Genomic DNA, 52,216 nt, shown 5'->3' with positions numbered 1-52,216 from the left:
CCGCGACGGTGACAGCGCCGGTTTGGAAGCCGGCGTCAGATGTGTATAAGAGACAGCGCCACCGGAGCCGCCGCCACCGGCCCCGTCGCCGACTCCCCCCGGCTGATCGCGGTGTGGATCGGCTGGCTCGAGTTCGACGTCTTGCTGGGCCCGGAGCTTGGGGTGCGGTCACTCAAGCAGAAGCGGTCGGTGATCCGGCCCGTCGTGGCCGAGCTGCAGCGCAAGTTCAGCGTGTCGGCCGCCGAAACCGGCGGGCAGGACCTACATCGGCGGGCCGGCATCGGCGTCGGCGTGGTGTCCGGTGACCGCAGGCACGCCGTGGAGGTGCTCGACGCGGCCGAACGCCTGGTGGCCGCGCATCCCGAGTTCGAGCTGCTGTCGGTGCGGCGGGGCCTGCACCACAGCGACGACTAACCGTCTCGCCCCTCGCGTTTGCGGCCCAGCGGCGCCGGCGCGACGACGCCGGGCGCCAGCCGCCGCGCGAAGATCAGGAACGCGGTGTGCCCGCGCATCGAATGCTGCGGGCGCACGGCCAGGCCGACGACGTTCCAGCCGCGCTGCAGCGTCTCCCAGGAGCGCGGCTCGGTCCAGCACTGCTGGTCCCGCAGGGCCTCGACGGTCCGCGACAGCTGGGTCACGGTGGCCACGTAGATCATCAACACCCCGCCCGGAATCAACAGCCGGGCCGCCGCGCCGAGCACCTCCCACGGCGCGAGCATGTCGAGCACGGCCCGGTCGAAGGAACCGTCGGGCAACTCCGAGTCCGCGAGGTCGCTGACGAGGAGCTCCCAGTTGGCGGGAAGACCGTCGAAGAACACAGTGACGTTGCGGCGGGCGTGCTCGGCGTGATCGGCGCGCTGCTCGTAGGAGACCACCCTCCCCTCGGGCCCGACGGCGCGCAGCAGCGAGCAGGTGAGCGCCCCGGAACCGGCGCCGGCCTCCAGCACCCGGGCGCCGGGAAAGATGTCGCCCTCGTGCACGATCTGGGCGGCGTCCTTGGGGTAGATCACCTGCGGGCCGCGCGGCATCGACATCACGTAGTCGATCAGCAGGGGCCGCAGCACCAGGAACTGCGCGCCGCTGCTGGATTTGACGACGCTGCCCTGCTCGAGCCCGATCAACGCGTCGTGCGCGATGGACCCGCGGTGGGTGTGGAATTCGGCGCCGGGGGTGAGGCACATCGTGTAGTGCCGGCCCTTGGCGTCGGTGAGTTGGACCCGCTCGCCAGCGGTGAACGGGCCGGTTGCGGACACGCCGTCTAGCGTGCCAGCCGACTCGCCGTCGCTGGTGCTTGGGGGTTGTCGGCGCCCGGTTCTACGCTGCGAACATGACGGACCAGCCGGAGGCCTGTGACCGCCCGGCTTCCAAACCGGCGCTGTCACCGTCGCGGGCGGCGGACTTCAAGCAGTGCCCGCTGCTGTACCGGTTCCGGGCGATCGACCGGCTGCCCGAGGTGCCGTCGACGGCGCAGTTGCGCGGGTCGGTGGTGCACGCCGCCCTGGAACAGCTCTACGGTCTGCCCGCCGCGCAGCGCGGGCCGGACACCGCGGGCTCGCTGGTGCAGCCCGCGTGGGAGCGGGTGATCGCCGCCGAACCCGACCTGGCCGGCGACCTGGATCCCGGACAGCGCACCGAGCTGCTGGACGAGGCGCGCGCCCTGCTCGCCGGCTATTACCGGCTGGAGGACCCGACCCGGTTCGACCCGCAGAGCTGCGAGGAGCGCGTCGAGGTCGAGCTCGCCGACGGCACGCTGCTGCGCGGCTTCATCGACCGGATCGACGTCGCCGCCACCGGTGAGGTTCGGGTGGTCGACTACAAGACCGGCAAGGCGCCGCCCGCCGCGCGGGCGCTGGCCGAGTTCAAGGCGATGTTCCAGATGAAGTTCTACGCGGTGGCGCTGTTGCGGTCCCGCGGGGTGCTGCCCACCCGGCTGCGCATCATCTATCTCGCCGACGGCCAGATGTTGGACTACGCGCCGGATCACGAGGAACTGCTGCGCTTCGAGAAGACGCTGATGGCGATCTGGCGCGCCATCCAATCCGCCGCGCCGACGGGCGATTTTCGCCCCAGCCCGTCGAAGTTGTGCGACTGGTGTCCCCACCAGCAGCTCTGCCCGACGTTCGGGGGCACGCCACCGCCCTACCCCGGCTGGCCTGATCTCGCTGGCGCGCAAGGTATTTCACATCCCACCGAACCCGCGGCCTGAATCGCGTGCGCTCGCCGACGTCGGCCAGCTAGCATGCGTCGATGGGGCCGGCGTTGTCTCTCGGCGGCATCGATCCGTGGCCGTGGGTGTCGCTGTTCACAAATCCGGTCGTCCTGATCGGTGTTGCCATCTTCGTGAGCAGCAGAGCGCGCAAGCGGGCTGTACGCACGTTCGGGGGTCCGCCACGGCCGGGAACCGCGCAGGCTTTGTCAGTCCGCCGACAACCCGGACTAGCTGGTCTGCTTGGCCGCAGTTCCATCCTCACGCAGATCGGGCTCAGAGTTGAACTTGCGGACCAGCCGCCCTATGACGTGACGGTCACCACGGGTCTCAGCAGCCGTTCGCTTGCCGCCCTGTGCGTGGAGGGCCAGCGCTGGGAACCCGGCCGGCCGTGGCACGTGCGTCCGGGCACGACTTTCGAGGTGGAGGTTGATTCGACCGACCCGCTGAATGTTCGAATCGTCAGCGATCCCATACCCCCGGCCGGAGGGGAAGCGTTGAATGCGCCACCGCCACCGCCCCGGAAATCGTTTTTCGACTATTCGGACATGACGCTCCGCTACCGCATGCTGATGTATTTGTGGTGGGCCGTCTCCGTCGGCGGGATCGCCTTCACGACATACCAATTCGTCCTGCGGCACTGATGGACGATTAGCCGTCGAGGGGCGACATCTCCTGCAGCATCGTGGGGATCAACTCGCTCACCGTGGGGTGGATGTGCATCGTGCGCGCCAGCGTGGTGTACGGCGCCTTGGCCGACATGACGTCCAGGATGGCGTGAATCGCCTCGTCGCCGCCGACCCCGAGGATGGCCGCGCCCAGGATCTCGTCGGTCTCGGCGTCCACCACCACCTTCATAAAGCCTTGCGTCTCACCCTTTTCCACCGCCCGGCCGACCCGAGTCATCGGGCGCTTGCCGATCAACGCCTTGCGGCCGGACGCGCGTACCTGGCTCACGCTCATCCCGGCGCGCCCCAGCGGCGGGTCGATGTAGAGCGCGTAGGTGGTGATGCGGTCGCTTACGAGCCGTGGCGGCTCGCCAGAATCCCTGTCGAGCAGGTTGGCGGCGACGATCTCGAAATCGTTGTACGAGGTGTGCGTGAACGCGCCCTTGCCGTTGCAGTCGCCCATCGCCCAGATGTGCTCGACATTGGTCTTGAGCTGGTCGTCGACCACGATGTAGCCGCGGGCGTCGGTCTGCACGCCGGCGGCCTGAAGGCCGAGGTCGTCGGTGTTGGGTTGCCGCCCCACCGCCACCAGCAGATGGGTTCCGGCGATCGGGGCGGCGCCGGCGCCGGGTGTCAGCTCAAAGCCATTGCCGTTCTTGGTGATTCGCACGTCGTCCGCGCCGACGACGACGTCGATCCCCTCGGCCTCCAGGATCTCCCTGACGGTGGCCGAGACGTCCTCGTCCTCGCGGGACGCCAGCCGCGGGCCCCGCTCGACCACCGTCACCCGGGCCCCGAAGCGGCGGTACATCTGCGCGAACTCCAGCGCGATGTAGCTGCCGCCGAGGATGACGAGATGGTCTGGCAGCGTGTCGAGTTCGAGGATCGACACGTTGGTGAGGAACTCGACGTCGGACAGGCCCGGGACGTCCGGCACCACCGCCCGGCCGCCGACGTTGAGGAAGATGCGGTCGGCGTGCAGCAGGTCGCCGTTCACGCTGACCGTGTGCGGGTCCTCGAAACGGGCGTGACCGCGAACGACGGTGCAGCCGTCCATGCCCTCCAACCAGCTCTCGACGCCCTTGCGGTCGGCGAGCATGATGTCGTCCTTGCGCGCCTTGACTTTTGCCATGTCCACGCGGACCGGGCCGGTCCCCACGCCGAATTCGGCCCCGCGCCGGGCCAGGTGCGCGGCGTGCGCGCTGGCCACCAGGGTCTTGGTCGGGATGCACCCGGTGTTGACGCAGGTGCCGCCGACGAGTTTGCGCTCGATGACCGCGACGCGCTGGCCGGCCGCGGTCAGCCGTCCCGCCAGCGGGGGGCCGGCCTGCCCGGCACCGACGATGATCGCATCGAAATGCGTTGTCACTTAACCGCCGACAGCAAGTACTCCGTCAGCACGTGACCCGTCACCGCGACGATGGCGAACGCGCCGAGCACCGCGACGGCGTCCTCGAGCAGGGCGATCGGCAGGTCCCTGCCGGCCACGGCGGCCAGCCGCTTGCGCGCCTGGTAGCCGCCGAGGGTGCCGAGCACCGCCCCGATGACGCCCGCGCCGAGCGCCGAGAAGGTCCAGTGCGGCCAGGCGCCCAGCACCGCGCCCGCCAACCCGCCCGTGATGATCCGGGCGGCAAAGATCGGTGGCGCCGTGCGGGCCGGCGTCTTGGGCAGCTTGTCGTTAACCAGCTCGCCGACGGCGAGAACGGTGAAGACGATGACCCAGATGATGTTGCCGATCCAGGACGCCCAGGTGCCGTGCAGGTCGATCCAACCCAGGTAGGCGCCCCAGGCGACCACGAAGGGGGCCGTCAGCGAACGCAACCCGGCGACGACACCGATCAGTAAAGCCAGCAGCAGAATTAGCGCGTGTGTCACGAAGACCCTCCTGGGGGACTAGACGATGACGCGGGCGTCCACCTTGCGGCAGCCCTAGCCGGACGCTAACACAGCCGCGAGGAAGCCACCCGTTGGTCTAGAACCGGCAGAACCTGATGTCGGACGCCAGGATCGCCTTGGCCCCGATGGCGGCGAGCTCGTCCATGATCTCGTTGACGCCGCGACGCGGCACCAGCGCGCGGATCGCCACCCAGTCCGGATCGGCGAGCGGGGCGATGGTCGGTGACTCCAGTCCCGGGGTGATCGCTGTGGCCCGGTCCAGGACCGAACGCGGGCAGTCGTAATCGAGCATCAGGTACTGCTGGCCGAACACCACGCCTTGCACCCGCGCGACCAGTTGATCGCGCACCGCTTTCGTTTCGTGGCCGCCCTCGTCCGCGCGCTCGATCAGCACCGCCTCCGAATCGCACAGCGGCTCCCCGAACGCCACCAGGTCGTGCAGGCTCAGGGTGCGCCCGGAGCCCACCACGTCGGCGATGGCGTCGGCCACGCCGAGCTGCACCGAGATCTCCACCGCGCCGTCGAGCCTGATGACAGTGGCCTCAATTCCCCTCTCCGCCAAGTCTTTTCGGACCAGGTTCGGGTAGGCGGTCGCGATTCGCTTGCCGGCCAGGTCGGCGGGCGTCCAGTCGCGCCCGGCCGGGCCGGCGTACCGAAAGCTCGACGACCCGAAGCCCAATGCCAGGCGTTCGCGCACCGGGGCGTCCGAGTCGCGCACCAGGTCGCGCCCGGTGATGCCGAAATCCAGCTCCCCGGAACCCACGTAGATGGCAATGTCCTTGGGCCGCAAGAAGAAGAACTCGACCTGGTTGACCGGGTCGATGACGGTGAGGTCCTTGGAATCGGTGCGGCGCCGGTAGCCCGCCTCCGCGAGGATCTCGCTGGCCGGCTCGCTGAGCGTGCCCTTGTTGGGAACCGCAACCCGCAGCATGCTCACAGCTTCCGGTAGACGTCGTCAAGGGACAGGCCGCGCGCGATCATCAGCACCTGCGTCCAGTACAGCAACTGGCTGATCTCCTCGGCCAGCGCGTCGTCGGTTTCGTGCTCGGCGGCCAGCCACACTTCGCCGGCCTCCTCCAGAATCTTCTTGCCCAGCCCGTGCACGCCGCCGTCCAGCGCGGCGACCGTGGCGCTGCCGGCCGGCCGGGTGCGGGCACGCTCGCCGAGTTCGGCGAACAGATCCTCGAAGGTCTTCACGGCCAGCGATTGTTTCACGCGGCGTCCACCGAAGTCACGGCGGTTTCGGCGGGCACGCCCGCGACGGGCTCAGTCCTCCGGGTTGTAGCCGAGGTTGGGGGCGAGCCAGCGCTCGGCTTCCTGCAGCGTCCAGCCCTTGCGCTTCGCGTAGTCGGCGACCTGGTCCTGGGCCATCCGACCGATCACGAAGTACTGCGATTGCGGATGCGAGAAGTACCAGCCACTGACGGCGGCACCGGGCCACATCGCCATCGACTCGGTCAACTCGATGCCGGTGCGCTCCCGGACGTCCAACAGCTTCCACAGCGTCACCTTCTCGGTGTGCTCCGGGCAGGCGGGGTAGCCGGGGGCGGGGCGGATTCCCACGTACTTCTCAGCGATGAGCGCCTCGTTGTCCAGCTGCTCGTCCGGCTGGAACCCCCAGAACTCCTTGCGGACCCGTTGGTGCATCCGTTCGGCGAAAGCCTCCGCCAGCCGGTCGGCGAGCGACTCCAGCAGGATCGCGCTGTAGTCGTCGACGGCCGCCTTGAACTCCGCGATCTTCTCCTGGCTGCCGAGCCCCGCGGTGACGGCGAAGGCGCCGACGTAGTCGGCCAGACCGGTGTCCTTGGGCGCGATGTAGTCGCCCAGCGACCGGTTCGGGATGCCCTCGCGGTGCTCGCCCTGCTGGCGCAGGTTGTGCAACGTGGTCAGCACCTCGGTCCGGGTGTCGTCGGTGTACACCTCGATGTCGTCGCCGACGGCGTTCGCCGGGAAGAACCCGATCACCCCGTTGGCGGTCAGCCACTTCTCCTTGATCAGGGTGTCGAGCATCTCCTGGGCGTCGTCGTACAGCTTGCGCGCGGCCTCGCCCGAGACGGGGTTGTTGAGGATGTCGGGGAAGCGGCCCTTCATCTCCCAGGCGTTGAAAAACGGCTGCCAGTCGATGTATTCGCGCAACTCGGCGAGGTCGTAGTCATGAAATTCGCGTACTCGCGCACCTATCGCGGGCACCGGCGGCGTGTAGCCGTCCCACTCGATGGGCGTCCGGTTGGCACGGGCCTTCTCCAGCGTCAGCATCGGCCGCTCGTTCTTCTGTGCGTGCCGCTCGCGCAGGGCCGCGTACTCGGTCTCGGTGGCCTCCAGCAGGGCCGGCCGTTGCTTGTCGTCCAGCAGCGCGGCCGCCACCGGCACCGAACGGGATGCGTCCTTGACCCAGACCACCGGACCGCTGCGGCGCGGCGATATCTTCACCGCCGTGTGGGCGCGCGAGGTGGTCGCGCCGCCGATCAGCAACGGGATCTCCAGGCCCTCGCGTTCCATCTCGACGGCGAAGTTGGCCATCTCGTCCAGGGACGGGGTGATCAGGCCGGACAACCCGATGATGTCGGCGCTGTGCTCCTTGGCCGCATCCAGGATCTTCTGCGCCGGCACCATCACACCGAGGTCGATCACTTCGAAGTTGTTGCACTGCAACACAACTCCGACGATGTTCTTGCCGATGTCGTGGACGTCGCCTTTGACGGTCGCCATCACGATCGTGCCGTTGGTGTCCTTCGCGGCGGCGGTTCCGTTCTGCTCCTTCTCCTCCTCGATGAACGGCAGCAGGTACGCCACGGCCTTCTTCATCACCCGGGCCGACTTCACCACCTGGGGCAAAAACATCTTGCCGGAGCCGAAGAGGTCGCCGACGACGTTCATGCCGTCCATCAGCGGGCCCTCGATCACCTCGATCGGGCGCCCACCCGCGGCGGCGATCTCGGCCCGCAGTTCCTCGGTGTCGGCGTCGACGTGGGCGTCGATGCCCTTGACCAGGGCGTGCGTGATCCGCTCGCGGACCGGGAGGCCGCGCCACTCGGCCGCTGCCGGGTCCTCACCCTTCTCCGACTTGTTGAACCGCTCGGCGATCTCCAGGAGCCGTTCGGCGGCGTCCTCGCGGCGGTTCAGGACGACGTCCTCGATGCGCTCCCGCAGCTCGGGATCGATCGAGTCATAGGGCACCAGCGCGCCGGCGTTGACGATGCCCATGTCCAGGCCGGCCTTGATGGCGTGGAACAGGAACACCGAGTGGATCGCCTCACGGACCGGGTTGTTACCCCGGAACGAGAACGACACGTTCGAGATGCCGCCGGAGATGTGCACCCCCGGCAGGTTTTCCTTGATCCAGGCGCAGGCCTCGATGAAGTCGATCCCGTAGGTCGCGTGCTCCTCGATACCGGTCGCCAGCGCGAAGCAGTTCGGGTCGAAGATGATGTCCTCGGGCGGGAAGCCGACCTCCTCGGTCAGGATCCGGTAGGCGCGCGCGCAGATCTCCTTGCGGCGCTCCAGGTTGTCGGCCTGGCCCTGTTCGTCGAAGGCCATCACGACGACGGCGGCGCCGTACTTGCGGCACAGCCGCGCCTCGCGGACGAACTTCTCCTCGCCCTCCTTCATGGAGATCGAGTTGACGATCGGCTTGCCCTGCACGTTCTTCAGGCCCGCCTCGATGACCTCCCACTTGGAGGAGTCGATCATCACCGGGACGCGGCTGATGTCCGGCTCGGCCGCGATCAGCTTGGTGAACCGGTCCATCGCGGCGACGCCGTCGATCATGCCCTCGTCCATGTTGATGTCGATGACCTGCGCGCCGACCTCGACCTGCTGCAGGGCGACCGACAGCGCGGTGTCGTAGTCCCCGGCCTTGATGAGGTTGCGGAACCGGGCGGAGCCGGTGATGTTGGTGCGCTCACCGATGTTGACGAACAGCGAGTCGTCGGTGATGTTGAGCGGCTCCAGGCCCGACAGCCGGGTGGCCACCGGGATCTCCGGCACCTCCCGCGGCGGCTTGCCCTCGACGACCTTGGCGATCTCGGCGATGTGCGGCGGCGCCGTCCCGCAGCAGCCGCCGACCAGGTTGACGAGACCGGCCTCGGCGAAATCGGCGATGTAGGAGGCCTGGCGGTCCGGGGTCTCGTCGTACTCGCCGAAGGCGTTGGGCAGGCCGGCGTTGGGGTAGCAGGAGACGAAGGTGTCCGCGATCCTGGCCACCTCGGCGATGTAGGGCCGCATCTCCGGCGCGCCCAGGGCGCAGTTGAGGCCGACCGCGAGTGGCTTCGCGTGCCGGATCGAGTTCCAGAAGGCCTCGGTGACCTGACCGGACAGCGTCCGCCCGGACGCGTCGGTGATGGTGCCCGAGATGATCACGGGCCAGCGCCGTCCGCGCTCCTCGAACAGCGTCTCGACGGCGAACACCGCCGCCTTGGCGTTCAGCGAGTCGAAGATGGTCTCGACGATGAGGAGGTCGACACCGCCGTCGACCAGGCCGTTGGCGGCCTCGAGGTAGGCGGCGACGAGCTGGTCGTAGGAGACGTTGCGGGCCCCGGGGTCGTTGACGTCCGGCGAGATCGACGCGGTCCGCGTCGTGGGCCCGATGGCGCCGGCGACGTAGCGGGGCTTCTCCGGGGTGCTGAATTCGTCGGCGGCCTTGCGGGCCAGGGCGGCGCCGGCGTAGTTCAGCTCGTAGGCCAGGTCCGCCATGTCGTAGTCGGAGAGCGAGATCGCGTTCGCGTTGAACGTGTTGGTCTCGAGGATGTCGGCGCCCGCCTCGAGGTACTCGCGGTGGATCCCCTCGATGATCTGCGGCTGCGTCAGGTTGAGCAGGTCGTTGTTGCCCTGCAGGGCGGTCGGCCACTCGGTGAACCGGTCGCCGCGGTAGCCGGCTTCGTCGGGCCGGTCCCGCTGGATCGCCGTGCCCATCGCGCCGTCGATCACCATGATCCGCCGGCGCAGCGCTGCCGTCAGTTCGTCGGTGCAGTCGGGGCGGATGTTCGGTGCGAAGTTTGTCGCGGAGTCTGTTTTAACGGCGTTCACGTACTTCCTTCCGTAGCGGAAGGCGTCCTTGACTCTGCCGAGCGTGGCGGATTCCGGCAGCGACCCGGACCCGTTGCAACGCCTCTCGACCAAAAAAGTCTACGTCGTCACCCGATCGACGTCTGGACGCCCAACTCGTCGCCGCGATCGACAGCCTGCGGATCGTGGCAGCGACGGGTTAGTTACCAAGGTTAACCAGTTTGCAGCCGAACGTATTTCTGAGCGGTGTTCGTCGGCGGCACTCACGCCATAAGGATAGTCGTCCTATGCAATACGCCCAGAGGTTGACAGGTTCCTGCCAGGCACGCCCCGCGGAACGGCGCAGGCGGTTTGCAGCAGGCCGTACGCTGATTCTGTGACATTGCCGGATCGTGGCCAGGAAGCCTCCGCGCTGCCCGAACTGCACAACACCATCGTCGTGGCGGCGTTCGAGGGCTGGAACGACGCCGGCGACGCGGCCAGCGACGCGCTCGAGCACCTCGACGCCATCTGGGAGGCCGACCCGATCGTCGAGATCGACGACGAGGCGTACTACGACTACCAGGTGAATCGCCCGGTCATCCGGCAGATCGACGGCGTGACCCGGGAGCTGGTGTGGCCGGCGATGCGGATCACCCACTGCCGGCCGCCGGGCAGCGACCGCGACGTCGTGTTGATGCACGGCGTGGAGCCCAACATGCGCTGGCGCACGTTCTGCGCCGAGTTGCTGGCCATCGCCGACAAGCTCAACGTCGACACCGTGGTCATCCTCGGCGCCCTGCTGGCCGACACGCCGCACACCCGGCCGGTCCCGGTGTCGGGCGCGGCCTACTCCCCCGAATCGGCGAAACGCTTCGGCCTCGAGGAAACCCGCTACGAGGGCCCGACCGGCATCGCCGGGGTCTTCCAGGACGCCTGCGTGGCCGCCGGGATCCCCGCCGTGACGTTCTGGGCGGCGGTGCCGCACTACGTGTCCAACCCGCCGAACCCGAAGGCGACGGTGGCACTGTTGCGCCGCGTCGAGGACGTGCTCGACATCGAGGTGCCGCTGGGCGATCTGCCGGCCCAGGCCGAGGAGTGGGAGCAGGCGATCACCGAGATGGCCGCCGAGGACGAGGACCTGGCCGAATACGTGTCGTCGCTGGAGCAGCGCGGCGACGCCGAGGTCGACATGAACGAGGCCCTGGGCAAGATCGACGGCGACGCGCTGGCCGCGGAGTTCGAGCGCTACCTGCGCCGGCGGCGCAAATAGGCCCCTAGTTGGGCGGGATGCCGCCCGTTTCGCGCAGCGACTCGACGTTGAACGCGGACATCGACCGGCCGAGCGCGGCGGCCTCGGCGTCCATCCGGGGCAACAGCTCGGCGGCGATCCGGCGGATGGGAAACTCGCCGACCGGGGTGGACAGCACCGGCTTGAGCCAGCGGAGCAGGCCGACCCACTCCGGGCAGTAGACCCGGCGCCGGCGGCCCTCGATGCCCCTGACGAGCGCGTCCGCGCACTTGTCGACGGTGGTGGTCTTGCTGAGGGGCCACGGCAGCCGCGCGATCATCTCGCCGAAGGCGGGCAGGTCGGCCTTGCTGTCGCGGACCAGGGCGGTGTCGATCCAGGACATGTGCGCCGAGCCGACGCCGACGCCGCGGTCGCCGACCTCCAGCCGCAGCGCGTTGGCGAAGATCTCGTTGCCGGCCTTCGACGCGTTGTACGGCGCCAGCCCCGGGGCCGCCGCGTACGCCGCCAGCGACGACACGATCAGCACGTAGCCGCGGCGGGCGATCACCGACGGCAGCGTGGCCCGCACGGTGTGGAAGACGCCGACGAGGTTCACGTCCAGCACCCGCTTGAACGCCTCGGGGTCGACGTTCAGCACCGACCCGTAGCTGGCGATCCCGGCGTTCGCGACGACGACGTCGATGCCGCCGAAGCGTTCGACGGCCTTGGCCGCCGCGGCCTGCATGGCGGGCAGGTCGCGCACGTCAGCGACCGCCGTGAGCACGCGGTCCTCGCCGAGTTCGGCGGCGAGCGCCTCCAGTTCGGCCCGGTCGAGATCGGACAGCACCAGCCTGGCGCCCTTGTTGCGCAGGCGGCGGGCGATCTCGGCGCCGATCCCCCGCGCGCCGCCGGTGATGAAGACGACCTTGTCGTGCAGCGACGTCATGGGCAAAAACGTACCCCTCTTTACAGCTGCACTCCCAGCAGTGCATCCACCGCGGTCGCCACCAACGCGGGCGCCCCGGCGTCGTGGCCGCCGTATTCCAGCGCGTCGGTGGCCCAACCATCCAGCGCGGCAAGGGCTTTCGGCGTGTCGAGGTCGTCGGCCAGGTAGCGGCGGAGCCGGCCGATGACGTCGGTGGCGTCCGGCGCCGCCGGCAGCGCGGTCGCCGCGCGCCACCGCTGCAGGCGGGCGGTCGCCTCATCGAGCACTTCGGCGCTCCAGAATCGGTCGGCGCGGTAGTGCCCGGCCAGCAGCCCCAGCCGAATGGCCGCCGGCTCAACGCCCTTCGCGCGCAAGTCCGACACGAGCACGAGGTTGCCGCGGCTCTTGGACATCTTGTGCCCCTCCCAGCCGATCATCCCGGCGTGCACGTAGTGCCGCGCGAATCGGCGTTCGCCGCGGACACATTCGGCGTGGGCGGCCGTGAATTCGTGGTGCGGGAAGATCAGGTCGCTGCCCCCGCCCTGGATGTCCAGGCCGCTGCCGATGCGGCTGAGCGCGATCGCGGCGCACTCGACGTGCCAGCCGGGCCGGCCGGCGCCGAACGGTGACGGCCAGCTGGGCTCGCCCGGCCGCGCGGCCCGCCACAGCAAAGCGTCGAGCTCGTCGGTCTTGCCGGGGCGGCGCGGATCGCCGCCGCGTTCGGCGAACAGCTGCAGCATGGTGTCGCGGTCATAGCCCGATTCGTAGCCGAACTGCGGGGTGGCGTCGGCGCGGTAGTAGACGTCGGGGTAGTCGCCGTCGAGGACGTACGCGGCACCGGACGCCAGCATCTTCTCGACGAGTTCGACCACTTCGGCGATCGCCTCGGTCGCCCCGACGTACTCCCGCGGCGGCAGGATCCGCAGCGCCGTCATGTCCTCGCGAAACAGGGCGACCTCACGGTCGCCCAGCGCACGCCAGTCGAGGCCGTCGCGCTCGGCGCGCTCCAGCAGGGGGTCGTCGATGTCGGTGACGTTCTGCACGTAGTGCACGTCGTGACCGAGGTCCAGCCATTGCCGATGCACCAGGTCGAAGGCCAGGTAGGTGGCCGCGTGGCCCAGGTGGGTCGCGTCGTAGGGGGTGATCCCGCAGACGTACATGGTGGCCTTCGACCCGGCCGCCACCGGGCGGACCTGCCGGTCGGAGGTGTCATACAGCCGCAACTCGGGACCGCGCCCCGGCACCACCGGGACCTGTGCGGAAGACCACGCCTGCATAACGTCGACTCTAAACGCGGGGCCGGTCACTGAAATTCCTGGCGGATGGCGCCGAGCAGGATCGGCGCCAGCTCCGCACGGCACATCACGAAGTCCGGCAGGTACGGATCGAGCTGGTTGTAGCGCAGCGGCGATCCGTCCAGCCGCGAGGCGTGCATGCCGGCCGCCATCAGCACCCCGGCCGGGGCCGCCGAGTCCCACTCCCACTGGCCGCCCGCGTGCACGTAGGCGTCGACGTCGCCGTCGATGACGGCCATCGCCTTGGCACCCGCCGAGCCGATCGCCACCGGTTGGATGTGCAGCGTCTGGCGCATCCGGTACAGCACCGCGGGCGGCCGGGTGGCGCTGACGGCGATCCGGATGGTGCCCGGGATGCCGACCCGCGCGGCGTCGGCTGTGACGGTGTCGCTGCGGTACACGGTGTTCCCGCGGGCGGGCAACGACACGGCCGCGTCGGTGATCTCGCGTTGCCCGTCGGTGGGGCGCTGCCACAGCGCGATGTGGACCGCCCAGTCGTCGCGGCCGGGCGTGGAGAACTCGCGGGTGCCGTCCAGCGGGTCGATGATCCACACGCGGTCGTGATTTACCCGGGACAGATCGTCGTAGGCCTCCTCGCTGAGCACCGCGTCGCCGGGGCGCTCGGCCCGCAGCCGCCGCAGAATCAGCGCGTTGGCCAGGCTGTCACCCGCGTCGCCGAGCATCCAGGGATGGCCGAAACCGACCTCGTCGCGCACCTTGAGCAACAGCTCCCCCGCGTCGGCGGCGAGATCGGCGGCCAGCGCGGCGTCCGTCAGGTCACCCGGGCCGCTCGTCACCGGTTCAGTATCGCCGACGCCAACCCCCGCGCTAGAAAGCCGGCCACGGAATCGGGCGGTGCCGATTGGGCGTGGGCATGATCGGGTTGTCCAGCAGCGCGAGCGCGCGGCCGCGCAGCGCCGCGATCTCGGCCCGCGTGATGTGTTCGGCCAGTTCGTCGCACAGCGAGCCGGTGAGGGCCTCGGCGAGCCCCGCGATCGCCTCGCACGTGTCATCGTCGATCGGCTTGCCCGCCCAGCCCCACAACACCGTGCGCAGCTTGTTCTCCACGTGCAGGGACACCCCGTGGTCGACGCCGTAGACGTGGCCCTCCAGGTCGCGCAGGACGTGGCCGCCCTTGCGATCGGCGTTGTTGATCAGGACGTCGAACACCGCCATCCGCCACAGCCGGATGTCGTCGGCATGCACCAGGACGACCTCGTCGCCGGCGTAGTCGTAGGCCCGCAGCACCGGCAGGTAGCCCGGCTGCACCTTGTTGGCGGGAAACAGGTCGACCAGGTCCGGGCCCGGCGGCGGGTCGGAGTCGGCCGCGTCGCCGGCCTGTTCCACCCACAGCTGCAGCATGCCCGGGCCCGCAGGCCCGTGACGAATAATGGTGTAGGGCACGATGTTCCAGCCCAATTGCGTCGCTATCCGGTACGCGGCGACTTCGCGGCCGGCCAGGGTTCCGTCCGGGAAGTCCCACAGCGGCGCCTCGCCGGAGACCGGCTTGTAGACGCAGTGCACGCTGGATTCGCCGAGCGTCGATTCGCACAAGAAGGTGGCGTTGCTGGCTGAGCGGATGCGCCCGAGGACCGTCAGCTCGCCGTCCCGCAGCACCTCCCGCTCGTGAGCCCCGCTATTCCTCGGGTTCATCGTCGGGCCCGAGAAGCGCGCTGCGCTTGTAGCCGTTGGTCCGCGCGCAGATGTGGCCCTCGGGGTCCAGTGGTTCGTCACACAGCGGGCATGGCGGACGCCCCGCGGAAATCACGCGATTGGACCGGGTGGCGAACTGGCGTGCGGACTCCGGCGTCAAGAACACCCGCACCGCGTCGGGCCCCTCCTCGGTGTCGTCGAGCACCACCGAAGCGTCGAACTCGGCGTCGGTGACGGCCAGCAACTCGACCACCACGGTCTGGGCTTCCGAATCCCAGCCGAGCCCCATGGTCCCGACCCGAAACTCCGCATCGACGGGTGTGATCAACGGATTGAGGTCGTCGATCTCGGCGGGCTCCGGCGGCACCGGCGTGCCGAACCTGCGATTCACCTCGAGCAGCAACGCGCCGATGCGCTCGGCGAGCACCGCCACTTGTTGCTTCTCCAAGATCACCGACACCACCCGCGAATCGCCCACCGCCTGGATGTAAAAGGTGCGGTTTCCGGGCTGACCAACGGTCCCGGCCACGAAGCGGTCGGGCGTGCGGAAGACGTGAATTGCGCGGGCCATGGCACCTCCAAAATACCGGCTGTTGCCGCTGCCGTGCGATTCGATTGCCCCGTCAGAGCGGAATTAAGCGTGATCAGTCCGGGGAGCCGCCGACCACCGCGTCGCTCGACGGTACCGACCCGTTCGGCCCAGTTTGCGCCTCGCCCTTCGGTTCACCGTGAGCCTCATTCCCCGCGGCTTCCTCCTTCGGCGGCGGCCCGGCGCGCAACGCGGCGGACAGCCGTGCGCCCGTGTGATTGACGTGCAACACGAACGGCCGCAGCGGGGTGTAGCGGATCACGGTCACCGACCCCGGGTCGGCGGTGACGCGCTGGAAGCCGTCGAGGTGCATGCCGTAGGCGTCGGCGACGACGGACTTGATGACGTCGCCGTGGGTGCACGCGACCCACAGCGCGTCGCCGCCGTGTTCATCGGCCAACCGCCGGTCGTGCCCGCGGACGGCCGCGACGGCGCGCGCCTGCACCTGCGCCAGGCCCTCGCCGCCGGGAAACACCGCCGCGCTGGGATGGGCCTGCACGACCCGCCACAGGGGCTCGTTGGTGAGCTCGCCGATCTTACGGCCGGTCCACTCCCCGTAGTCCACCTCGGCGAGCTGGTCGTCGATCAGCGGCTCGAGGCACAGCGCTTCGGCGAGCGGCTCGACGGTGCGCCGGCATCGCAGCAACGGCGAACTGACCAGGGCCCGGATCGGCAGGTCGCCGAGGCGGTCGATCAGCCCGGCGGCCTGCTCGCGACCCTTGTCGTCCAGGTCGACGCCCTCGGAGCGGCCGGCCAGGACGCCGGCGGTATTAGAGGTCGAACGGCCGTGCCGTAACAGGATGACCGTCACGACGACGACCGTACAGGGACGGGAGCTGACTGGTTGACTAGCGGCTTACCGGTACCGCGTGCGCGACGGAATCGCGCACCGCGGCCGTCAGGCTGCGCTCGTCGGTGAGGTCGATGTCGACCAGGCCGCGGACCGCCCGGGCCACCACGTCTTCGGCCTGCGGAACGGGGCCCGCGAGGCGCGGCCGGTAAATTTCTACGACGAGGGATCGGTGCTCAATGTGGAAGGAGAAACTGCGCCCATCACCGACTTGTCCGTATCCGCTGGCGAAGATGCCCGTCGAGATGTCCTCGACAGCAAACTCTTTCTCAGCGGTATGCCGGTCCACGATGACGGTCATGACGCGACCATACCTCTCCAGTCCGACCCGATGCAGGCAACATGGCCATATTGGATGCGAAACCGTTCCCTAAAATTTGACGTTCCTGTAGGTGACGCGAAGGAAACTCATTGCTGCGACGGCATAGGCGCGCGAGAGGCGCAGTTCAGCGCCGCTTGGCTGGGCTGCCACTTTTGCTGGCGGTGGTCACGGGAGTCGCGGGATGTTCCGCCGGTCCGTTCAACAGCGCGCCACCGACCATTGAACCGGCCCAGCCGGCGGCGTCCCCGCCGGCGTCCCAGAACCCGGCCGGCGCGGTGCGCCCGCTGGGCGGTCGCGCAACCGCGGCGATCTTCGACGGCGGCAGCCGACAATTGGCCGTCCTGACCCACGGCGCCGACCCGACGGCGCCCGCCACCCTGACCGAGTTCGGCGATCCGCGGACGCCGCCGCGGGTGATCGACCTGCCCGGTCCGGCGAGCGCGCTGACCGGCGACGGCCGCGGCACCGCCTACCTGGCCACGCGCGGCGGCTATTTCGTCGTCGACCTGTCGGCGGCCCACGCCACGCAGGTGCCCGTCGCCAACGCCGCACAGACCGACTTCACCGCGATCGCGCAGCGCGCCGACGGCACCCTGGTGCTGGGCACCGACGACGGGGCCGTCTACACCTTCGCCTCCCGCTCCCCGGACACGGTCAAGACCGCCACCATCGCCGGCCGGAACAAGATCTTCGCGCGCGTGGATGCCCTTGCCGCACAAGGGAATACGACGGTGGTCCTGGACCGCGGCCAGACCTCGGTGACGACGATCGGCGCCGACGGTCATGTCGAGCAGGCGCTGCGCGCCGGGGAGGGCGCGACCACCCTGGCCGCCGATCCGCTGGGCCGGGTGCTCGTCGCCGACACCCGCGGCGGGCAACTGCTGGTCTACGGCGTCGACCCGCTGATCCTGCGCCAGGCCTACCCGGTGCGGCAGTCCCCGTACGGGCTGGCCGGTTCGCGCGGGCTCGCCTGGGTGTCCCAGACCGCTTCGAACGTGGTCATTGGTTACGATCTGTCAACCGGAATTCCCGTCGAAAGGGTGCGATACCCAACCGTGCAGCAGCCGAACTCGCTGGCCTTTGACGAAGCGTCGGGCACCTTGTACGTGGTGTCGGGATCGGGTGCGGGCGTCCAGGTGATCGAGCACGCGGCGGGTGCGCCGTGACGGCGCCGCGGTGGAGCCGGCTCCCCGCGGGCTGGGCGGCGGAGATGTCGGACGAATACGAGTGGATACCGCTGCGCCTGCCGCCGGAGGTGACCCGGCTCAGCGCGTCCATCCGGCTGTCCATCGAGGCCGAATACCGCGGCTGGGAGCTGACGCGGGTGCGGCTCTACACCGACGGAAGCAGGCGGGTTCTGTTGCGCCGCAAGAAGTCTCGCCTCGAAAGCCGGCGTCCCGACCAGCCGGAACTGTGATGTACCGGCTCACCCGCCGGCTGTTTTTCCTGGTCCCACCCGAGCGCATCCACACGCTGGTGTTCGCGATCCTGCGCGGCGTCACGGCCGTGGCCGGCACCCGGCGGCTGCTGCACCGGCTGACCCGCCCCACCGATCCGGTGCTGGCCAGCACCGTGTTCGGCGTGCGCTTTCCCGCGCCGCTCGGCCTGGCCGCCGGCTTCGACAAGGACGGCCTGGGCCTGCTCACCTGGGGCGCGCTGGGTTTCGGCTACGCCGAGGTCGGCACGGTCACGGCGCAGCCCCAGCCCGGCAACCCCGCCCCCCGCCTGTTCCGGCTGCCCGCCGACCGGGCGCTGCTGAACCGGATGGGGTTCAACAATCGCGGTGCGGGCGAGCTGGCCGGCCGGCTCGCGCGGCATCGCCCCGAGGTGCCGGTCGGCGTCAACATCGGCAAGACGAAGGCGACCCCGGCCGCAGACGCCGTCGGCGACTACCGGGCCAGCGCCCGGCTGGTCGGCCCGCTGGCGGACTATTTGGTGGTCAACGTCAGCTCGCCCAACACGCCCGGGCTGCGGGACCTGCAGGCGGTCGAGTCGCTGCGGCCCATCCTGGAAGGCGTCCTCGCCGAAACCTCCACGCCGGTGCTGGTGAAGATCGCGCCCGACGTCTCGGATTCCGACGTCGACGACATCGCGGACCTGGCCGTCGAATTGGGCCTGGCCGGCATCGTCGCCACCAACACCACCGTGTCGCGCGAGGGCCTGAGCACCCCCGGCGTCGACGAGCTCGGCGCCGGCGGCATCTCCGGGCCCCCGGTGGCGCGCAGGGCCCTCGAGGTGCTGCGCCGGCTCTACGGCCGCGTCGGCGACCGTTTGGTCTTGATCAGCGTGGGCGGCATCGAAACGGCCGACGACGCCTGGGAGCGGATCACCGCGGGCGCCTCGCTGCTGCAGGGCTACACCGGCTTCATCTACGGAGGAGGCTTGTGGCCCAAGCACATTCACGACGGCATCGCACGGCGCTTGCACGACGGCGGGTTCGCCTCGCTGCGCGACGCGGTCGGGTCGGCGGCCACCGACCCACACTGACCGGCGGGGTGCGGCTAGGCAGCCTTATTGCGCATATGTCGATTAATTCGATTGCTTGCCTTGCTAATCCACGGTTGTGCATCTGTCGAACAACCTGTTAGAAAAAGAGAACGCCCGTTTTCTCCGTCACAAGTGGGGCGCCATTGTGACCGGTATGACGTAGTTGCCTAGTGGGGATTGTCTTCGAGGGGAGACCACGATGTCCTTTGTAGTTGCTGCTCCGGAGACGATAGGGGCGGTCGCCGGCGATTTGGCCGGCATCGGTTCCACTTTGCGGGAGGCCACGGCGGCTGCGGCGGGCCAGACCACCGCCATCACCTCCGCCGCCGCCGACGATGTGTCGCTCGCCATCTCCGACTTGTTCGGCAGCTACGGGCAGCAATTCCAGACGATGAGCGCTCAGGCGGCGGCATTTCACAACGAGTTCGTGCGCGTGTTGAACGCGGGGGCGGCTGCCTACGTCAGCACCGAGATCGCCAATGCCCAGCAGGCCATCAGCGGCGGCTTCACCGCGAGCGCCGCGGCCGCCTCCACACCGCTGCTCGGCGGGCTGCTCGGCTTGGGCGGCTCGAGCGGCAGCGGCGGCCTGCTCGGCGGCTTGCTGGGCGGCGGTTCGGGCGGAGGCGGCCTGCTCGGGGGACTGGACGGGCTGCTGGGCCTGGGCACGGGCGGGGGCGGCCTGCTCGGTGGGTTGAGCGGTGGGTTGAGCCAGCTCTTTGGGCCCTTCAACAGCATCGGGAGCCAGTTCGCCAACAGCCTTGGCTCGCTGTTCTTCAACCCGGCGATCCTCAGCGCCTTCCCGACCCTGAGCGACTTCATCGGGCCGATAAACCTCGGCAACCTGACGCCGGGCCTGAGCCTCACCTCGGGGCCCCTCGGCGCCCTGCTGGGCCCGACCCTCAACGGCGTCGGACTGGATGTGGGCAACTTCCTGTCCAACGAGCTGGTCAACGGCATAACGCTGACCAACCTTTTCGGCACCGCGACCGGGCTCTTCCAGGACGTGCCGCTGCTGCAGGGGCTTTCACCGCTGCTGAATTCGTTGCTGCCGGGGCTGTTCGCGCCGATGCCGTCCGGCGCCGTGCCGTACCCCAACCCGTACACCGTCCTCGGCGACACCACGGTGTTCAATCTGAACCTGATGGGCGCGCAATTCGCGAGCCACCCCTTCCCGATCCTGAATCAGATTGTCGCCAACCAGAATCACTACGCGCAGATCTTCTCCAGTGGCGTCCTGACCGACCTGCAGGGCTTCCCCGCGAACGTGCCGGCGAACATCCAGCTCACCCTCCAGGGCGCTGCGACCTTCAACCCGGCCGCCATCGGACAGGACTTCGTCAACGGCACGACCGGCTTCTGGGGGACGGTCGGCTCGTCGCTGACCAAGATGGGCGCGGATCTCCAGCAGACGATTCCCATCGCCAGCAACGACATGGCGATGGCCGGCCAAGCGATACAGGCGGGCAACTACTACGCCGCGGTGCAGGACGCCGCACACGCCCCCATCGATCTCTTCATCACGGGATTCGACACCAGCCACTTGGCGATCGGCGGCCAGATCACCAGCATCCTCCCGCCCAACTTCCAGGTCACCATCGCCGGACCCGTCGGGTTGGAGGGCCCGGCCGCCGAGTTGCTGCCCATCCTGACCGCGCTCGGACAGCAGCCGGTGGGCCTGGCCAGCCTGGTCCCGCACGGCTCCATCCCCGGAATGATGTTGGGCAACTTCGCAAGCGCGATCGACACCCTCGTCAACGCGAATGTCACGGCGAACTTCGCGCTAAGTCTCCCTGCCGCCACGCTGGCCGGCGCCGCCGTCTTCGGGTTGCCCTTGCAGCTGGGCTTCGCGATACTGGGCCCGCCGTTCGCCATGGCCAACGGAATAGCTCAGGGCGCAACGGCTTTCGGCGCCGCCGCGCAGGCCGGCAACGTGTTGGGGATGCTCAACGCGATCGGCGATATGCCCGCCTTCGCGATGAACGGCTTCCTCAACGGCCAGCTCCTCGTGGACCTGCCGCTGCCGATCACCGTGTCGACGCCGCTGCTGGGGTCTCTCACATTGCCGGCCATCGCCCACGTCCCCTTCGACGGGCTTCTCACGCCGCCCGAACCGCTGACGGTCACGATCCCCGCCGGCGTCGCGGGCATCACCGTTCCCATCAACGCCACCCTGGGCGGCACGGAATTCGGGGGCCTGTTCCCGACGCTGTTCAACACCATTGCGGAGTCGATAGCCTCGGCGATCACACCCACCGGCTAGGGCATGCGAGGGGTCAACGGGCATGAGACACAAGACCTATCTCATCGCCTCCACGCCCCGCTCGGGTAGTTCGTTGCTCGCCGCCGGCCTCGTCGCGACCGGGGTTGCCGGACGGCCCGAAGAGTATTTCGCGGCCGAACACATGGCCGCGTACACGGAGGATCTGCAGCTACCGCGGGACTGCCCGTGGCCCGAGTATCTGGCCAAGGTCATGGCGCACGCGGCGACGGACAACGGCGTTCGGGGCGCCAAGATTCATTGGCGCGATGTCGTCTTGCTGGCGGAAGCGCTGGGCTGTCGCGACGATCCGGGGCTGGTTCTCGAGAACCTGTTCCCGACAGCGGTTTTCGTCAACATCGTCCGCGCCGATCGGCGCGCGCAGGCCATCTCGCTTTTTCGTGCCGAGGCGACCGGCGAATGGTTTCGCTCGGCCGGCCCGCCGCAGGGGGTCCGGCAGTGGGGGCTCTACCTGGCCCGGCCCACGCCCGGGCGGGCCGCCGTCGACCTCGCCGCCGTCGCGCCGACACACGAGCAGATCGCCAGGATGGAACGCAGCCTCGAGGCCGAACAGGCGGCCTGGATGGATCACTTCGCCACTCGCCGCCCCCAGGTCCTGACGATCCGCTACGAAGATCTCGACGCGAACTACCGCGGCGAGATCGCTCGGGTGTTGCGGTTCCTCGGCGCCGATCCCGCGCACGCCGCGCGCGTGCCGAAACCCCCGCTCGAGCGCCAGTCCGACCACATCAACGAACACTGGCGGCGACTGATTGACCGGGGCCACGCGCACCGCGAAAGTGCAACTGCCGACACGTTTCCCGAGTGAGCCCGTCGGTAGTGGCACCCTCGCGGAAGGTCGCTTACGTCTGCTCGTACGTCCCGTAGATGTAGGCGCGGGCGATCGCGTGCTGGAACAGGTTGAAGCCCAGGAAAGCGGGGCTGGCGTCCTCGGGCAGGTCGAGTTTGTCGACGTCCACGGCGTGCACGGCGACGTAGTAACGGTGCGGGCCGTGGCCGGGCGGCGGCGCGGCGCCGACGTACCGTCGCATGCCGGCGTCGTTGACCAGGGTCAGCGCGCCGCCCGGCAGCTCGCTGCCCTCACCGGCGTTGTCGGGCAGCTCGGTGACGTCAGCGGGCAGGTTGGCCACCGCCCAGTGCCAGAAGCCGGACAGCGTCGGGGCGTCCGGGTCGTAGACGGTGACCGCGAAGCTGCGGGTCTCCTCCGGAAATCCGGACCAGCTCAGCTGCGGGCTGACATCCTCTCCCCCGGCGCCCATGATGCCGCTGATCTGCGGGGTCGCCAGCGGCTGACCGTTGGTGATCGAGTTCGACTTCAGGCTGAACAGCGGCAGCTTGGGCAGCGCGTCGTACGGGTCGGTCGGCAGGCTCATGGGCGATCCTCTCGTGTCGTGTTCACTTAGCCATCTTTTTTCCGACTAGCAGTGTGTCAGGAAGTGCGCCAGCACCTCGGTGCCGAACCTCAGCGCATCGATGGGTACCCGCTCGTCGACGCCGTGGAACAGCGCGCTGAAATCCAGGTCCGGCGGCAACCGCAACGGGCTGAAGCCAAAGCAGCGAATACCCAAGCGCGCGAAGGCTTTCGCATCGGTGCCGCCGGACATCATGTAGGGCACCGTGCGCCCGTCCGGGTCGAGCGCCAACACCGCGGCGTTCATGGCGTCGACCAGATCGCCGTCGAAGCTGGTCTCATACGGGGAGAGGTCCCGGATCCATTCCCGGGTCACGTCGGGGCCGATCAGCTCGTCGACCTCGGCCTCGAACGCGGCCTTGCGGCCCGGCAGGATGCGGCAGTCCACCACCGCCTCGGCCGAGCCTGGGATGACGTTGGCCTTGTAGCCGGCCTTGAGCATGGTCGGGTTGGCGGTGTCGTGCAGCACGGCCTTGAGCATGCGCGCGGTCGGGCCGAGCTTCTCGATCGTCCCGGCCAGGTCGTCCGACTCGAGGTCGAACGTCAGCCCGGTCTCCTCGCTGACGGCGGCCAGAAACTGCGCGACGGTGTCGCTCACCACGAGCGGAAACTGGTGCCGGCCCAGGCGCGCGACCGCCTCGGCGACGGCCGTGACGGCGTTGCGGTCGTGCACCATCGAGCCGTGCCCGGCCGTCCCGCGGGCGGTCAGCCGCATCCAGGACAGCCCCTTTTCGGCCGTCTCGATCAGGTACAGCCGGCGTTCGCCGCCGTCGCGGCGCGGCACGGTCAGTGAGAACCCGCCGACCTCCCCGATCGCCTCGGTGACACCGGTGAACAGCTCGGGGCGGTGGCTGACCAACCACTGCGCCCCGTAGTGGCCGCCGTGCTCCTCGTCGGCGAGGAACGCGAACACCAGGTCGCGGGGCGGCACGATGCCGGCCCGCTTGAGCTGCCGGGCGACCACGATCATCATGCCGACCATGTCCTTCATGTCGACCGCGCCGCGCCCCCACACGTAGCCGTCCCGGATCGCGCCCGAGAACGGGTGCACGGTCCAATCCGCCGGCTCGGCCGGCACCACGTCGAGATGCCCGTGAATCAGCAGGGCGCCGCGCGAGCTGTCCGCGCCGCGCAGGCGCGCGATCACGTTGCCGCGACCCGGTGCGCCGGATTCGACATACTGCGGCAAGTAGCCGACCTCTTGGAGCTGCTCGGCGACCCACTGCGCGCACGCCGCCTCGCCCTGGGTGGTCTCGGGATCGCCGGTATTGGTGGTGTCGAACCGGATCAACCGGCTGACCACCTGGACCACATCGTCGCGGGGATCGGCAGGGTCGACGGCCGCAGTATCGATGGTCACAACCACCTTTCCTACCACTGCGGCGTCCGCCGGGCCTGGGCCCGCAGCGCCCGGCCAGCTGGGTTGGGTCTGCGCGGGGCGATCCGATAGCCTTAGCTGCCAACTCTGGTTGGGTCTTGTCCGAGTGGCGGAATGGCAGACGCGCTAGCTTGAGGTGCTAGTGCCCTACTAATGGGCGTGGGGGTTCAAGTCCCCCCTCGGACACACGACCGAGCCGAATGGAATGAATGCTCGCATTCATTCCTGAGGCGACGGAGTGTGTTGAGCGGCGAAGCCGCGATCACACGCGACTGAGGCGAACGAAGTGAATGCTCGCATTCACTTCCGAGCCGATGGAGCGTGTTGAGCGGCGAAGCCGCGATCACACGACTTCTTCTCGGGCCCTTTTTCAGGGCCCGACCCGCCGTTTCGGCGGTGGGTAGACGGCCCGGGCGATCGTGGCGGACAGCCACCCGATCCACCAGCCCCCGAAAACCAGCATCAGCGTGTGCCGGGTGGCGCTGCCGGCCGTCGACGACGCCGCGGCCAAGATGACGGCCCACACGACCGCGCAGGCAACGCTGTAGCCCGTATACGTCTTGCGAAAGCGCCGACTCATCTCGTGGATCCTCTCGATCGTGCCCGACCGGGCAAGCGATATCCGGCAGCGACGGGAAAGCGGCCCGTCGCCGAACATGTCCTCCAGCAGGGCCGCCAGCTCGTCGCCGTAGCGGCGACGCCAGGCCCGCGGATACCAGCGCAGCGCCCGCCGCGCGTCGTCGGCGTTCATACCGACCAGCCCGGCCGCGCCCCCAGCCGAAGGCCCAGCCGTCGCGCGCCCTCGTCGGCGATCGCGCCCAATTCCCTTACGGCCGTGGCGAGTTCGGCCCGGCCGGCGGCCGTCAACCGATACGGCCGGCGCCGCTCGTCCTGTTGCAAGGGCTCGATGAGGCCGCGCTCCTCCAAGCGGGTGATCGCCCCGTACAGCGTCCCCGGCCCCAGCGCCGCGCCGGAGAACGCCTCGATGTCACGCGCCAGCGCATACCCGTGCTTGGGCCCGGAGGCCAGGCTGGTCAGGATCAGCACGCCGGGATCGTTCAGCCTCGCCACACCGCCCAAGTTAGTACGTGCGACGTACTACGGCAATCGATGGCGGATTCCCGCCGCGGGGCTAGCCTGGAGTGCAGCGATGAACCCATCCGGCGGCTTCCTTCGGCGAACGGCGACGCGCACGTTCCGCGACCGTCGCGAGGCCGGGCGCGTGCTGGCCGAGGAGTTGGCGTCCTACCGCGACAGGGACGACGTGCTGGTCTTCGGGCTGGCGCGCGGCGGGGTCCCCGTGGCCTGGGAAGTCGCCGCGGCGCTGCACGCCCCGCTGGACGTGTTCCTGGTGCGCAAGCTCGGGGTCCCGCGCTGGTCGGAGCTGGCGATGGGCGCGCTGGCCAGCGGCGGCGGGGTCGTGATGAACGACAACGTCGTCTCCAACCTGCACATCACCGACGACCAGGTGCGCGAGGTGATCGCCAGCGAGACAACCGAACTCAACCGCCGTGAGCTGGCCTACCGGGGCGGGCGCCCGCTGGCCGATCCGCGCGGCAAGGTCGTGATCCTGGTCGACGACGGCATCGCCACCGGCGCGAGCATGCTGGCCGCCGTCCGCGCCCTGCGGGCCGCGGGGCCGCAGTCCATCGTCGTGGCGGTCCCGGTGGGACCCGCGTCGACGTGCCGCGAGATCGGGCAGGAAGCGGACGACGTGGTGTGCGCGACTATGCCGCCCGGGTTCGAAGCCGTCGGGCAGGTGTACGCGGACTTTCGCCAGGTCAGTGACGATGAGGTGCGGGAGCTGCTGAATACGCCGACCCGCTGACGAGCTAGGTGGCCCGGTCCTCGCCGCGGCCCTCGGCGGGTACCGCCGACTCGTCGCTGGTTTCCAGGCCCTGCGACGCCTCGTCGACACCGCCCTCGGCGGCCGGGTGCTCTTCCTCGTCGGCGGCCTCTTCGGGGTAGTCGACGGGGGCTTCATCGGCGTCCCCGGCTTCGTCCACGTCGTGCACCTCGCCGACGGCGTCACGACGCTGGCGTTCCCGCAGCGCGTCGACGATCAGCAGCACCACGCCGATGACGCTGGCGCCGATGCACACCCACGCGACCAGCTCGTTGCTGGTGACCACGGCGAACACCAACGCGACGAGCCCGATCAGGGCGAGTACCAGCGCAATGATCAGCATCGGTCATCCTCCAGCCGACGACGGGGACTGCCAGGTCTAGTGCAGGCTAGTGTGCCGAGCCTGAACCTAGGCGAGCACCCCGGCACGATCGCCCGGCTAGTTATTACCCCGGTTGAATTGGTCGAACCCGCCTGCGTCGGCGCTGGAGTCGACGGGCGCCGCCGACCCGCGCTGGCCGAGTTCCTCCAGCTGGGATTCCAGGTAGGTCTTGAGCCGGGTGCGGTATTCGCGTTCGAAGGTGCGCAGCTGCTCGAGGCGGCCTTCCAGCACGGTGCGTTGCTGGTTGATGGTTCCCATGATCTCGGAGTGCTTGCGTTCGGCGTCGGCCTGCAGGGCGTCGGCCTTCTCCTGCGCCTGGCGCAGCTGGGTCTCCGAGCGGGTCTGGGCGTCGGCCAGCATCGCGTCGGCGCGCTGGCGGGCCTCGGTGACCGTGGTCTCGGCGGTCTGACGGGCCTCGCTGACGATTTGCTCCGCGTTGGCGCGGGCGTCGGCCAGCATCTTGTCCGACTCGGCCTTGGCGGTGCTGGTCAGCCGGTCGGCGGTGTCCTGGGCCAGGCTCAGCACCCGTGCGGCCTTCAGGGCCTGTTCCTCGTTGGTGCCCTGCGACGCTGCCGGCGCCGCGGGCGCGGGGGCCGCCACCGGTGCGGGCTTGACGGGCTCGGGCTCGGGCTCGCGCTCGAAGGTCGGGATCGCCTGGGTGGGCTGAGCGGCGCCGCCGCCCCCACCGGCGGCCAGCTCGCGGTCCAGCTCCTCGATCCGCTGACGCAGATCGGAGTTCTCCTCGATGAGCCGCGTCAGCTCGTTTTCCACCAGGTCGAGAAAGGCGTCGACCTCGTCTTCGTTGTAACCGCGCTTGCCGATCGGCGGCTTACTGAACGCCACATTGTGGACGTCGGCTGGTGTAAGCGGCATTGTTCGTCCCCTCGAGTTCCTGTCAAACGATCTGGAAAGTGTAGAACGGAGTGGTTGCCGTCGTGCAACTGCCGTCCATCCTGTCACACCAGACTCGGCGCTAGCCGATTGCCCAATAAATAAGACCCAATTTCACACACTAAGACCAATAAAATCCAAACCCTTAAAATTTTTAAATTGCGGCGGCCGAACCGACACTAAAACGTGGCCGAACCGACTCCGCGCCCCGGCCGCGGTGCACGCGGCGTGGCTCACGCGGCGGCGCCGAACGCCAGTTGCATGCCGATGAACGCGACCAGCAGCAGCACCATGATCGACAGGTCGAAGCGCACGGCCCCGATGGTGAGCTGCGGGATCAGTCGCCGCAGCAGTTTCACCGGCGGGTCGGTGATCGACATGATGATCTCGAGGATCACCACGGTGAGGCCGGTGGGATGCCAGTCACGGCTGAACGAGCGGATGAACTCGACGACGACCCGGGCGATGAGCAGCAGCCAGAAGATGAACAGCGCAAACCCAAGGATCTGAAAAAACAGCACCAACTGGAGCCCCGACCTTACCGATGAGATGACCCGAATGTCAGGCGCCAGCGTACCGATTCTCGGGTGCGGGCACACATCTCACGTGCGCCGACCCCGCTGAGCGGCGGAACGGGTGCGTCTACTGGTAGGCGTAGAAGCCGGTCTCGGCGATCCGGCGACGCTCCTCCGGGGAGACGTCGACGTCGGCGGGCGACAGCAGGAACACCTTGGTCGCGACCTTGTCGAACGACCCCCGCAGGGCGAAGGCCAGGCCGGCGGCGAAGTCGACCAGCCGCTTGGCGTCGGCGTTGTCCATCGACACCAGGTCCATGATCACCGGCGTGCCGTCGCGGAACCGCTCGCCGATGGTGCGCGCCTCGCTGTAGTCCTTGGGCCGCAGCGTGGTGATCTTCGACAGCGGGCTGCCCTCTTCGAACAGCATCGCCATCCGGCGCGGGTCCATCGCGAGCGCGCCGCGGGTGGAATTGCGCAACCACGAACCGAGGCGCGGGCGGCTCATCTCGGGCCGTTCGAACTCGCGCGGATGCACGGGGCCGTAGCGGCCCTCGTCGGCGTAGCCGCCGCGGTAGCCGCCGGTCGGCGGGTAGTCGGCCGGCTCGCCGCGCGGGTCTTCGTATTCGCGCCCTTCGAACCGGCCCTCGTAGCGGCCGTAGCCGTCGTCGAACCGGGGCCGCGGGAAGCCCCGGGAGGGAGCCCGGTCGTCGTAGTACTCGTCGTCGTAGTCCTCCATCGGAGCCATACCGAAGTAGGCCTTGACTTTGTGCAGTGTGCTCATCGCGTAAACCCTTCTAGCCCCTGGGAGTATTGGTGTCTGTGATGAAGGTGTGACTACAGTGACTACTCACGGTGACGGTAGCCGCCTCGGACCCAATAGCGCGGTACCGACACGCACACATGTCGAACCATGTTTGACGGCTGTTTCGAAGTCGTTGGACATGCCGGCGGACAGTCCCCGCGCGTTCGGGTGCGAATCCAGCACCCGGCGGTGCTCGGATCGCAGCAGGTCGAAAGCCCGCGCGGGGTCCCAGTCCAGCGGCGGGATGCCCATCAGCCCCAGCAGCGTCAGGCCCGGGGCGTCCTCGACCTGCGCGCACACCTCGTCGACGGCGCCGTCCGCGGTGATGTCGACGCCGCCGCGCGACACGTCGCCGTCCAGGCTGATCTCGACATAGACGCGCAGCGGCTCCTGCCGGCGCCCGTCGGCCAGCGCCGCCGACACCGCCCGGTCGAGCGCGCCGACCAGGCGGGTGCTGTCGACCGAGTGGGCGGTGTGCGCCCACCGCGCCAGCGACCGCGCCTTGTTCCGTTGAATGCGGCCCACCATGTGCCAGTGCATATTCCGCAAGTCGTCGCGCCCCGAACTCGCCGCCAACCGGGCGACTTCGGCGGCCTTCGGCGTGGCTTCCTGATCGCGAGATTCGCCAACGCACCGACAACCCAATCGAGACAAAATCGCAACATCGGTTGCTGGAAAGAATTTGGTAATTGGGAGCAGTTCAATTTCGCTCACATTGCGACCCGCCGCTTCCGCGGCCGCCGCAAGTCGCGATCGCACGGCGGCCAACGCATGCGTCAATTCGGATTCGCGGTCGCCATGCTCGTGCGCCAGCACCTCCCCCGCCATGGCGTCACTCCATCCAGATCAGCGAGGCCAGCCGCCCGGTCGGCGCGTCCCGGCGATGACTGAACAGCGCCGGGTCGTCCACCGTGCAGCGCGGGTCGATGTCGATCGCCGTGACGCCCAAATCACGGAGCTGGCAAGCGATTCCGGCGCGCAGGTCGAGTCCGGGGGTGCCGGCCGCGGTGGTGGTGCGGCTGCCCGGCAGCGCCGCCTCGACCTCGTCGGCCATCGCGGCGGGCACCTCGTAGTTGCGGCCGCTGACCGCCGGGCCGAGCAGCGCCGAGATGTCGGCGGGCTGCGCGCCGCGCGCCACCATCGCCTCGACGGCGCGCGTCACCACGCCCCGCTGCGCGCCGACGCGGCCGGCGTGCGCCGCGGCGATCACGCCGGCGCGCGCGTCGGCCAGCAATACCGGCACGCAGTCGGCGGTGACCACCGCCAGCGCCAGGCGCGCCGTCCCGGTCACCAACGCATCGGTTTCGTCGACGGCGGCATCGCGCGGGCCGTCGACCGCCTCGACCCGATCACCGTGCACCTGGTTCATCCACACGATCCGGTGGGCGCCCAGTCCCAGGGCGGCGGCCAGCCTCTTGCGGTTTGCGGCCACCGCGGCCGGGTCGTCGCCGACGTGGTCGCCGAGGTTGAAGGTGTCGAACGGGGGCGCCGAGACACCGCCCGCGCGGGTGGTCGTCACCCGCCGGATGCGAACGCTCACACCACCAGTATCCGAAGCCCCCCGGCCGCCAGCGGGCAGCGCCATCCGGCCGCGGCCGGTTTGTCGCGCACGGGCAAGCAAATTGAGACCCTCAGCGGCGCATGAAGGGCGGCACGTCGACATCGTCGTCGTCGCCGCCGATATTCAGCGTCGAACCGTTGGTGTGGACGGGGACGCTGACCGCGTCGACGGGCTCGAACAGCGTGGAGCTGAGCTTGCCGGCCTTCGCCGCCTCGATGCGGTGGGCGCCGCCCTTGTCGCCGGCGCCGGCGCCGGTGACCGGCTTGCGCCCGGGTCCGCTGGCCTCGAAGCCGGCGGCGATGACGGTGACGCGCACCTCGTCGCCCAGCGAGTCGTCGATCACGGTGCCGAAGATGATGTTGGCGTCCTGGTGGGCGGCGTCCTGCACCAGCGAGGCCGCCTCGTTGATCTCGAACAGGCCCAGGTCGCTGCCGCCGGCGATCGACATCAGCACCCCCTGGGCGCCCTCCATCGACGCCTCCAGCAGCGGCGAGTTGATGGCGATCTCGGCGGCCTTGAGCGACCGGCCCTCGCCGCGCGCCGACCCGATGCCCATCAGCGCGGTGCCGGCGCCGGACATGATGCCCTTGACGTCGGCGAAGTCGACGTTGATCAGGCCCGGGGTGGTGATCAGGTCGGTGATGCCCTGCACGCCGTTGAGCAGCACCTCGTCGGCGCTGCGGAACGCGTCCATCAGGGATACCGCGGCGTCGCCCATCTGCAGCAGCCGGTCGTTGGGGATGACGATGAGCGTGTCGCAGCTCTCCCGCAGCGCGGCGATGCCGCTTTCGGCCTGGTTGCCGCGCCGCTTGCCCTCGAAGGAGAACGGCCGGGTGACGACGCCGACGGTCAGCGCGCCCAGCTTGCGGGCGATGCTGGCGACGACGGGCGCCCCGCCGGTGCCGGTGCCGCCGCCCTCGCCGGCGGTGACGAAGACCATGTCGGCGCCGCGCAGCAGCTCTTCGATCTCGTCCTTGGCGTCCTCGGCGGCCCGGCGCCCGACCTCGGGGTCGGCCCCGGCGCCCAGCCCGCGGGTGGAGTCGCGCCCGACGTCGAGCTTGACGTCGGCGTCGCTCATCAACAGCGCTTGCGCGTCGGTGTTGATCGCGATGAACTCCACGCCCTTGAGGCCTTGTTCGATCATCCGGTTGACGGCGTTGACGCCGCCGCCACCGATACCCACAACCTTGATGACGGCCAAGTAGTTGTGCGGGGGGGTCATCATTCGTCTTCCTCCCTGGTGGGACTCGGTGTGTCGGCCTGGCAAACCCTCAACCTCAACCATAGAGTTAGAGTTATGTCAAGTAGTTCCGCGCAAACAGAACGGTATGGGTAGCACGCGCGCTTATCCCGCAGGCGCGCCGACGCGCGGCACGCAAATTTTTTCCTGCGCGCCGGCGCGACGGGCCGTCGCGGCTACTTGACGGTCGGCAGGTCGGGGCTGGACACGTCGTAGGTCTTGCCGGGCTGCGTCAGCAGCGCGGCCAGCTTCTCGGCCTTCTCCTCGGTGCGGTCGGTGGTCCCCCAGATCACCACCCGGCCGTCATTGAGCGTCAGCGTGATCGACGCCACCGACGGGGCCGCGATGCGGCCCACCTGGCCGGCGACCTCGGGCCGCAGCGCGATCAGCACCTGCAGCGCGGCCTTGGTCGTCGGGTCGTTCGGCCCGGGGTTGGCCACGTCGATGTAGGGCAGCGCCGGCGGCGGCGGGCCCGTCGCGAAGTCCACACCGTCGCGGTCGAACAGGTGCGGGCCGTCCGGAAAGTCCTTGACCACCAACGGGACTCGCTCGACGATGGTGATGCGCAGCGCCGACGGGTACTGGCGCTGCACCCGGGCGCTGGCCACCCGCCGGATGGCGGCCACGCGCTCGGCGACCTGGTTGGTGTTGATCTGCAGCAGCGGTGTGCCGGGGCGCACCCGCGCGGCGTCGAGGACCTCCTCGCGCGTCACCGTTCCGATCCCGGTGACGACGATGTTGCGCGCCGACATCGCCGGCGTGAAGTAGAGGATGAGCCCGAGGCCGACCCCGACGATGGCCACGATGACGCTGCCCAGCAGCATTTTCAGGCCGCGGACGACGCCCCGCGCGGCGGGTTTGGGCTGGTTGACGATGCGCCCGCTGGCCCGGCGCTTGGCCTCGCGGCGGGCTTCCTCGATGGCCCGGGCGCGGTCCTGCGCGGCGCGGCGCTCGGCCCGCTCGCGGCGGGCCCTGCGGCGTGGCCCCTCGAACTCGGTCTCCTCGGCCGGCGCAGTGTCGTCGCCGGCGCCCGTCGCGATCGGTTCGGTGATCACGCCGTCGGCGCGCTCGGGGTCGTCGGCCGGGGTGGGCCGGTCCGGCTCGGTCATTGCAGCACCCCCGGCCGGCCCGGCGCGCTGCGGTTGGCCCGCACCCGCAGCGCGGTCACGATCTCGGGGCCGAGCAGGGTCACGTCGCCCGCGCCCATCGTGACGACGACGTCGCCGGGGCCCGCGGCCGCGGCGACCTGCTCGGCGACCGTGGACAGATCCGGCAGGTAGCGCACCGGCACGCTGACGTGCTCGGCGACGCTGGCCCCGCTGACGCCGGTGAGCGGTTGTTCGCGGGCACCGTAGACGTCGAGGACGAAGACCTCGTCGGCGGCGTCGAGGGCGCGACCGAATTCCGCCGCGAATTCCTTTGTGCGCGAATATAAGTGGGGCTGAAACACCACCAGGCTGCGGCCGCCGCCGCTCTGCTCGAGGACCGTGCGGACCGCGGCCAGCGTGGCGCTGATCTCGGTGGGATGGTGGGCGTAGTCGTCGAAGACCCGCACCGACCCGGAGTTGCCCACCAGTTCGAACCGCCGGCGGACCCCCTCGAAACCGGCCAGCCCGTCGAGCACCGCGTCCACCGGGGCGCCGATCTCGATCGCGGCCAGCAGCGCGCCCAGCGCGTTGAGCGCCATGTGCCGCCCGGGCACCGACAGCCGCATCACGCGGGGATGCGGCTCGCCCGCCAGCTGAATGTGCGCGACCGCCTCGATGCCCTGCTGCTCCCACGACAGCAGGGTGGCGGCCTGGTCTTCGCCCGGGTCGGAGCCGTAGCGCAGCACCCGGATTCCCAGCTCGGCGGTGCGTTCCGCCAGCGCGGCCGCGCCCGGGTCGTCGACGCACACCACCAGCGATCCGCCCGGGGCCAGCCGCTCCACGAAGGCGTCGAACACCCGGACGTAGGCGTCGGCGCTGCCGTAGAAGTCCAGATGATCGGTCTCGATGTTGGTGACCACGGCGACGTTGGGCGTGTACTCCAGCAGGGAGCCGTCGCTTTCGTCGGCCTCGGCCACGAAGCAGTCACCGCTGCCGTGATGCGCGTTGGTGCCGGCCTCCCCCATCTCGCCGCCGACCGCGAACGACGGGTCGCGGCCGCAGTGCTGCAGCGCCACGATCAGCATCGACGTCGTCGTCGTCTTGCCGTGCGTGCCGGTGACCATCAGCGTGGTGCGCCCGTCCATCAGCCTGGCCAGCACCGCCGGGCGCAGGATCACCGGGATGCCGCGCCGGCGGGCCTCGACGAGCTCGGGGTTGGTCTTCGGGATGGCGGCGTGCGTGGTGATGACCGCGGTGGGGCCGCCCGGCAACAGGTCGAGCGAGGACGCGTCGTGGCCGATGCGGATCGAGGCGCCCCGGGCCCGCAACGCGTGCACGCCGCGCGACTCCTTCGCGTCGGACCCCGACACCAGGGCGCCGCGGTCCAGCAGGATGCGGGCGATGCCCGACATGCCGGCCCCGCCGATGCCGACCATGTGCACCCTTCGCAGCTCGGGGGGCAGCTCGGGCGGCGACTGCTCGCCGGTCACGGGTTTCTCCCGCCGACCCGAGCCCGCCGCGCGATGTCCAGCGCCGCCTGGGCCACCTGACGCGCCGCGTCCGGGTGGCCTACCCGGGCGGCGGCGGCCGTCATCGCCGCCAGCCGCGGCGGATCGGTGAGCAGGCCGGCCACCTCGCGGGCGACCAGGGCCGGGGTCAGGGCCGCGTCGGAGACGATCATGCCGCCGCCGGCGTTGACAACCGGCAACGCGTTGAGCCGCTGCTCGCCGTTGCCGATCGGCAGCGGCACGTAGATCGCCGGCAGGCCGACGGCCGAGACCTCGGCGACCGTCATCGCCCCGGACCGGCAGATCGCCAGGTCGGCGGCGGCGTAGGCCAGGTCCATCCGGTCCAGGTAGGGCACCGCCACGTAGGGCGGGTCGCCGGGGCCGGGCTCGCGCAGGTCGAGGGTGTTCTTGGGTCCGTGCGCGTGCAGCACGCTCACACCCGCGGCGGCCAGGTCGGCGGCCGCCCCGGAGACGGCCCGGTTGAGCGAGACGGCGCCCTGCGAGCCGCCGAAGACCAGCAGCACCCGCGCGTCATCGGCGAAACCGAAGTGCCGGCGCGCCTCGGCGCGCAAGGCCGCGCGGTCGAGCGCGGTGAGCGTCGCCCGGATCGGCACGCCGACCACCTCGGCGCGCCGCAGGCCGCAATCCGGCACCGCCGAGAGCACCCGGTCGGCGCTGCGGGCGCCGACGCGGTTGGCCAGCCCGGCGCGGGCGTTGGCCTCGTGGATCAACACCGGCACGCGGCGCCTGCGGCCGAGCCCGCCGCGCGCGGCCAGGTACGCCGGCACGGCCACGTAGCCCCCGAAACCGATCACCACGTCGGCGTCGACGGCGTCGAGCACCGCGCGGGTCTCCCGGACCGCGCGCCACACCCTCGGTGGCAGCCGCGCTAGGTCACCGCTGGGCTTGCGGGGCAGCGGCACCGGCGTGATCAGCTCGAGGTGATAACCGCGCTCGGGCACCAGCCGGGTCTCCAGCCCGCGCCGGGTGCCCAGCGCGGTGATGCGGACCTGGGGATCCAGCGCGCTGAGCGCGTCGGCGACGGCCATCGCGGGCTCGACGTGGCCGGCCGTGCCGCCGCCCGCCAGCACGACCGACACCGCCGAATCAACCGATGACGCCGCATTGACCGATGATGCGGCACCGGCGGGCGAGGGGTTTCCCCCCAGCCCGCCGGCCGGCTGTCTGACCGTGCCGTTCACCCGTAACGCTGACCTTCCAATGCGCGTGCTCGCCGTGTCGGACGCTGAGCGGCGTACCGCTGGCTTGATCCATGATGCCCTCCCCGCACCCGCGCGGCGCCGCCAGACTGGCGCGTCGGCCGGGCGGCCGTTCGGCCGGACGCCTTGCGCAGCGGCTTGTCGGTGGCCCGCGGCGCCTTGCGGGCGGGCGCCTTGGGGGCCCGCCGGGGCGGCGGCGCGCCGTCTCGCTTGCGGTCGCGGAAGGTCTCGATGCGGCTCGGCACGTACGGCCGGGGCAGCGGCAGGCGCAGCAGCTGGTTGACCTTGTCGTCGCGGCCGGCCCGCAGCGCGGCCACCGCCTCCGGTTCGTGGCGCGCCGCGTTGGCCATGATGCCGATCATGAATAGCGTTGCGGCCGTTGATGTTCCACCCGCGGAGATGAGTGGCAGCTGCAGGCCGGTGACCGGCAGCACGCCGATGACGTAGCCGATGTTGATGAACGCCTGACCGAGGATCCACATCGTCGTGGTGGCGGTGACCAGCCGCAGGAACGGGTCGGCGGACCGGCGCGCGATCCGCATCCCGGTGTAGGCGAACAGGCCGAAGAGGGCCAGCAGGCCGAACGCGCCGATGAAGCCCAGCTCCTCGCCGATGATGGCGAAGATGAAGTCGTTGTGGGCGTTGGGCAGGTAGTTCCACTTGGCGACGCCCTGGCCGAGGCCGTCGCCGAAGATGCCGCCGTGGGCCAGCGCAAACTTGGCCTGCCGGGCCTGGTAGCCGGTGTCCTGCGGGTCGTTCTCGGGGTTGATCCAGGACCGCACCCGGTCCGAGCGGTAGCCGGCCGACATCGCCAGGACGGCGCCGGCCATGAACACGGCCAGCAGCGACGTGACGAACACGCGCAGCGGCAGCCCGGCGTACCAGAGCAGGGCCAGCAGGATGATGCCCAGCGACACCGTCTGGCCGAGGTCGGGCTGGGCGACGATCAGCGCCAGCGCGATGACCGCGGCCGGGACCAGCGGGATCAGCATCTCCCGCAGCGACGCCCGCTCCATGCGCCGGGCCGCCAGCAGGTGCGCGCCCCAGATGGCGAACGCGATCTTGGCCAGCTCGGAGGGCTGCATCGAGAAGCCCGCGATCACGAACCACTTCCGCGAACCGTTGGCCAGGTTGCCGATCCCGGGAACCAGCACGAGCACCAGCAGGATGATCGTGATGAGGTAGCCGGTGAAGGCCACGCGCCGAATGAACTGCACCGACACGCGCATCGCGACGTAGGCCGCGATCAGCCCGATGACCGTCCACAGGACCTGCTTGGCGAAGATCACCCAGGCCGACCCGTCGGCGCCGTAGGAGCGCACCCCCGACGCGGACAGCACCATGATCAGCCCGAGCGTCGTCAGCAGCCCGGTGACCGCGATGATCAGGTGAAACGACGTCATGGGCCGGCCCAGCCACGCGCCGAACCGGCTGCGCAGGCCGCCCGGCATCGCGACCAGCCTGGCCCTGGCCCCCACGTGGGCCTTGGCGGCCTCGGGCTCGGCGGCCTCGATGACGTCCGTCGGGGCCTCCTCGGCGTCCGAGGCGTCGGCGGCGTCGGATGGCGCGCCCGGCTCGGGCGCGTCGCCCTTGACTGTCTTGCCCCGGCGCAGCCGCCGGGTCAGCGGGTTAGCCACGCCCACCTACCGGGTCGCCGCGCGCACGGCGGCGGCGAACGCGTCGCCCCGGGCGGCGTAGCCTGCGAACTGGTCGAACGACGCGCCGGCCGGCGCCAGCAGCACCGTGTCGCCGGGACGGGCCAGCTCCCGGGCGGCGGCCACGGCCGCGGTCATGACGCGAGCGCCGAGGTCCCCGCCCGAAGGTCTCACTTCTGTCACATCTGTATCAGGAACCACAGCAGTCGCATTCATATCAGCATCCTCGCCTGTCACAACCTGGACGACGGGGACATCCGGCGCGTGTCGCGATAACGCCTCTGCAACCTGCCCGCGATCTCGGCCGATGAGCACCGCGCCGACCAGCCGCGATGCGACCCTGGCGACCTCGGCGTCGACGGACGCGCCCTTCAGCAAACCGCCCGCCACCCACACCACCCGGGGATAGGCCAGCAGCGACGCCTCGGCGGCGTGCGGGTTGGTGGCCTTGGAGTCGTCGACGTAGGTGATGCCGTCGGCGATGGCGACGACCTCGGCCCGGTGCCGGCCCACCCGGAACGACGCGATGGCGGCGGCGATCCCCTCCGCGCTCACCCCGACGCTGCGGGCCAGGGCCGCCGCGGCCAGGGCGTCGAGCACGCCGACCGGTCCCGGCACCGGTATCGAGTCGGCCGCCAGCAGCGCCAGGTCGTCGGCGAAGGCGCGGTCGACGAGCTGGCCGTCGCGCACGCCGAGCTCCCCCGCGGCGGGCTCGCCGAGCCGGAAACCGGCGCGCACCGGCGCGGCGGCGGTGCCCAGCAGCGCGGCGGCGCGGGCGTCGTCCAGCCCGACCACGGCCACCCGGCCGTTCAGGACCCGGGCCTTCGCCGCGGTGTAGTCGGCCATCGTGGAGTGCCAGTCGAGGTGGTCCTCGGCGATGTTCAGGACCACGCCGGCCTCGGGCCGCAGCGAGGGCGCCCAGTGCAGCTGGAAGCTGGACAGCTCGACGGCCAGCAGGTCGGCGGGCCGGTCGAGTACGTCCAGGACCGGATCGCCGATGTTGCCGCACAGCACGCTGCTTCTGCCCCCGGCGACCAGCATGGCGTGCAGCATCGACGTCGTCGTGGTCTTGCCGTTCGTCCCGGTCACCACCAGCCAGCGGCGGGGCGGCCCGTAGTGGCCCGCGGCGTCCAGCCGCCAGGCCAATTCGACGTCGCCCCAGATGGGCACGCCCGCGGCCGCCGCGGCGGCCAGCAGCGGCGTGGCCGGGGAGAAGCCGGGGCTGGTCACGACCAGGGCGTAGTCGGCCACCCGGTCGATGGCGCTCGACGTCGACGCGGTCGCCGCGCCGTCCTCGGCGTAGCGGCGCAGCGTGACCGGGTCGTCGTCGCACAGGGTCGGTGTGGCGCCGAACCGGGTCAGGGCGGACAGCACCGCCCTGCCGGTGACGCCGCCGCCGGCCACCAGCACGGGCGCGCCCGGTCTCAGCGGGTCAAGACCGCTCATCACGCACCGATCGTGGCCAGCCACTCACCGTAGAAGAGGGCCACGCCCAGGCCGCAGGCGATCGCGGTGAGCAGCCAGAAGCGGATGATCACCGTCGTCTCGGCCCAGCCGGCCAACTCGAAGTGGTGGTGGAAGGGCGCCATCCGGAACACCCGGCGCCCGGTGGTGCGGAACGCGAGGATCTGCAGCACCACCGAGGTGACCTCCGCGACGAACAGCGAGCCCAGCACGACGGCGAGGATCTCGGTGCGGCTGGTGACCGACAGGCCGGCGATGATCCCGCCCAGCGCCAGCGAGCCGGTGTCGCCCATGAAGATCTTGGCCGGGGCGGCGTTCCACCACAGAAAGCCGATGCAGGCGCCGGCGGTGGCGGCCGCGATGAGCGCCAGGTCCAGCGGATCGCGCACGTTGTAGCAGCCCAGTCCCGGCGCGGTGACGCACGCGTTGCGGTACTGCCAGAAGGTGATCAGCACGTACGCGGCGGTGACCATCGCCATGCAGCCCGCGGCCAGCCCGTCCAGGCCGTCGGTGAAGTTGACCGCGTTGGACCAGGCGCTGACGATGACCACGCAGAACAACACGAACAGCCCCGGAGCCAGTGTGACGGTGGCGATTTCGCGCACGTAGGACAAATTCGCGCTGGCCGGGGTCAGCCCGTTGGCGTTGCGGAACTGCAGGACCAGCACCCCGAACAGCACCGCGGCGACGATCTGGCCGACCGTCTTGGCCGTCTTGTTGAGCCCGAGGTTGCGCGACCGGCGGATCTTGATCAGGTCGTCGAGGAACCCGACGCCGCCCAGCACGGTGGCCAGGCCCAGCACCAGCAGACCCGACGCCGAGATGCCCTCGCCGTCGAACGCCAGCCCCGCCAGGTGCGTGCCCAGGTAGCCCGCCCAGATGCCGGCCAGGATCGCCACCCCGCCCATCGACGGCGTGCCGCGCTTGGCGTGGTGGGTCGGCGGCCCGTCCTCGCGGATCTGGTGGCCGAACCCCTGCCTGGTGAACAGCCGGATCAGCGCCGGCGTCAGCAGGATCGAGACGGTCAGCGCGATGGCGACCGCGATGAGGATCTGTCTCACGCGCGGGCCCCGCCGTCGTCGGAGGCCAGCGCCTCGGCCAGCACGCCCAACCCCGCCGCGTTGGACGCCTTGACCAGGACCACGTCGCCGGGTTGCAGCTCGGCCCGCAACACTTCCAGGGCGGCGTCGGCGTCGGGGACGCTGACCGACTCCGTGCCCCAGGAACCCTCCATGACCGCCCCGTCGTGCATGGCGCTCATCGACCTCCCGGTTCCCACGACAACGAGTCGAGACACATCTAAGCGCACCGCCAGGCGGCCGATGCGATCGTGCTCGGTTATCGCGTCCTCGCCGAGCTCGGCCATCTCGCCCAGCACCGCCCAGCTCCTGCGCTTTTCTGCCGGGGCGCGCTGCCCTTGTTGAGGGCCGTGGGCGATCCAGGCGAGCGCCTGCAGCCCGGCCCGCATCGAGTCGGGGTTGGCGTTGTACGCGTCGTCGATCACCGTGACGCCGTCGGCGCGGGTGGTGACCTGCATGCGGTGCCGCGACACCGGCCCGGCCCCGGCGAGCGCGTCGGCCACCTGCTCGAGGCTCGCGCCGCACTGCAGCGCGACCGCGCCCGCGCACAGCGCGTTGGTGACCTGGTGGTCGCCGAACACACCGAGCCGCACGTCGACTGCGCTGTCCATCGCGTGCAGGGTAAAGCGCGGCCTGGCCAATTCGTCGAGCGACACTCCCTCGGCCCACACGTCGCTGGGCCCGTGGTCGGTGTGGGCGGCGCGGCTGACCCTGACCACCCGGGCCGCGGTGACCTCGGCCATCGCGGCGACGACCGGGTCGTCGGCGTTGAGGATGACGACGCCGGACGGCGGAACGGCTTGCGGCAGTTCGGCTTTCGTGCGCGCGATGGCCTCCCGGGAGCCGAACTCGCCGAGATGGGCGGTGCCGACGTTGAGGACCACCCCGATCGACGGCGGGGCGATGTCGGCCAGCGCGGCGATGTTGCCGGGATGCCGCGCCGACATCTCGAGCACCAGGAAGTCGGTGCTTCGGGTCGCGCGCAACACCGTCCAGGGGTGGCCCAGCTCGTTGTTGAACGACCCGGGCGGGGCGATCACCTCGCCCAGCGGCTCGAGCACGGCGGCCACCAGGTCCTTGGTCGACGTCTTTCCCGACGAGCCGGTGATCCCGATGATCCTCAGGCCGCCCGCGGCCAGCTCGTCCGCCACGGCCCTGGCCAGCTTGGCCAGCGCGGCCAGCACCGCCGCCCCGGAGCCGTCGGCGTCGTGCTCGAGCACCCCGGCCAGCCCGCCGCCGGTCGCCCGGGGCCGGGGTTCGACCACGATCGCGGGCACCCCGACCGGCCGGGCCGCCACCACGGCGACCGCGCCGGCCGCCACCGCCGAGGCCGCGTGGTCGTGCCCGTCGGAGCGCGCGCCGGGCAGCGCCAGGAACAGGCCGCCCGGACCGATTTTGCGCGAGTCGAATTCGACGGTCCCGGTGACGTGCAGGTCCGCGGCGGCCTCCGGCGAGATGTCGGCCAGTGTGCCGCCGACGATTTCGGCGATCTGGGCGACGGTCAGGTCGATCACCGGCGGGCCTCCAGCGCGCGGGCCAGCTCCACCCGGTCGTCGAACGGTCGGACCACCCCGCCGGCGCTTTGCCCGGTTTCATGGCCCTTGCCGGCGATCACCACCACGTCCCCGGGGCCGGCCCAGGCGACCGCCCGCCTGATGGCTTCGCGACGGTCGCCGATCTCGACCACCTGCGCCGTGCCGGCGCCTGCGGCCGCCCCGGCCAGGATCTCGCGGCGGATCGCCGCCGGATCCTCGCTGCGGGGGTTGTCGTCGGTGACGACGACCAAATCGGCGAGCTCCGTGGCGATTTCGCCCATCGGGGCCCGCTTGCCGGGATCGCGGTCGCCACCGGCGCCGAACACCACCGCCAGCCGGCTGCCCGGGCGGCGCAGGGTGGTCAGGACCGCGCGCAGCGCCTCGGGCTTGTGGGCGTAGTCGACCAGCGCCAGGAATTCCTGGCCGCGGTCGATCTGCTCGAGTCGTCCGGGGACGCGGGTCTGCAGCAAGCCCGGCGCGGCCTGCTCCGGGGACACCCCCACCGCGTCCAGAATCGCCAGCGCCACAAGGGCATTGGCGACGTTGTAGTGGCCGGGCAGCCGGATGCCGACACGATGGTGCACGCCCGCGGGGTCCACCGCGGTGAACTCCAATCCCCCGGCGCCCATCGGCGCCACGTCCACGGCGCGCCAGTCGGCGGGCCGGCCGGCGGCGCTGACGGTGACGGCTTTGCCGGCCCGTGCGGCCATCGCGCGCCCCGCGTCGTCGTCGACGCACACGATGGCGCGCCGCGCACGCAGCGGCGAGTCGGGGTCGAACAGCAGCGCCTTGGCCTCGAAGTAGTCGGCCATGGTGGGGTGGAAGTCGAGGTGGTCGCGGGACAGGTTGGTGAACGCTCCCACCGCGAACCCGGTGCCGTCCACCCGGCCCAGGGCCAGCGCGTGGCTGGACACCTCCATGACCACCGTGTCCACCCCCCGTTCGGCCATCGCCGCCAGCATCGCCTGCAGGGTGGGCGCCTCCGGGGTGGTGAGCGCGCTGGGGATGTCGGCGCCGTCGACGCGGATGCCGATGGTTCCGATCAGCCCGGCCGTCCGGCCGCCGGCGCGCAGCCCCGACTCCACCAGGTAGGTCGTGGTCGTCTTGCCCGACGTTCCGGTGATCCCGATGATGGTGACCTTCTCCGACGGGTTGCCGTACACGGTGGCGGCCAGGCCGCCGAGCACGCCGCGCGGGCCGGGGTGCAGCAGCGTCGGCACGGCTTGCGTGCGGTCACCCATCTCGGCGACCCCGGCGGCGTCGGTGAGCACCGCGACGGCACCGCGCTCGATCGCGTCAGCGGCGAATCGGGCGCCGTGCGTCGTCGAACCGGGCAGGGCGGCGTACAGGTCGCCCGGCAGGACCTCCTGCGCGCGCAGCGTCACGCCGGTGACCGGCACGTCGGGGACGGCCAGGCCGTCGGCCATCACCGCTCCGACCTGGGCGGCCAACTCGGGCAACCGGGCGCCGGCGCCGGCGCTGGGGCGCAAACCAGTGGGCACCGACACCACAGTCGCACCTCCCTCCGACGTCACCCCTGTCGCACGATCAGCCCTGACACCCTACCGAGAGGGGCACTACGCCGAGATCGACGCTAACGCGAAGTTGTGCGAGTAGACCGCTCGCTGACGTCGATCTGGGCGATAGCGGGCGGTGCTGCTAAGTGGCCTGCAGGGTGAGCGGCGGTCCCGGATCCGGTGACAGCGGCACGTTCTCCCGCTGCATCAGCCAGCCGGCGATGTTGTGGAACAGCGGGGCCGCCGAATGCCCGGGCGAGCCGTCGGCGTTGCGCTGCGGGTTGTCCATCATGATGCCGATCACGTAGCGGGGATTGTCGACGGTGGCCATGCCGGCGAAGGTGATCCAGTAGACGTCGTCGAAGTAGCAGCCGCAGCCGGGGTTGATCTGCTGGGCCGTGCCCGTCTTGCCGGCCATCTGGTAACCCGGCACCGCGGCCGCCGACCCGGTGCCCTGCTGGTAGCCCATCGGATCCTTTTGCACGACGGCGCGCAGCATGCCGCGCACGGTCTGGGCGGTCTGCGGCGAGACCACCCGGACACCTTCGGGGTGCGGCTCCTCGGTCCGGGTGCCGTCGGGGGCGATGGTGGCCTTGATGATCCGCGGCGGCACCCGCAGGCCGTCATTGGCGATGGTCTGGTACATGTCGGTCATCTGCAGCAGCGTCATCGAAAGGCCTTGGCCGATGGGCAGGTTGGAGAACGTGCTGCCCGACCATTGGTCGATGGGCGGGACCAGCCCGGCGCTCTCGCCGGGCAGCCCGACGTTGGTGCGCTGGCCCAGCCCGAACTTGCGGACCATGTCATAGAAGCGCTCGGGGCCGACGCGCTGCGCCAGCATCAGGGTGCCGACGTTCGACGACTTCCCGAACACGCCGGTGGTCGTATAGGGCATCACGCCGTGCTCCCAGGCGTCGTGAATGTTGACGCCGCCCATGTTGATCGAGCCCGGCACCTGCAGCACCTCGTCGGGGTTGCTCAGCCCGTATTCGATGACCGAGGACGCGGTGATCACCTTGTTCACCGATCCGGGCTCGAAGGGCGAGGACACGGCCAGGTTGCCCAGCTGCCGGTCGCCCTGACGCCCGATGTCCTGGGACGGGTCGAAGGTGTTGTCGTTGGCCATGGCCAGCACCTCGCCGGTCTTGGAGTCGAGCACCACGGCCGAAACGTTATGCGCCCCAGACAGATTCTTGGCCTGCTGCACCTGCTGCTGCACGTAGAACTGGATGTCGTCGTCGAGGGTCAGCTGGACCGTCGACCCGTTGACCGCCCGGTGCCGGTTGCGGTAGCTGCCCGGGATGACGACGCCGTCGGACCCGCGGTCGTAGGTGACCGAGCCGTCGGTCCCCGACAGCACGGAGTCCAGGGAGTCCTCCAGCCCCAGCAGCCCGTGGCCGTCCCAGTCGATGCCGCCGACGATGTTGGCCGCCAGCGATCCGCCCGGATACTGGCGCAGATCCTGCCGCTCGGAGCCGACCTCGGGGAACTTCTCGGAGATGGCGCTCGCCACGGCCGGGTCGACGGCGCGCGCCAGGTAGACGAAGTTGTCGTTGCCCTGCAGCTTCTTCAGCACGGTCTGGTAGTCCGGCTTGTTGTTGAGCCGGGTGGAGACCTCCTTGGCGATGTCGCGCAGCCGCTCCTGCGGGTCGGGGGCGGCCGGGTTCTTCCGCTTCGCCTCGTCGAGCTGCTGGCGAATCCGCTTGGGCTGGAACGTCAATGCGCGCGACTCGATGGTGAAGGCCAGCTGTTGGTTGTTGCGGTCGACGATGCTGCCGCGCACCGCCTTCTCGACGTCGGTGACCTTGAGCTGGCCGGCCGCCTGGGCCCGCAGCTTGGGGGCGTCCTTGACCTGCAGCATGAACAGCTGAACGCCCGCCACCAGCATCAGCACCAGGATGACCGCGTTGCCGGCGCGGTGCCGGAAGACGAACGACGCGCCGCGCGACCCCACTTCCACGATCTGGCGGGTGCGCCGCTGCCGCGCCGAGTGGCCGGCGCCCACCGCGTCCGGGCGGTTCTGCTTGGCCTCCTTGGCTTTCCGGAACCCCTTCGGCGCGCGCGCGTCCGGCTGGGCCTGCTTGGGCTTACGGGGCCGCTTCGGTTGCCGGACGCCCTTGGGCTCCTGCGGCTTGCGGGGCCCGCGGCTCGGCCGCGCGGACTGCGACCGGCTCACCGCGCGGCGCCCGGCGTCGCGGCGGTCAGGGGGCCGAACTGTCCGCCGTTGGCGGGCACACCGGGCTGCGCCGGGACGCCGGGGACGATCGGGGCCACCACCTGGGGTGCGGCCGGTGCGATCCCCGGCCGCACCGGGACCGGCACCTCCGCGGGTAGCTGCGCGGGCGCCGGGGCGGGTGCAACGGGCAAGCCGCCCAACGGGATCGGCACCTCGGCGGGTCCGGGAGCGGTCGCCGGCGCCGCCGGGCCGGGCAACCCCGGCAGCGGCACGACGCCCTGGAACTGCCCGGTGGCCGGGCCGCCGGGCATCCCCGGCAGCGGCGCGGTCGGCAGTGCGGGCAGGTGTTGGCCGCCCACCGTCGAGGATCCGTCCGGGGCGCGCAGCAGCGCCTCCGGACCCTGCCTGCCCGGCACGGGCGGGCCCCCGGGCGCGGGCTGCACCCGGATCGGGACCTCCGGAGGGAGCGCCGGCGGTGGCGGGGGCGGCGGTGGCGCGTCGGAGAGCTTGGTGTTCAGCGGGGGCGGCGGGACCCCGTCGGCCGGCTTCGGGGTGCCCACCACCACCCAGTTACCCGAGGGGTCTTGGACCAGGTGCGCGGTGTCCCTGGTCGGGATCATGCCCTGCTTGCGGGCCGCCTCGGCCAGCGCCGGCGCCGATTCCGCCTGGCGCACATCGCGTTCCAGCGCCTCCTTCTGCTCTTGCAGCATCCGGTTCTTCTCGCGGGCGTGGCTCAGCTGGTAGGAACGCTCGGCGGACGCGGTGGACAACCACAGCGTCAGGCCCAGGCCCAGGCCGAGCGCGCCGATGATCAAGACGACAAACGGGACCTTGGCGGCCAGCGTGCGCGGCCGCAGGTCGATCGACGACAGCCGATAGGCCAGCCGCTCCGACAGCCGAGGCCGGACGACCTTGGGCGCCTTGGCCTTCCGCGCCTTGGCCCGGGCCTTGGCCTGGCTGGTGCTCTTGGGGCGGCCCGACCGCTCCGCCGGCCGGGCGATCGGGCTGGTTTGCGGCCCCGACTTGTGCGCGCCGGCCTCGCGGGTGTTCGCCGAGGCCGGCCGGGTGCGCCGCGGCGACACCGAGTCGGCGGTGGCGCGCCTGCCCTTGCGGGCCGAACCGTCGCGTCCGCCGCGGCGGTCACCGCCGCCACGGCGCTTCGGCGCCTCGCGCTTTACCTTCATGAGTCGCCTTTCCCACTCGCCTGCTGTGACTGCACCCGCTGCTCCAGCCGTTGCAAGGCCCGTAATCGCACGGCGGCGCTGCGCGGGTTGCGTTCGATCTCGGCCGCGTCCGCGCGTTCGGCGCCGCGCGTCAACGACCGGAATTGCGGCTCGTGGCCGGGAAGTTCGAACGGAAGGTCCACCGGCGTCCGCGAGGCGACCGCGTCCGCGAACACGCGTTTGACGATCCGGTCTTCCAGCGATTGGTAGGCCAGCACCGCGATGCGTCCGCCCTCCCGCAGCGCGTCCATGGCGGCGGGCAGGGCGTCGCGCAGCGAGGTCAGCTCGTCGTTCACGGCGATCCGCAGCGCCTGGAAGGTGCGCTTGGCCGGATGCCCGCCGGTGCGGCGGGCGGGCGCCGGAATCGCTTGGTAGAGCAGGGCTACCAGCTCGGCGGTCGAGGTGAACGGCGTGCGGGCGCGCTGGCGGACGATCTGCGCGGCGATCCGGCGCGCGAAGCGCTCCTCGCCGTAGCGGTGCAGAATGTCGGCCAGCGCCGCCTCGTCGTAGGTGTTGACGATGTCGGCCGCGCTCAGCGGCGACGACGGGTCCATCCGCATGTCCAGCGGCGCGTCCTGGGCGTACGCGAAGCCGCGCTCGGCGCGGTCGAGCTGCATGGACGAGACGCCGAGGTCGAAGAGGACGCCGTCGACCGATTCGGCTGCGGCATAGCCGGATTCGGTCAGGGCCCCGGGCAGGCCGTCATACCGGGTGTGCACCAGCGTGACCCGGTCGCCGAACGGGGCCAGCCGCTGCCGGGCGATGTCCAGGGCACTGGGGTCGCGGTCGAGTCCGATGAGCCGCAGGCCGGGCAAGTCGGTGAGGAAGCGCTCCGCGTGCCCACCCGCGCCCAGGGTGGCGTCGACGAGGATCGCCCCCGAGCCGTCCGGGTGGTGGCGCGTCAGGGCGGGGGTAAGCAGCTCGACGCAGCGCTGCAGCAGGACCGGCACGTGGCCGAAATCGTCCGAAACATCTGCCACCGCAACGCCTCCCCGGACCTGGCGGGCCGCCCTCGCGCCTCTGTCGGCCCGAAGGGCCGCCCTCGCACCTCTGTCGGCCCGAAGGGCCGCCCTTGCACCCGGGTCCCTGTCCGAAGGCGCGAACCTGGCGTTGGGGAAGTACGCCAGGGTCGGTTCGGGCAGAGGCCACGATGCACGGGCACGCGCCTCAGATAATGTCGCCGAGTGCTTCATCGCTGGCCGCGGAGAAGTTCTCTTCGTGGGTCTGCTGGTAGTCGTGCCAGGCTTGCGCATCCCAGATCTCGAGGTAATCGACCGCTCCGATCACCACGCAGTCCTTGGACAGGTTCGCGTACCGCCGGTGGTCGGCGGACAACGTGATCCGCCCCTGCGCGTCGGGATGCTGCTCGTCGGTGCCGGCGGCGAGGTTGCGCAGGAACGCTCGCGCCTCGGGGTTGCTGCGCGACGTCTTGCTCGCCCGCCGCGCCAGCTGCTCGAATTCGGCCCGCGGGTAGACGGCGAGGCTGTGGTCTTGGCTCTTGGTGACCATCAACCCCCCTGCCAACGAGTCGCGGAACTTGGCGGGCAACGTCAGCCGCCCCTTGTCGTCGAGTTTGGGCGTGTAGGTGCCGAGAAACACCAGCTCACCTCCCACACCGGTCACCCAAACACTTCAGCCACCATACCCCACAGTCCCCCACTTTGCCCCATTGTTGGGGTGTCGTCGCGGACTTTTCGCGGTTATCCGCCACCACCGGTCGCGATCCGGCCACCCGATGGCCGGTGCGGGCAGGCCATTGCCCGGCGCCGATGGGCGAAAACCACACGTCAGAGGCGTGAAACGGCCGAGTGGGGCGCGGTGGGGCTTGTCGTGGGGCCCGGTGGGGCGTCGTCCACCCACTCACGACTCGATTAGGGATCGATTGGGAATCAGCCGGGACTCGGCGACCGTGCGCTCAGCCCGGCCGCAACCCGAGCGTGCAACCATGGCACGCCGAAACTGCGCCCAGATCGCGGAAACGACGCGAATCCGCGCGCTCACCACAGTCTCGGAAACGAAAAACGGGGCAGCCGCGACGGCTACCCCGGTGTCGTGTGCGGATCGCTACTCGTCGAAGCGCCGGCGGAACCGGTCCTCCATGCGGCTGGTGAACGAGCCGCCGCCCTTGTTGCGACGCTGACGCGCCGACCCGGGCGCCGATCCGGAGCGGTCCGGCCTGCCGGCCAGCCGCGGACCGGTGATCGCGTAGACCACGCCGCCGAACATCACGATGAACCCGAAAACGCTCAGGATCGGGAAACTTCCGATCATCGTGGCTTTGAACGCCACCCCGGAAACCAGCATCGCCAGGCCGATGACGAACAATGCCGCGCCCTGCAGGCGCCGCCGCGCGGTCGGCGCGCGGAACCCTCCGCCACGGACGCTCGACGCGAACTTGGGGTCCTCCGCGTAGAGTGCGCTCTCGATCTGATCGAGCATCCGCTGTTCATGATCGGAGAGTGGCATTCGTCCCTCCTTGCCGACAGTCTGGCACGTAACTATCGATAGCACGCGGATGCCCGTTGTAAAGGCAACTAACACAAATGATACGAGGTCAATCTGTGCTGTACCACCGGTTCGGCAGCGATTCTATCCCGGCCGCGCCGCGGCACCGGCGTGGCCCACAACGACGGTGGGCGCCAACCCGCTTGCCGCAGCGGCGGGTCCGCGGGCCCCTCGGGGCCGCTGCCGCGACCGCTCGGCGCGCGGAGTGCGACCGCGTCGGATAATGGCGACAGCGGCAGGGGGCCGGACCACTACCTGAAGCGACCGGATGAGGAGGGCACCGCGAGTTGGCGATATTCCTCATCGATTTGCCGCCGAACGATATGGAGCGCCGTCTCAGTGACGCCCTCAGGGTCTACGTCGAAGCGATGCGTTACCCGCGGGGCACCGAGAACCAGCGCGCCGCCATGTGGCTCGAGCACATCCGGCGACGCGGGTGGCAGGGCGTCGCCGCCGTGGAAGCCGAGGCACCCGAGGCACCCGGCGGGCCACCCCCGCCGGCCGCCGACCTGAGCAACGCCCCGCTGCTGGGCGTTGCCTACGGCTATCCCGGGGCGCCCGGGCAGTGGTGGCAGCAGCAGGTGGTCTTGGGTTTGCAACGCGGCGGCGCGCCGCCGGCCGAGATTTCCCGCCTGATGGACAGCTACTTCGAGTTGACCGAGCTGCACATTCACCCGCAGGCGCAGGGCCGCGGGATCGGCGAGGCGCTGGCCCGCCGGTTGCTGGCCGCCCGCCAGGAGAAGAACGTGCTGCTGTCCACCCCGGAGACCAACGGCGAACCCAACCGGGCGTGGCGGCTGTACCGGCGACTGGGCTTCACCGACATCATCCGCGGCTACCACTTCGCGGGGGACCCGCGCGCGTTCGCGATCCTCGGGCGCGCGCTGCCGCTGCAGTGACGCGGATCTGGCACGATGACCTCGTGCACGCCAGCCCTCCCCCGCTTCGAGCCCGCGGGTTCACGCCCCGGCGGCGCCGCCTGCTGGCCATCGCGATGCTGCTGCTCATCGTGCCCCTGGCGAGCGGCTGCCTGCGGGTCCGGGCCTCGCTCACCATCTCGCCCGACGATCTGGTGTCCGGCGAGGTCATCGCGGCGGCCAAGCCGAAGACCCCCAAGGACACCGGTCCCCAGCTGGACACCAACAACCTGCCGTTCGGCCAGAAGGTGGCGGTGTCGAACTACGACAGCGACGGCTACGTGGGCTCGCAGGCGGTGTTCTCCGACCTGACCTTCGCCGAGTTGCCGCAGCTGGCGAACATGAACTCCGACGCCCAGGGCGTGAACCTGTCGCTGCGCCGCAACGGCAACCTGGTGATCCTGGAGGGCCGCGCGGACCTGACGTCGGTGACCGACAACGAAGCCGACGTCGAGCTGACCGTCGCCTTCCCCGGCGTGGTGACCTCCACCAACGGCGACCGCGTCGAGCCGGACGTGGTGTCGTGGAAGCTCAAGCCGGGCGTGGTGACGGCCATGACGGCCAACGCCCGCTACACCGACCCCAACACCCGCAACTTCACCGGCGCGGGCGTGTGGCTGGGCATCGCGTCCTTCGCCGCGGCCGGCGTGGTGGCGCTGCTGGCCTGGATGAGCCGCGACCGCTCGCCGCGGTTCACCGCGCCGCGCGACCATCCGCCCAGCTAGGGCGACCGGCCCCCAGCTAGGGCGACCAGTAGGCCAGCATCTCCGCGAACGTCTGGAACGCGGGCGCGGAAACCCCGTAGGTCGCCTCGAAATGGATGCTCAACGGGAAGCCGAGCTCGGCGACGCCGTCGATCACCCGTTTGTACAGGTCGACCATGAGCTGGCGCTTCTTGTCCGGTTCGCTGGCCGCCAGCCTCTTGACGAACTCCTGCTCGCCGGCCACCGCGGCGTTGCCCGGGTCCTGGATCAGCCAGTTGATCAGGCCGACGCGGCTCTCGACCTTCGGCACGAAGCCGAACGACAGCAGGATCTCGGGGCGGTGGTCGGTGTTCTTGGCGAAGTCGGTCAAAAAGCCCACGATCGCGTCGGAATACAGCAGCTGCGTCATCCCGTACGTCGCGCCCTGGTTGCATTTGAAGTTCAGCCGGCCCTGTTCGCCCTCGCGGGTGGGGATCACGATCACGCCGCGGTTGCTCACCAGCTCGCGATAGATCGACAAGGCGTCGGTCGGCGCCACGCCGGAGCCCTCACCGTCGTTCATCGTGCGCGGCACACCGACGAAGACGACGCCTTCCATGCCGGCGTCGCACAGGTCGGTGAGCCGCTGGCGCAGCGACGCCTCATCCATGAACGCGGTGACCTGCGTGCACAGCCCGTGGAACCCGGGCAGTTCCGGCTTGATGATCGACCAGAAGTCCAGCACGTCCAGCTTCGCCTTCATCGGGACGGGACGGTCGTCGTCCTCGGCGATCATGCCCGGGATCATCACGTGCCGGATCCGGCCCTCGAGGCCGAATTCGGCCGAGTACCGCACCACTTTCGTCGCGTCCTCGAGCGCCCGCTCCTTGCCGTCTTCGACGTTGGGGGGCACCAACTCGAGCGCGATGGTGTTGAGGCTCACGCGGCTCCTCTCCTTGCCGGGCCGGGCCGCGCTGCGCGCCGCAGCGCCCGGACACCCTCGCCAGCATAGGGGCGGGATAGTGAGGCAGTCGAAGCAACTGGGGGCGCGCAAGCCACATAAACTGTCGGCCCTAGAGACATGCCGAGCAGAAAGGGGCGCCGCGCTGAGCCCAAAAGCCGCACCCGCGGCGGCAACCGCCGAGTTGACCGGCGCCATCACCGAGCAGCTTCGGCGGTACCTGCACGACCGGCGCGCCCAGAGCGCCTACATCAGCTCTGAAGGCGCCGACTTCGACGCCCTGATCGCGGCGCTGGAAGATTTCGTGCTGGGCGGCGGCAAGCGGCTGCGCCCCGCCTTTGCCTACTGGGGTTGGCGGGCCGTCGCGAGCGGGGAGCCCGATTCCGAAGCGCTGCTGCTGTTTTCCTCGCTGGAGCTGCTGCACGCCTGCGCGCTGTTGCACGACGACGTGATCGACGACTCGTCCACCCGGCGCGGCAGGCCGACGACCCACGTCCGCTTCGCGGCGCTGCACCGCGACCGGGGCTGGCGTGGCTCGGCCGAGCGGTTCGGGGCGTCGGCGGCCATCCTGCTCGGCGACCTGGCGCTGGCCTGGGCCGACGACATCGTTTCGGGCATCGAGTTGGCGCCCGACGCCCGGCGGCGCGTGCGACGGGTGTGGGCCGACATCCGCACCGAGGTGCTGGGCGGGCAATACCTCGACATCGTCGCCGAGGCCAGCGCCGCCGAGTCGATCGCGTCGGCGATGAACGTCGACACCTACAAGACCGCCTGCTACACGGTGGCACGGCCGCTGCAGCTCGGCGCGGCCGCCGCCGCGGACCGACCCGAGGTGCAGGCCGCCTTCTTGGAGTTCGGCACGGACCTTGGCGTGGCGTTCCAGCTGCGCGACGACGTGCTGGGCGTGTTCGGGGACCCGGAGGTCACCGGCAAGCCGTCCGGTGACGACCTGAGGTCCGGCAAGCGAACCGTGTTGCTGGCCGAGGCGGTGCAGCTGGCGGGCGAGTCAGATCCCTTGGCGGCCAACCTGTTACGCACCTCGATCGGCGCCCGGTTGACCGACGCCCAGGTGGGCGAACTGCGCGAGGCGATCGAATCGGTGGGCGCGCTGGCCGCCGCCGAGCAGCGCATCGCCACGCTGACCGAACGGGCGCTGGCGACGCTCGAGGCCGCGCCCGTCAACGCGGCCGCCAAGGCGGCGCTGGCCGAGCTGGCCAGGATGGCCACGAACCGGTCCGCCTGAGCCGATGACCACCCCGTCGACCCCGACCCC

The 52,216-nt window shown here is 70.4% G+C and carries 49 protein-coding genes, 1 tRNA gene and 2 pseudogenes; 14 read left to right on the top strand and 38 right to left on the bottom strand.

Annotation, left to right across the window (positions count from 1 at the left end):
• Nucleotides 1-111: 111 nt before the first annotated feature.
• Complete coding sequence (locus AWB89_RS26175; protein ID WP_085101592.1) at nt 112-414, top strand: DUF503 domain-containing protein; 303 nt, start codon at nt 112-114, stop codon at nt 412-414.
• Here the strand turns inward: AWB89_RS26175 and trmI are convergent.
• Entirely contained in the window at nt 411-1,253 is an 843-nt protein-coding gene (trmI, locus tag AWB89_RS26170) for a tRNA (adenine(58)-N(1))-methyltransferase TrmI (protein ID WP_085101594.1), read from the bottom strand. The genes AWB89_RS26175 and trmI overlap by 4 nt on opposite strands.
• Before the next feature lie 74 nt (nt 1,254-1,327).
• On the opposite strand from trmI, the gene AWB89_RS26165 reads away from it, so the two are divergent.
• Together AWB89_RS26165 and AWB89_RS27210 are read left to right on the top strand one after the other, a co-directional pair.
• On the top strand, nt 1,328-2,206 hold the full coding sequence (locus AWB89_RS26165) for a RecB family exonuclease (RefSeq protein WP_085177631.1): 879 nt from the start codon (nt 1,328-1,330) through the stop codon (nt 2,204-2,206).
• A gap of 41 nt (nt 2,207-2,247) precedes the next feature.
• The gene (locus tag AWB89_RS27210; protein ID WP_142280086.1) at nt 2,248-2,850 is read left to right on the top strand and encodes a hypothetical protein; all 603 of its coding nucleotides are present in this window, start codon (nt 2,248-2,250) and stop codon (nt 2,848-2,850) included.
• 7 nt (nt 2,851-2,857) lie between these two features.
• Here AWB89_RS27210 and AWB89_RS26155 read toward each other — a convergent pair whose 3' ends face one another.
• The 5 genes from AWB89_RS26155 to metH all read right to left on the bottom strand — a co-directional run bounded on the left by AWB89_RS26155 (nt 2,858) and on the right by metH (nt 9,795).
• Complete coding sequence (locus AWB89_RS26155; protein ID WP_085177627.1) at nt 2,858-4,243, bottom strand: FAD-containing oxidoreductase; 1,386 nt, start codon at nt 4,241-4,243, stop codon at nt 2,858-2,860.
• Nucleotides 4,240-4,749, bottom strand: a complete 510-nt coding sequence (locus tag AWB89_RS26150; protein ID WP_085177625.1) for a DUF4126 domain-containing protein — start codon at nt 4,747-4,749, stop codon at nt 4,240-4,242. Before AWB89_RS26150 ends, AWB89_RS26155 begins: the two co-directional genes overlap by 4 nt.
• A 97-nt stretch (nt 4,750-4,846) precedes the next feature.
• Nucleotides 4,847-5,701, bottom strand: a complete 855-nt coding sequence (hisG, locus tag AWB89_RS26145; protein WP_085101603.1) for an ATP phosphoribosyltransferase — start codon at nt 5,699-5,701, stop codon at nt 4,847-4,849.
• A gap of 2 nt (nt 5,702-5,703) precedes the next feature.
• On the bottom strand, nt 5,704-5,985 hold the full coding sequence (locus AWB89_RS26140; protein ID WP_085101605.1) for a phosphoribosyl-ATP diphosphatase: 282 nt from the start codon (nt 5,983-5,985) through the stop codon (nt 5,704-5,706).
• Between the two features lie 51 nt (nt 5,986-6,036).
• A complete protein-coding gene (metH, locus tag AWB89_RS26135) occupies nt 6,037-9,795 on the bottom strand; it encodes a methionine synthase (RefSeq protein ID WP_085177638.1) in 3,759 nt (1,252 codons plus the stop codon).
• Between the two features lie 361 nt (nt 9,796-10,156).
• Between metH and AWB89_RS26130 the strand changes: the two genes are divergently transcribed.
• On the top strand, nt 10,157-11,026 hold the full coding sequence (locus AWB89_RS26130) for a PAC2 family protein (RefSeq protein WP_241520615.1): 870 nt from the start codon (nt 10,157-10,159) through the stop codon (nt 11,024-11,026).
• A 4-nt stretch (nt 11,027-11,030) separates the two neighbouring features.
• Here AWB89_RS26130 and AWB89_RS26125 read toward each other — a convergent pair whose 3' ends face one another.
• The 7 genes from AWB89_RS26125 to AWB89_RS26095 all read right to left on the bottom strand — a co-directional run bounded on the left by AWB89_RS26125 (nt 11,031) and on the right by AWB89_RS26095 (nt 16,597).
• Nucleotides 11,031-11,930, bottom strand: a complete 900-nt coding sequence (locus tag AWB89_RS26125) for an SDR family oxidoreductase (RefSeq protein ID WP_085177621.1) — start codon at nt 11,928-11,930, stop codon at nt 11,031-11,033.
• Between the two features lie 20 nt (nt 11,931-11,950).
• Complete coding sequence (gene mshC, locus AWB89_RS26120) at nt 11,951-13,186, bottom strand: cysteine--1-D-myo-inosityl 2-amino-2-deoxy-alpha-D-glucopyranoside ligase (RefSeq protein WP_085101611.1); 1,236 nt, start codon at nt 13,184-13,186, stop codon at nt 11,951-11,953.
• A 26-nt stretch (nt 13,187-13,212) separates the two neighbouring features.
• Nucleotides 13,213-14,001 (bottom strand): 3'(2'),5'-bisphosphate nucleotidase CysQ, encoded by a 789-nt coding sequence (locus tag AWB89_RS26115; protein WP_085177619.1) that lies wholly within the window; start codon nt 13,999-14,001, stop codon nt 13,213-13,215.
• A gap of 31 nt (nt 14,002-14,032) precedes the next feature.
• Nucleotides 14,033-14,857, bottom strand: a complete 825-nt coding sequence (locus tag AWB89_RS26110) for an SCO1664 family protein (RefSeq protein WP_085101622.1) — start codon at nt 14,855-14,857, stop codon at nt 14,033-14,035.
• On the bottom strand, nt 14,841-15,428 hold the full coding sequence (locus tag AWB89_RS26105) for a DUF3090 domain-containing protein (protein WP_085101624.1): 588 nt from the start codon (nt 15,426-15,428) through the stop codon (nt 14,841-14,843). Before AWB89_RS26105 ends, AWB89_RS26110 begins: the two co-directional genes overlap by 17 nt.
• Nucleotides 15,429-15,501: 73 nt before the next feature.
• Complete coding sequence (locus tag AWB89_RS26100) at nt 15,502-16,257, bottom strand: histidine phosphatase family protein (RefSeq protein ID WP_085177617.1); 756 nt, start codon at nt 16,255-16,257, stop codon at nt 15,502-15,504.
• Nucleotides 16,258-16,294: 37 nt separating this feature from the next.
• Nucleotides 16,295-16,597, bottom strand: coding sequence for a hypothetical protein (locus tag AWB89_RS26095; RefSeq protein WP_085101636.1), 303 nt, complete (start codon nt 16,595-16,597; stop codon nt 16,295-16,297).
• Between the two features lie 110 nt (nt 16,598-16,707).
• On the opposite strand from AWB89_RS26095, the gene AWB89_RS26090 reads away from it, so the two are divergent.
• The 5 genes from AWB89_RS26090 (at nt 16,708) to AWB89_RS26070 (ending at nt 22,191) form a co-directional block, all read left to right on the top strand.
• On the top strand, nt 16,708-17,784 hold the full coding sequence (locus AWB89_RS26090) for a YncE family protein (RefSeq protein WP_085177615.1): 1,077 nt from the start codon (nt 16,708-16,710) through the stop codon (nt 17,782-17,784).
• Entirely contained in the window at nt 17,781-18,035 is a 255-nt protein-coding gene (locus AWB89_RS26085; protein ID WP_085101640.1) for a DUF5703 family protein, read from the top strand. The genes AWB89_RS26090 and AWB89_RS26085 overlap by 4 nt, the downstream gene beginning before the upstream one ends.
• A complete protein-coding gene (locus tag AWB89_RS26080; RefSeq protein WP_085177613.1) occupies nt 18,035-19,105 on the top strand; it encodes a quinone-dependent dihydroorotate dehydrogenase in 1,071 nt (356 codons plus the stop codon). Before AWB89_RS26085 ends, AWB89_RS26080 begins: the two co-directional genes overlap by 1 nt.
• A gap of 199 nt (nt 19,106-19,304) precedes the next feature.
• A complete protein-coding gene (locus tag AWB89_RS28380; RefSeq protein WP_085177611.1) occupies nt 19,305-21,365 on the top strand; it encodes a PE family protein in 2,061 nt (686 codons plus the stop codon).
• Nucleotides 21,366-21,387: 22 nt separating this feature from the next.
• Nucleotides 21,388-22,191 (top strand): Stf0 family sulfotransferase, encoded by an 804-nt coding sequence (locus AWB89_RS26070; protein ID WP_085177608.1) that lies wholly within the window; start codon nt 21,388-21,390, stop codon nt 22,189-22,191.
• Between the two features lie 34 nt (nt 22,192-22,225).
• Here AWB89_RS26070 and AWB89_RS26065 read toward each other — a convergent pair whose 3' ends face one another.
• Both AWB89_RS26065 and AWB89_RS26060 read right to left on the bottom strand, forming a co-directional pair.
• The gene (locus AWB89_RS26065) at nt 22,226-22,756 is read right to left on the bottom strand and encodes a YbhB/YbcL family Raf kinase inhibitor-like protein (RefSeq protein WP_085101648.1); all 531 of its coding nucleotides are present in this window, start codon (nt 22,754-22,756) and stop codon (nt 22,226-22,228) included.
• A 45-nt stretch (nt 22,757-22,801) separates the two neighbouring features.
• Entirely contained in the window at nt 22,802-24,148 is a 1,347-nt protein-coding gene (locus tag AWB89_RS26060; RefSeq protein ID WP_372515262.1) for a M20/M25/M40 family metallo-hydrolase, read from the bottom strand.
• Nucleotides 24,149-24,272: 124 nt separating this feature from the next.
• On the opposite strand from AWB89_RS26060, the gene AWB89_RS26055 reads away from it, so the two are divergent.
• A tRNA-Leu gene (locus AWB89_RS26055) sits at nt 24,273-24,358 on the top strand.
• A gap of 184 nt (nt 24,359-24,542) precedes the next feature.
• On the opposite strand, the gene AWB89_RS26050 is transcribed toward AWB89_RS26055, so the two are convergent.
• Both AWB89_RS26050 and AWB89_RS26045 read right to left on the bottom strand, forming a co-directional pair.
• Nucleotides 24,543-24,923 (bottom strand): hypothetical protein, encoded by a 381-nt coding sequence (locus tag AWB89_RS26050; protein WP_085177604.1) that lies wholly within the window; start codon nt 24,921-24,923, stop codon nt 24,543-24,545.
• Nucleotides 24,920-25,243, bottom strand: coding sequence for a PadR family transcriptional regulator (locus AWB89_RS26045; RefSeq protein ID WP_169716620.1), 324 nt, complete (start codon nt 25,241-25,243; stop codon nt 24,920-24,922). Before AWB89_RS26045 ends, AWB89_RS26050 begins: the two co-directional genes overlap by 4 nt.
• A gap of 79 nt (nt 25,244-25,322) precedes the next feature.
• Between AWB89_RS26045 and AWB89_RS26040 the strand changes: the two are divergent.
• Nucleotides 25,323-26,000 (top strand): annotated as a pseudogene (locus tag AWB89_RS26040) (phosphoribosyltransferase); the annotation flags it as partial.
• Nucleotides 26,001-26,004: 4 nt separating this feature from the next.
• On the opposite strand, the gene AWB89_RS26035 reads toward AWB89_RS26040, so the two are convergent.
• From AWB89_RS26035 to AWB89_RS25940, 20 genes and pseudogenes are all read right to left on the bottom strand, one after another.
• Nucleotides 26,005-26,361, bottom strand: a complete 357-nt coding sequence (locus AWB89_RS26035) for a hypothetical protein (RefSeq protein ID WP_085177600.1) — start codon at nt 26,359-26,361, stop codon at nt 26,005-26,007.
• A 96-nt stretch (nt 26,362-26,457) separates the two neighbouring features.
• Nucleotides 26,458-27,273 carry a DivIVA-like cell division protein Wag31 gene (gene wag31 / locus AWB89_RS26030; protein ID WP_085101665.1) on the bottom strand — a complete coding sequence of 272 codons (816 nt, stop codon included), beginning with the start codon at nt 27,271-27,273 and terminating at the stop codon, nt 26,458-26,460.
• Between the two features lie 251 nt (nt 27,274-27,524).
• Entirely contained in the window at nt 27,525-27,815 is a 291-nt protein-coding gene (locus AWB89_RS26025; protein ID WP_044506515.1) for a YggT family protein, read from the bottom strand.
• A gap of 118 nt (nt 27,816-27,933) precedes the next feature.
• The gene (locus AWB89_RS26020) at nt 27,934-28,590 is read right to left on the bottom strand and encodes a cell division protein SepF (RefSeq protein WP_085101666.1); all 657 of its coding nucleotides are present in this window, start codon (nt 28,588-28,590) and stop codon (nt 27,934-27,936) included.
• Between the two features lie 66 nt (nt 28,591-28,656).
• A complete protein-coding gene (locus AWB89_RS26015) occupies nt 28,657-29,439 on the bottom strand; it encodes a YggS family pyridoxal phosphate-dependent enzyme (protein ID WP_085177598.1) in 783 nt (260 codons plus the stop codon).
• 4 nt (nt 29,440-29,443) lie between these two features.
• On the bottom strand, nt 29,444-30,151 hold the full coding sequence (gene pgeF, locus AWB89_RS26010; RefSeq protein ID WP_085177596.1) for a peptidoglycan editing factor PgeF: 708 nt from the start codon (nt 30,149-30,151) through the stop codon (nt 29,444-29,446).
• A 91-nt stretch (nt 30,152-30,242) separates the two neighbouring features.
• The gene (ftsZ, locus tag AWB89_RS26005; RefSeq protein ID WP_085101669.1) at nt 30,243-31,394 is read right to left on the bottom strand and encodes a cell division protein FtsZ; all 1,152 of its coding nucleotides are present in this window, start codon (nt 31,392-31,394) and stop codon (nt 30,243-30,245) included.
• 194 nt (nt 31,395-31,588) lie between these two features.
• Nucleotides 31,589-32,521 (bottom strand): cell division protein FtsQ/DivIB, encoded by a 933-nt coding sequence (locus tag AWB89_RS26000; protein WP_085177594.1) that lies wholly within the window; start codon nt 32,519-32,521, stop codon nt 31,589-31,591.
• Nucleotides 32,518-33,936 (bottom strand): UDP-N-acetylmuramate--L-alanine ligase, encoded by a 1,419-nt coding sequence (gene murC / locus AWB89_RS25995; protein WP_241520614.1) that lies wholly within the window; start codon nt 33,934-33,936, stop codon nt 32,518-32,520. Before murC ends, AWB89_RS26000 begins: the two co-directional genes overlap by 4 nt.
• A gap of 50 nt (nt 33,937-33,986) precedes the next feature.
• Complete coding sequence (murG, locus tag AWB89_RS25990; RefSeq protein ID WP_085101674.1) at nt 33,987-35,210, bottom strand: undecaprenyldiphospho-muramoylpentapeptide beta-N-acetylglucosaminyltransferase; 1,224 nt, start codon at nt 35,208-35,210, stop codon at nt 33,987-33,989.
• Nucleotides 35,207-36,674 (bottom strand): annotated as a pseudogene (gene ftsW, locus AWB89_RS25985) (putative lipid II flippase FtsW); the annotation flags it as partial. The pseudogene ftsW and the gene murG, both read right to left, overlap by 4 nt.
• A 197-nt stretch (nt 36,675-36,871) precedes the next feature.
• Nucleotides 36,872-38,329 (bottom strand): UDP-N-acetylmuramoyl-L-alanine--D-glutamate ligase, encoded by a 1,458-nt coding sequence (gene murD, locus AWB89_RS25980; protein WP_085177590.1) that lies wholly within the window; start codon nt 38,327-38,329, stop codon nt 36,872-36,874.
• Nucleotides 38,329-39,408, bottom strand: a complete 1,080-nt coding sequence (gene mraY, locus AWB89_RS25975) for a phospho-N-acetylmuramoyl-pentapeptide-transferase (RefSeq protein WP_085101678.1) — start codon at nt 39,406-39,408, stop codon at nt 38,329-38,331. Before mraY ends, murD begins: the two co-directional genes overlap by 1 nt.
• Nucleotides 39,405-40,940 (bottom strand): UDP-N-acetylmuramoyl-tripeptide--D-alanyl-D-alanine ligase, encoded by a 1,536-nt coding sequence (locus tag AWB89_RS25970; protein ID WP_085177588.1) that lies wholly within the window; start codon nt 40,938-40,940, stop codon nt 39,405-39,407. The genes mraY and AWB89_RS25970 overlap by 4 nt, the downstream gene beginning before the upstream one ends.
• Complete coding sequence (locus AWB89_RS25965; RefSeq protein ID WP_142282650.1) at nt 40,937-42,472, bottom strand: UDP-N-acetylmuramoyl-L-alanyl-D-glutamate--2,6-diaminopimelate ligase; 1,536 nt, start codon at nt 42,470-42,472, stop codon at nt 40,937-40,939. Before AWB89_RS25965 ends, AWB89_RS25970 begins: the two co-directional genes overlap by 4 nt.
• Nucleotides 42,473-42,620: 148 nt before the next feature.
• Nucleotides 42,621-44,654, bottom strand: coding sequence for a peptidoglycan D,D-transpeptidase FtsI family protein (locus tag AWB89_RS25960; RefSeq protein WP_085177586.1), 2,034 nt, complete (start codon nt 44,652-44,654; stop codon nt 42,621-42,623).
• On the bottom strand, nt 44,651-45,838 hold the full coding sequence (gene ftsL, locus AWB89_RS25955) for a cell division protein FtsL (protein WP_085177584.1): 1,188 nt from the start codon (nt 45,836-45,838) through the stop codon (nt 44,651-44,653). The genes AWB89_RS25960 and ftsL overlap by 4 nt, the downstream gene beginning before the upstream one ends.
• On the bottom strand, nt 45,835-47,070 hold the full coding sequence (gene rsmH / locus AWB89_RS25950; RefSeq protein ID WP_142282649.1) for a 16S rRNA (cytosine(1402)-N(4))-methyltransferase RsmH: 1,236 nt from the start codon (nt 47,068-47,070) through the stop codon (nt 45,835-45,837). The genes ftsL and rsmH overlap by 4 nt, the downstream gene beginning before the upstream one ends.
• The gene (gene mraZ / locus AWB89_RS25945) at nt 47,045-47,476 is read right to left on the bottom strand and encodes a division/cell wall cluster transcriptional repressor MraZ (protein WP_066913393.1); all 432 of its coding nucleotides are present in this window, start codon (nt 47,474-47,476) and stop codon (nt 47,045-47,047) included. Before mraZ ends, rsmH begins: the two co-directional genes overlap by 26 nt.
• A 465-nt stretch (nt 47,477-47,941) precedes the next feature.
• Complete coding sequence (locus AWB89_RS25940) at nt 47,942-48,343, bottom strand: DUF3040 domain-containing protein (RefSeq protein ID WP_067922035.1); 402 nt, start codon at nt 48,341-48,343, stop codon at nt 47,942-47,944.
• A gap of 326 nt (nt 48,344-48,669) precedes the next feature.
• Between AWB89_RS25940 and AWB89_RS25935 the strand changes: the two genes are divergently transcribed.
• Both AWB89_RS25935 and lppM read left to right on the top strand, forming a co-directional pair.
• Nucleotides 48,670-49,281, top strand: a complete 612-nt coding sequence (locus AWB89_RS25935) for a GNAT family N-acetyltransferase (RefSeq protein ID WP_085177580.1) — start codon at nt 48,670-48,672, stop codon at nt 49,279-49,281.
• Between the two features lie 95 nt (nt 49,282-49,376).
• A complete protein-coding gene (lppM, locus tag AWB89_RS25930) occupies nt 49,377-50,024 on the top strand; it encodes a lipoprotein LppM (protein WP_085101725.1) in 648 nt (215 codons plus the stop codon).
• Between the two features lie 16 nt (nt 50,025-50,040).
• Here lppM and AWB89_RS25925 read toward each other — a convergent pair whose 3' ends face one another.
• Nucleotides 50,041-50,925, bottom strand: a complete 885-nt coding sequence (locus AWB89_RS25925) for a mycobacterial-type methylenetetrahydrofolate reductase (RefSeq protein ID WP_085177578.1) — start codon at nt 50,923-50,925, stop codon at nt 50,041-50,043.
• A gap of 202 nt (nt 50,926-51,127) precedes the next feature.
• Between AWB89_RS25925 and idsA2 the strand changes: the two genes are divergently transcribed.
• Complete coding sequence (gene idsA2, locus AWB89_RS25920; RefSeq protein ID WP_085177576.1) at nt 51,128-52,186, top strand: bifunctional (2E,6E)-farnesyl/geranyl diphosphate synthase; 1,059 nt, start codon at nt 51,128-51,130, stop codon at nt 52,184-52,186.
• Nucleotides 52,187-52,216: the final 30 nt, after the last annotated feature.

This window comes from Mycobacterium paraense (genome assembly GCF_002101815.1).
In the GTDB taxonomy this organism is placed as follows: Bacteria; Actinomycetota; Actinomycetes; order Mycobacteriales; family Mycobacteriaceae; genus Mycobacterium; species Mycobacterium paraense.
The sequence above is the reverse complement of the archived record's forward strand: the minus strand, read 5'-3'. Positions and strand labels throughout refer to the sequence as shown.

Bases quoted from the DNA above. Each gene is read 5' to 3' on its own strand.
- AWB89_RS26165 (WP_085177631.1), top strand. From the start codon at position 1,328: ATGACGGACCAGCCGGAGGCCTGTGACCGCCCGGCTTCCAAACCGGCG.
- AWB89_RS27210 (WP_142280086.1), top strand. From the start codon at position 2,248: ATGGGGCCGGCGTTGTCTCTCGGCGGCATCGATCCGTGGCCGTGGGTG.
- hisG (WP_085101603.1), bottom strand. From the start codon at position 5,701: ATGCTGCGGGTTGCGGTTCCCAACAAGGGCACGCTCAGCGAGCCGGCC.
- AWB89_RS26125 (WP_085177621.1), bottom strand. From the start codon at position 11,930: ATGACGTCGCTGCACGACAAGGTCGTCTTCATCACCGGCGGCGCGCGG.
- mshC (WP_085101611.1), bottom strand. From the start codon at position 13,186: ATGCAGGCGTGGTCTTCCGCACAGGTCCCGGTGGTGCCGGGGCGCGGT.
- AWB89_RS26110 (WP_085101622.1), bottom strand. From the start codon at position 14,857: ATGAACCCGAGGAATAGCGGGGCTCACGAGCGGGAGGTGCTGCGGGAC.
- AWB89_RS26105 (WP_085101624.1), bottom strand. From the start codon at position 15,428: ATGGCCCGCGCAATTCACGTCTTCCGCACGCCCGACCGCTTCGTGGCC.
- AWB89_RS26095 (WP_085101636.1), bottom strand. From the start codon at position 16,597: ATGACCGTCATCGTGGACCGGCATACCGCTGAGAAAGAGTTTGCTGTC.
- AWB89_RS26080 (WP_085177613.1), top strand. From the start codon at position 18,035: ATGTACCGGCTCACCCGCCGGCTGTTTTTCCTGGTCCCACCCGAGCGC.
- AWB89_RS28380 (WP_085177611.1), top strand. From the start codon at position 19,305: ATGTCCTTTGTAGTTGCTGCTCCGGAGACGATAGGGGCGGTCGCCGGC.
- AWB89_RS26070 (WP_085177608.1), top strand. From the start codon at position 21,388: ATGAGACACAAGACCTATCTCATCGCCTCCACGCCCCGCTCGGGTAGT.
- AWB89_RS26065 (WP_085101648.1), bottom strand. From the start codon at position 22,756: ATGAGCCTGCCGACCGACCCGTACGACGCGCTGCCCAAGCTGCCGCTG.
- AWB89_RS26050 (WP_085177604.1), bottom strand. From the start codon at position 24,923: ATGAACGCCGACGACGCGCGGCGGGCGCTGCGCTGGTATCCGCGGGCC.
- AWB89_RS26035 (WP_085177600.1), bottom strand. From the start codon at position 26,361: ATGCTGATCATTGCGCTGGTACTCGCCCTGATCGGGCTCGTCGCGTTG.
- wag31 (WP_085101665.1), bottom strand. From the start codon at position 27,273: ATGCCGCTTACACCAGCCGACGTCCACAATGTGGCGTTCAGTAAGCCG.
- AWB89_RS26020 (WP_085101666.1), bottom strand. From the start codon at position 28,590: ATGAGCACACTGCACAAAGTCAAGGCCTACTTCGGTATGGCTCCGATG.
- AWB89_RS26015 (WP_085177598.1), bottom strand. From the start codon at position 29,439: ATGGCGGGGGAGGTGCTGGCGCACGAGCATGGCGACCGCGAATCCGAA.
- ftsZ (WP_085101669.1), bottom strand. From the start codon at position 31,394: ATGACCCCCCCGCACAACTACTTGGCCGTCATCAAGGTTGTGGGTATC.
- AWB89_RS26000 (WP_085177594.1), bottom strand. From the start codon at position 32,521: ATGACCGAGCCGGACCGGCCCACCCCGGCCGACGACCCCGAGCGCGCC.
- murC (WP_241520614.1), bottom strand. From the start codon at position 33,936: ATGGTCGGCATCGGCGGGGCCGGCATGTCGGGCATCGCCCGCATCCTG.
- murD (WP_085177590.1), bottom strand. From the start codon at position 38,329: ATGAGCGGTCTTGACCCGCTGAGACCGGGCGCGCCCGTGCTGGTGGCC.
- ftsL (WP_085177584.1), bottom strand. From the start codon at position 45,838: ATGAAGGTAAAGCGCGAGGCGCCGAAGCGCCGTGGCGGCGGTGACCGC.
- rsmH (WP_142282649.1), bottom strand. From the start codon at position 47,070: ATGAAGCACTCGGCGACATTATCTGAGGCGCGTGCCCGTGCATCGTGG.
- AWB89_RS25940 (WP_067922035.1), bottom strand. From the start codon at position 48,343: ATGCCACTCTCCGATCATGAACAGCGGATGCTCGATCAGATCGAGAGC.
- lppM (WP_085101725.1), top strand. From the start codon at position 49,377: ATGCTGCTGCTCATCGTGCCCCTGGCGAGCGGCTGCCTGCGGGTCCGG.